Annotated in this window: 55 protein-coding genes (2 of these 55 only partly in view); 41 read left to right on the forward strand and 14 right to left on the reverse strand. The window is 63.7% G+C overall.

Annotated elements, in window-relative coordinates; genetic code table 11:
* Positions 1-848 carry the 5' portion of an HWE histidine kinase domain-containing protein gene (locus tag EJ067_RS21400; RefSeq protein ID WP_126087239.1) on the reverse strand. 676 nt of this gene lie to the left of the window's left edge, so only the first 848 of its 1524 coding nucleotides appear in the window; its start codon is at positions 846-848; its stop codon lies off the left edge, out of view.
* A 139-nt stretch (positions 849-987) separates the two neighbouring features.
* Between EJ067_RS21400 and EJ067_RS21405 the strand changes: the two genes are divergently transcribed.
* A complete protein-coding gene (locus EJ067_RS21405) occupies positions 988-1191 on the forward strand; it encodes a hypothetical protein (protein ID WP_126087240.1) in 204 nt (67 codons plus the stop codon).
* Positions 1192-1199: 8 nt separating this feature from the next.
* On the opposite strand, the gene EJ067_RS21410 is transcribed toward EJ067_RS21405, so the two are convergent.
* Positions 1200-2120, reverse strand: a complete 921-nt coding sequence (locus tag EJ067_RS21410) for a diacylglycerol kinase family protein (protein ID WP_126087241.1) — start codon at positions 2118-2120, stop codon at positions 1200-1202.
* Positions 2121-2360: 240 nt separating this feature from the next.
* On the opposite strand from EJ067_RS21410, the gene EJ067_RS21415 reads away from it, so the two are divergent.
* Positions 2361-3677 (forward strand): PRC-barrel domain-containing protein, encoded by a 1317-nt coding sequence (locus EJ067_RS21415; RefSeq protein ID WP_126087242.1) that lies wholly within the window; start codon positions 2361-2363, stop codon positions 3675-3677.
* Between the two features lie 64 nt (positions 3678-3741).
* On the opposite strand, the gene EJ067_RS21420 is transcribed toward EJ067_RS21415, so the two are convergent.
* Positions 3742-5292, reverse strand: coding sequence for an alkaline phosphatase family protein (locus tag EJ067_RS21420; protein WP_245467996.1), 1551 nt, complete (start codon positions 5290-5292; stop codon positions 3742-3744).
* Between the two features lie 229 nt (positions 5293-5521).
* Between EJ067_RS21420 and EJ067_RS21425 the strand changes: the two genes are divergently transcribed.
* From EJ067_RS21425 to EJ067_RS21450, 6 genes are all read left to right on the forward strand, one after another.
* On the forward strand, positions 5522-6454 hold the full coding sequence (locus tag EJ067_RS21425; RefSeq protein WP_126087243.1) for a VOC family protein: 933 nt from the start codon (positions 5522-5524) through the stop codon (positions 6452-6454).
* A gap of 4 nt (positions 6455-6458) precedes the next feature.
* The gene (locus EJ067_RS21430) at positions 6459-7097 is read left to right on the forward strand and encodes an alpha/beta hydrolase (RefSeq protein ID WP_126087244.1); all 639 of its coding nucleotides are present in this window, start codon (positions 6459-6461) and stop codon (positions 7095-7097) included.
* Entirely contained in the window at positions 7090-7389 is a 300-nt protein-coding gene (locus EJ067_RS21435; RefSeq protein WP_126087245.1) for a GNAT family N-acetyltransferase, read from the forward strand. Before EJ067_RS21430 ends, EJ067_RS21435 begins: the two co-directional genes overlap by 8 nt.
* Positions 7390-7651: 262 nt before the next feature.
* The gene (locus EJ067_RS21440) at positions 7652-8710 is read left to right on the forward strand and encodes a dipeptidase (RefSeq protein ID WP_126087246.1); all 1059 of its coding nucleotides are present in this window, start codon (positions 7652-7654) and stop codon (positions 8708-8710) included.
* Between the two features lie 260 nt (positions 8711-8970).
* A complete protein-coding gene (locus EJ067_RS21445; protein ID WP_126087247.1) occupies positions 8971-10281 on the forward strand; it encodes a flavin monoamine oxidase family protein in 1311 nt (436 codons plus the stop codon).
* 341 nt (positions 10282-10622) lie between these two features.
* On the forward strand, positions 10623-11033 hold the full coding sequence (locus EJ067_RS21450) for a hypothetical protein (protein ID WP_126087248.1): 411 nt from the start codon (positions 10623-10625) through the stop codon (positions 11031-11033).
* A gap of 138 nt (positions 11034-11171) precedes the next feature.
* Here the strand turns inward: EJ067_RS21450 and EJ067_RS21455 are convergent, their stop codons facing one another.
* Both EJ067_RS21455 and EJ067_RS21460 read right to left on the reverse strand, forming a co-directional pair.
* The gene (locus tag EJ067_RS21455; RefSeq protein ID WP_189510054.1) at positions 11172-13259 is read right to left on the reverse strand and encodes an ATP-binding protein; all 2088 of its coding nucleotides are present in this window, start codon (positions 13257-13259) and stop codon (positions 11172-11174) included.
* A 148-nt stretch (positions 13260-13407) separates the two neighbouring features.
* A complete protein-coding gene (locus EJ067_RS21460) occupies positions 13408-14136 on the reverse strand; it encodes a response regulator transcription factor (protein ID WP_168247407.1) in 729 nt (242 codons plus the stop codon).
* A 94-nt stretch (positions 14137-14230) separates the two neighbouring features.
* Between EJ067_RS21460 and EJ067_RS21465 the strand changes: the two genes are divergently transcribed.
* Positions 14231-14932 (forward strand): response regulator transcription factor, encoded by a 702-nt coding sequence (locus tag EJ067_RS21465; RefSeq protein WP_126087250.1) that lies wholly within the window; start codon positions 14231-14233, stop codon positions 14930-14932.
* An 84-nt stretch (positions 14933-15016) separates the two neighbouring features.
* Here EJ067_RS21465 and EJ067_RS34695 read toward each other — a convergent pair whose 3' ends face one another.
* Complete coding sequence (locus EJ067_RS34695; protein ID WP_189510056.1) at positions 15017-15181, reverse strand: hypothetical protein; 165 nt, start codon at positions 15179-15181, stop codon at positions 15017-15019.
* Between the two features lie 34 nt (positions 15182-15215).
* Positions 15216-15731 carry a hypothetical protein gene (locus EJ067_RS21470; protein WP_245467997.1) on the reverse strand — a complete coding sequence of 172 codons (516 nt, stop codon included), beginning with the start codon at positions 15729-15731 and terminating at the stop codon, positions 15216-15218.
* Between the two features lie 203 nt (positions 15732-15934).
* On the opposite strand from EJ067_RS21470, the gene EJ067_RS21475 reads away from it, so the two are divergent.
* Complete coding sequence (locus EJ067_RS21475) at positions 15935-16387, forward strand: L,D-transpeptidase (protein WP_126087251.1); 453 nt, start codon at positions 15935-15937, stop codon at positions 16385-16387.
* 124 nt (positions 16388-16511) lie between these two features.
* Here EJ067_RS21475 and EJ067_RS21480 read toward each other — a convergent pair whose 3' ends face one another.
* Both EJ067_RS21480 and EJ067_RS21485 read right to left on the reverse strand, forming a co-directional pair.
* Positions 16512-19595, reverse strand: a complete 3084-nt coding sequence (locus EJ067_RS21480) for an efflux RND transporter permease subunit (RefSeq protein ID WP_126087252.1) — start codon at positions 19593-19595, stop codon at positions 16512-16514.
* Positions 19592-20893 (reverse strand): efflux RND transporter periplasmic adaptor subunit, encoded by a 1302-nt coding sequence (locus EJ067_RS21485; RefSeq protein ID WP_245467998.1) that lies wholly within the window; start codon positions 20891-20893, stop codon positions 19592-19594. The genes EJ067_RS21480 and EJ067_RS21485 overlap by 4 nt, the downstream gene beginning before the upstream one ends.
* A gap of 148 nt (positions 20894-21041) precedes the next feature.
* Here EJ067_RS21485 and EJ067_RS21490 point away from each other — a divergent pair, with 148 nt between their 5' ends.
* Complete coding sequence (locus EJ067_RS21490) at positions 21042-21575, forward strand: TetR family transcriptional regulator (RefSeq protein WP_126087253.1); 534 nt, start codon at positions 21042-21044, stop codon at positions 21573-21575.
* A gap of 79 nt (positions 21576-21654) precedes the next feature.
* On the forward strand, positions 21655-23256 hold the full coding sequence (locus tag EJ067_RS21495; protein WP_126087254.1) for an inorganic phosphate transporter: 1602 nt from the start codon (positions 21655-21657) through the stop codon (positions 23254-23256).
* Positions 23257-23318: 62 nt separating this feature from the next.
* On the opposite strand, the gene EJ067_RS21500 is transcribed toward EJ067_RS21495, so the two are convergent.
* From EJ067_RS21500 to EJ067_RS21510, 3 genes are all read right to left on the reverse strand, one after another.
* Positions 23319-24164 carry an MFS transporter gene (locus EJ067_RS21500; RefSeq protein WP_126087255.1) on the reverse strand — a complete coding sequence of 282 codons (846 nt, stop codon included), beginning with the start codon at positions 24162-24164 and terminating at the stop codon, positions 23319-23321.
* A gap of 316 nt (positions 24165-24480) precedes the next feature.
* A complete protein-coding gene (locus EJ067_RS21505; RefSeq protein WP_126087256.1) occupies positions 24481-25641 on the reverse strand; it encodes a patatin-like phospholipase family protein in 1161 nt (386 codons plus the stop codon).
* Positions 25634-26416 carry an acetoacetate decarboxylase gene (locus EJ067_RS21510; protein ID WP_126089689.1) on the reverse strand — a complete coding sequence of 261 codons (783 nt, stop codon included), beginning with the start codon at positions 26414-26416 and terminating at the stop codon, positions 25634-25636. Before EJ067_RS21510 ends, EJ067_RS21505 begins: the two co-directional genes overlap by 8 nt.
* A 224-nt stretch (positions 26417-26640) precedes the next feature.
* Here EJ067_RS21510 and EJ067_RS21515 point away from each other — a divergent pair, with 224 nt between their 5' ends.
* The 13 genes from EJ067_RS21515 (at position 26641) to EJ067_RS21570 (ending at position 37729) form a co-directional block, all read left to right on the forward strand.
* A complete protein-coding gene (locus tag EJ067_RS21515) occupies positions 26641-27429 on the forward strand; it encodes a 3-hydroxybutyrate dehydrogenase (RefSeq protein ID WP_126087257.1) in 789 nt (262 codons plus the stop codon).
* A 173-nt stretch (positions 27430-27602) separates the two neighbouring features.
* Positions 27603-28421, forward strand: a complete 819-nt coding sequence (locus tag EJ067_RS21520; RefSeq protein WP_126087258.1) for a sulfurtransferase/chromate resistance protein — start codon at positions 27603-27605, stop codon at positions 28419-28421.
* A 47-nt stretch (positions 28422-28468) separates the two neighbouring features.
* Complete coding sequence (gene chrA, locus EJ067_RS21525; RefSeq protein ID WP_126089690.1) at positions 28469-29806, forward strand: chromate efflux transporter; 1338 nt, start codon at positions 28469-28471, stop codon at positions 29804-29806.
* Positions 29807-29908: 102 nt separating this feature from the next.
* Positions 29909-30793 carry a dihydrodipicolinate synthase family protein gene (locus tag EJ067_RS21530; RefSeq protein ID WP_126087259.1) on the forward strand — a complete coding sequence of 295 codons (885 nt, stop codon included), beginning with the start codon at positions 29909-29911 and terminating at the stop codon, positions 30791-30793.
* A 23-nt stretch (positions 30794-30816) separates the two neighbouring features.
* On the forward strand, positions 30817-31476 hold the full coding sequence (locus tag EJ067_RS21535) for a GntR family transcriptional regulator (RefSeq protein WP_126087260.1): 660 nt from the start codon (positions 30817-30819) through the stop codon (positions 31474-31476).
* A 64-nt stretch (positions 31477-31540) separates the two neighbouring features.
* Positions 31541-32878, forward strand: coding sequence for an extracellular solute-binding protein (locus EJ067_RS21540; protein ID WP_126087261.1), 1338 nt, complete (start codon positions 31541-31543; stop codon positions 32876-32878).
* Complete coding sequence (locus EJ067_RS21545) at positions 32878-33816, forward strand: sugar ABC transporter permease (RefSeq protein ID WP_126087262.1); 939 nt, start codon at positions 32878-32880, stop codon at positions 33814-33816. The genes EJ067_RS21540 and EJ067_RS21545 overlap by 1 nt, the downstream gene beginning before the upstream one ends.
* The gene (locus EJ067_RS21550; RefSeq protein WP_126087263.1) at positions 33817-34638 is read left to right on the forward strand and encodes a carbohydrate ABC transporter permease; all 822 of its coding nucleotides are present in this window, start codon (positions 33817-33819) and stop codon (positions 34636-34638) included.
* Positions 34639-34673: 35 nt separating this feature from the next.
* The gene (ugpC, locus tag EJ067_RS21555) at positions 34674-35732 is read left to right on the forward strand and encodes a sn-glycerol-3-phosphate ABC transporter ATP-binding protein UgpC (RefSeq protein WP_126087264.1); all 1059 of its coding nucleotides are present in this window, start codon (positions 34674-34676) and stop codon (positions 35730-35732) included.
* Positions 35733-35744: 12 nt separating this feature from the next.
* Positions 35745-35879: a hypothetical protein gene (locus EJ067_RS35710; protein WP_281058928.1), complete on the forward strand. Its 135-nt coding sequence runs from the start codon at positions 35745-35747 to the stop codon at positions 35877-35879.
* 68 nt (positions 35880-35947) lie between these two features.
* The gene (locus EJ067_RS21560; protein WP_126087265.1) at positions 35948-36244 is read left to right on the forward strand and encodes a hypothetical protein; all 297 of its coding nucleotides are present in this window, start codon (positions 35948-35950) and stop codon (positions 36242-36244) included.
* Positions 36245-36290: 46 nt separating this feature from the next.
* Complete coding sequence (locus EJ067_RS21565) at positions 36291-36821, forward strand: sigma-70 family RNA polymerase sigma factor (RefSeq protein WP_245467999.1); 531 nt, start codon at positions 36291-36293, stop codon at positions 36819-36821.
* The gene (locus tag EJ067_RS21570; RefSeq protein ID WP_126087266.1) at positions 36818-37729 is read left to right on the forward strand and encodes an anti-sigma factor; all 912 of its coding nucleotides are present in this window, start codon (positions 36818-36820) and stop codon (positions 37727-37729) included. Before EJ067_RS21565 ends, EJ067_RS21570 begins: the two co-directional genes overlap by 4 nt.
* 242 nt (positions 37730-37971) lie before the next feature.
* Here EJ067_RS21570 and EJ067_RS34700 read toward each other — a convergent pair whose 3' ends face one another.
* Positions 37972-38127 (reverse strand): hypothetical protein, encoded by a 156-nt coding sequence (locus EJ067_RS34700; RefSeq protein ID WP_189510058.1) that lies wholly within the window; start codon positions 38125-38127, stop codon positions 37972-37974.
* Positions 38128-38682: 555 nt separating this feature from the next.
* On the opposite strand from EJ067_RS34700, the gene EJ067_RS21575 reads away from it, so the two are divergent.
* The 12 genes from EJ067_RS21575 (at position 38683) to EJ067_RS21630 (ending at position 52541) form a co-directional block, all read left to right on the forward strand.
* Positions 38683-40035: an integrase arm-type DNA-binding domain-containing protein gene (locus EJ067_RS21575; RefSeq protein WP_126087267.1), complete on the forward strand. Its 1353-nt coding sequence runs from the start codon at positions 38683-38685 to the stop codon at positions 40033-40035.
* Positions 40036-40486: 451 nt separating this feature from the next.
* On the forward strand, positions 40487-40831 hold the full coding sequence (locus tag EJ067_RS21580; protein WP_210211668.1) for a non-heme iron oxygenase ferredoxin subunit: 345 nt from the start codon (positions 40487-40489) through the stop codon (positions 40829-40831).
* A gap of 56 nt (positions 40832-40887) precedes the next feature.
* On the forward strand, positions 40888-42186 hold the full coding sequence (locus EJ067_RS21585) for a sugar ABC transporter substrate-binding protein (RefSeq protein ID WP_189510060.1): 1299 nt from the start codon (positions 40888-40890) through the stop codon (positions 42184-42186).
* Between the two features lie 77 nt (positions 42187-42263).
* The gene (locus EJ067_RS21590; RefSeq protein WP_126087269.1) at positions 42264-43253 is read left to right on the forward strand and encodes an ABC transporter permease; all 990 of its coding nucleotides are present in this window, start codon (positions 42264-42266) and stop codon (positions 43251-43253) included.
* Positions 43250-44269 carry an ABC transporter permease gene (locus EJ067_RS21595; RefSeq protein ID WP_126087270.1) on the forward strand — a complete coding sequence of 340 codons (1020 nt, stop codon included), beginning with the start codon at positions 43250-43252 and terminating at the stop codon, positions 44267-44269. The genes EJ067_RS21590 and EJ067_RS21595 overlap by 4 nt, the downstream gene beginning before the upstream one ends.
* A gap of 21 nt (positions 44270-44290) precedes the next feature.
* The gene (locus EJ067_RS21600) at positions 44291-45841 is read left to right on the forward strand and encodes an FGGY family carbohydrate kinase (protein ID WP_126087271.1); all 1551 of its coding nucleotides are present in this window, start codon (positions 44291-44293) and stop codon (positions 45839-45841) included.
* Between the two features lie 5 nt (positions 45842-45846).
* A complete protein-coding gene (locus tag EJ067_RS21605; protein WP_126087272.1) occupies positions 45847-47331 on the forward strand; it encodes a sugar ABC transporter ATP-binding protein in 1485 nt (494 codons plus the stop codon).
* A gap of 97 nt (positions 47332-47428) precedes the next feature.
* The gene (locus EJ067_RS21610) at positions 47429-48430 is read left to right on the forward strand and encodes a fatty acid desaturase (protein ID WP_126087273.1); all 1002 of its coding nucleotides are present in this window, start codon (positions 47429-47431) and stop codon (positions 48428-48430) included.
* Between the two features lie 35 nt (positions 48431-48465).
* Complete coding sequence (locus EJ067_RS21615; RefSeq protein WP_189510061.1) at positions 48466-49683, forward strand: FAD-dependent oxidoreductase; 1218 nt, start codon at positions 48466-48468, stop codon at positions 49681-49683.
* Entirely contained in the window at positions 49683-50789 is a 1107-nt protein-coding gene (locus tag EJ067_RS21620) for a zinc-binding dehydrogenase (RefSeq protein WP_189510793.1), read from the forward strand. The genes EJ067_RS21615 and EJ067_RS21620 overlap by 1 nt, the downstream gene beginning before the upstream one ends.
* A complete protein-coding gene (locus EJ067_RS21625; protein ID WP_126087276.1) occupies positions 50786-51631 on the forward strand; it encodes an alpha/beta hydrolase in 846 nt (281 codons plus the stop codon). The genes EJ067_RS21620 and EJ067_RS21625 overlap by 4 nt, the downstream gene beginning before the upstream one ends.
* On the forward strand, positions 51618-52541 hold the full coding sequence (locus tag EJ067_RS21630; RefSeq protein WP_189510063.1) for a LysR substrate-binding domain-containing protein: 924 nt from the start codon (positions 51618-51620) through the stop codon (positions 52539-52541). Before EJ067_RS21625 ends, EJ067_RS21630 begins: the two co-directional genes overlap by 14 nt.
* A 197-nt stretch (positions 52542-52738) precedes the next feature.
* Here the strand turns inward: EJ067_RS21630 and EJ067_RS21635 are convergent, their stop codons facing one another.
* Positions 52739-53734 carry a LysR substrate-binding domain-containing protein gene (locus EJ067_RS21635; protein ID WP_245468000.1) on the reverse strand — a complete coding sequence of 332 codons (996 nt, stop codon included), beginning with the start codon at positions 53732-53734 and terminating at the stop codon, positions 52739-52741.
* 108 nt (positions 53735-53842) lie between these two features.
* On the opposite strand from EJ067_RS21635, the gene EJ067_RS21640 reads away from it, so the two are divergent.
* From EJ067_RS21640 to EJ067_RS21655, 4 genes are all read left to right on the forward strand, one after another.
* A complete protein-coding gene (locus EJ067_RS21640; protein ID WP_126087278.1) occupies positions 53843-54814 on the forward strand; it encodes an ABC transporter substrate-binding protein in 972 nt (323 codons plus the stop codon).
* 114 nt (positions 54815-54928) lie between these two features.
* A complete protein-coding gene (locus tag EJ067_RS21645) occupies positions 54929-55975 on the forward strand; it encodes an ABC transporter permease subunit (RefSeq protein WP_126087279.1) in 1047 nt (348 codons plus the stop codon).
* Positions 55976-56037: 62 nt separating this feature from the next.
* Positions 56038-57048 carry an ATP-binding cassette domain-containing protein gene (locus EJ067_RS21650; RefSeq protein WP_210211711.1) on the forward strand — a complete coding sequence of 337 codons (1011 nt, stop codon included), beginning with the start codon at positions 56038-56040 and terminating at the stop codon, positions 57046-57048.
* On the forward strand, positions 57045-57671 hold the 5' end (the start) of the coding sequence (locus EJ067_RS21655) for an aldehyde dehydrogenase family protein (protein WP_126087281.1). Its footprint extends 804 nt past the window's final position; the window shows 627 of its 1431 coding nt (coding positions 1-627); the start codon lies at positions 57045-57047; its stop codon lies beyond the right edge, outside the window. Before EJ067_RS21650 ends, EJ067_RS21655 begins: the two co-directional genes overlap by 4 nt.

The following is a 57671-nucleotide window of genomic DNA, read 5'->3' on the forward strand; positions in this document are numbered from 1 at the left end:
TCGACGACGCGTCCGCGCGTCGCGATCCAGCGGACCGGATGAAGCCCCTTGACGCGATATTCGCCAAAATAGTCGTCGCTGCCGCTCAGCGCGTCGCGGAAGCGTGTCTCGGTCTGATAGACGTCGCGGGGATCGATGGCGCGCAGGATGTCCTTTGCCTTGAGCCGGTTGGACGGCGGCAGGTTGAAAAGCTCCGCCAAAAGCGCGCCGCAGTCGATCATGTCGGTGCGGATGTCCCAGGCCCAGCTCGCCAGCGAGGCGGCGTCGAGCGCGATCGCGCGGCGCTTCTCCTCGCGTGCCAGCTCCGCCTGTGCGATGGCGCCGTTGCGCGTGGCGTCCTTGAGCACGAAGAGGCTGGCGGCAAGCTCGGCCAGCGTCTTCAACTGCGCGATCTTCTCGTCGGCCGGAAACGCCCTCGGCTTCCGGTCGAGCACGCAAAGCGTGCCGACCCTGACGCCGGCAACGATCACCGGCGCGCCGGCGTAGAAACGGATATGCTCTCTGCCGGTGACCAGCGGATTGCCGGCAAAGCGCGGATCGAGCGTGGCGTCGGTGACCACCATGGGATCGTCGCCGGCGGCAATGGCATGGGCGCAGAACGAGATGGCGGTCGGCGCCTGCCTCTCGTCGAAGCCCAGCCGCGACTTGAACCACTGGCGATCAGTGTCGACCAGCGTCACCAGCGCGACCGGCGTTTCGAGTATCGCGGCGGCGAGACCGCCGATGCGGTCAAAGTCGGGATCGCCGGCCGTGTCCACGGCCCTGAGGCCGCGGAGCACGGCAAGCCGGCCCGCATCCTCGACGAAGCGGCTGACATCGGCCGGCAAGCTGGCTGCCTTGCTACCCACCAATCCCCCATGCGCCACGCCCCGCTACAAGCGGCGGCCCGATCGCTGCCGAACCTCGCCCGCGGTTTCGGAACCTTCGCTGAAAGGACCCGTTACCCGACCATGCCGCGCCCGCCGCCACGCAACATGGAGGCCAATAATGACCAAGATCGTTCCTGAAGACAAAGCCCGCCAGGGGCACTGGGGCTGGCATGCGCTGAGAATCCTCGTCGCCGGGCTTTTGCTGGCCTTTATCGCCTGGGCGGCCGTCGAGATCTATGGCGAGGTGATCAAGAGCCCGACGAGCGACCAGAGCGTGCCTGAGGCGCCGGCTGCCGGGCAGAAATCCCCGCAAGGCGGCTGATCGCATCATCATGCCGCCTTGGCCTGCGTATTGCTTGCCGGAACCAGCACGTTCAGGGCGCGGGGATGAATTTCGATCACCGTCTCGCGTTCCAGCCTGACCAGCTCTCCATCCATGACCGCGCTGAATTTCCTCGTCGGTGAATGGATCCTGAGAACGGCCTTGTCGGCCTGATGGATCTCGACATGCTCGCTGTCGCGCCATCGGCCGCGCAGCATGTCGAGGAGCAGCTTCGCCAGGTGGTGACGTCTACGCGCGACGCTGACATAGATGCCCAGCACGCCACCCGCCGGATTGTCCGCGTAAGGCAGATGGCCTTCGCCGAACAGATTGTTGCTGATGCCGATGCCGGTCGTGCGGGTGACGATCTCGGCGTTGCCGATGCTCAAGGTGACCTTGAGGGTACGCGGGTTCTTGATCGTTGCCCATGCCGCGCGAACGGAAGCCCGCATCTTTCCCAGCCGCGAACCGAAATCCATATTCGCCCGAAGCTGCACCATCCTGGCATGCATGCCGATCGAAAACTGATGCACGAATGGCTGGCCGTTGGCGCTTGCCATGTCGACGGCCATCACCTCGCCCCCGGCGAAGGATTTCAGCGCCGCATCCAGCGTCTGCGGGATGCCGAGCCCGCGCGCAAAGAGATTCATCGTGCCCGCCGGCAATATGGCCAGGGCCTTTTTCTTGTTCATGAGAAGGGACGCCGCCGTCGAAATCGTGCCGTCACCGCCTCCAGCGATCACGACGTCGATGTTCCGCTTCGCTATGGCCGTTTCCAATGCCGTGGCGACTTCGCGGCCGGCAACGATGTCGACCTCAACCGAATGGCCTGCCGCTTCCAGCGTCTGGCGCAGACGATCGGCAAAGGCTGAGATGTCGATCGTGCGCAGCGTGCCGCCGTCCTGGTTCAGCACCGCCGCAAAACGCATGCCCCGCTCCGTTCCTTGCAATCCCTTGGCTGAATGACCCCTCAGCCGCAGGCTGAAACGAAAACCGCCGACGAAAGGTTCCTTGCCGGCCAGGAAACCCGGCAGGCCAGTGCCAGCCGCTGTTTTGGAACAAGCCTCCGCTCACGACGTTGTGAAATCGTGGAACAGTGCCGCATCGGGCCGGCGTAGCCAAAGGCCCGCAGTGCGGCGTGCACCAACCAGGCACGAGGAGGAACTATCATGATCCGCACCCTTTTTGCGACGACCGCGCTTGCAACGCTGGTTGCAACCGGGGCCTTCGCCCAGACGGCAACGCCGGCACAGCCGCCTGCCGCCGAAAACCCCGCGCCAGTGATCCGCGCGGATGGCGCCCTGATGACCAACATCATCGGCGAATCCGTCTATAACGGCACCGGCAAAGACGCCCAGGATATCGGCAAGGTCGACGATGTCGTCTTCGACGCAAGCGGCAAGGCCAAGTCCGCAATCATCGGCGTCGGCGGTTTTCTTGGCGTCGGCACGAAGGACGTTGCCTTTGACTATAGCAAGCTCGAGTGGGCCGAGAAGAACGGTGACCGTTGGCTGGTGGCCAAGACGACTAAGGACGAGCTGAATGCCCAGCCTGCGTTCGACCGCAAGCCATACGATCCGGCCCCGGCGCAATCGGCAGATGCTACCCAGCCTGCAACCACTGGAACGGCGCAGGCGCCCGCCCAGCCGGCTGAACCGGTGAAGAAGGCGGACGGCAATCTCGCCACCAACATCATGGGCGAGTCTGTCTACAATGGCACCGCCGATGACGCCCAAAAGATCGGCGATGTGAACGACATCGTGCTTGCCAAGGATGGCAAGGCCGAGTCGCTCGTCATCGGCGTCGGCGGCTTTCTAGGCATCGGTGAAAAGAGCGTCACCTATGACTTCGCCAAGGCAAAATGGGCGGAAAAGAACGGCGACCGCTGGCTGGTGGCCGAGACCACCAAGGAGCAGCTGCAGGCGCAACCGGACTTCAACCGCAAGGCTTACGATCCGGCGCCGGCCTCGACAAGCACTGCTGCGTCGAACGAGACGCCACCTACCACAACGCCCGCTGTGGCGTCGTCCGACACCACGGCCGGCAAGGAGGCTAAGCCAGCCCAAACTGCGCAGGCGACCACCGAGACCAAGCCTGCGGATTCCGGCACGTCAGCCACCGACACGACGCAGACAGCTTCGATCGACAAATCGACGCTGACCGAAATGCCGATGGACAATATCCGGGGCGACGATCTGAAGGGCGCCACCGTCTATGGCGCCAACGACGCCAAGATCGGCACAATCGGCGATGTCGTGCTGAAGGACAACAAGCCGGACGCCGTGATCGTCGACGTTGGCGGCTTCCTCGGCATCGGCGCCAAGGAAGTGGCGGTCGGCATGGATAAGCTCAAATTCATGACCGACAAGGACGGCAAGAAATATCTCTACACCAACTTCACCAAGGAAGAGCTGCAGGCGCAGGCGGCCTATGACAAAGGCACCTATGCCGAGAAGCGCGACCAGCAGCGGATGATTCTGAAGTAAGGGAGTAGGGCAGTAGGGCAGTAGGGCAGTAGGAGACACCGTCTCGACATACTGCCCTATTGCCTTACTGCCCTACTGCCTTGGCCAGGTGGCCGACCACCCCATTCTCCGTCAGCTCCGCCAGCGCCAGTGACTGGTCGAGATGCCTGGCGCGCCAGGCGAGCAGCTTTTCGGCAAATTCCAGACGAACAGGCAGATAAGCGGGGTCATGCGCGACGTTTCTCAGTTCGCCGGGATCCTTCGTGAGATCGAACAGCAGTGGCGGCAGGGCGCCGCCGAAATGGACATATTTGAAGTCGTCGGTGCGCAGGACAGCTAGGTTGCAGTCGCGCGAGCCGACGACGAAATGACGCTCGGCTTCGCCGTCGGCGATCGAGCGGAAATCGAATTCCCAATGCGCGGCCTCGCGCCAGTCGGTCGGCTGCTTGCCGTCGAGCCACGGCGCCAGCGATCTGCCGTCGAGATGTGGCTGCGGTGCGGCGCCGATCAGGTCGAGCAAAGTCGGAAAGATGTCGACGGCTTCGGTGAAGCGGTCAACCGATGCGCCGGCAGTTGTTCCGCGGCCGGGATCGCGGATGATCAGCGGAATGTGGTAGCTGGCGTCGAAGAAGCCGCCTTTGCCGAGCATGAAATGGTCGCCCATCATCTCGGCGTGGTCGGAGGTGAGCACGATCACAGTGTCGTCCCAGCTGCCGGCCGCCTTCAGCGCTTCCCAGATGCGGCCGAGCTGCGCGTCGAGCTCGGAGATCATACCGTAATAGATCGCGCGGATGCGGCGGAAGTTTTCCTCGCTCCAGTCCGGCACCTTGCCCTCGATGCCGGGGACGAACTTGGTCCGCTTCTGCAGGCCCAGATCGTAGGCGAGATAGGGATGGCTTTCGGCCTCGGCCTGCCAGGTCGCCGCGCGCCGGAAAGCGGGACCGTCGGCCGGATCGTACATGGCGTTGTAGGGCTCGGGCACGATGAACGGCGGGTGCGGGCTGATGAAGGAGATGTGCGCGAACCAGGGCGTACCCTGCTCGCCAAGCCAGCGAATGAATTCGCCGGCCAGGAAGGCGGTCGGCGTCTGGTCCTTCGAGTAGACGGGCGGCGCGTTGCTCACATCGCCTCCGGTCTTGCCTCGCTCGCCCGCCGGACGATGGATGCCGGGGCTGCCGGCGCTGGCGTCGATGCCCTGCATTCTCAGCCAGGACAGCCATTGCTTCTGATGCTCGGGCAAGGACTGCCGGACGCTGAAGCCGGGCAGCACGCCTTCATAGCTCCTCAGGCGCGGATCGCCGGCTGCGAGCCGGCGAGGGTCAGGCGCCACATCGGTGTAGCCGAACAGCGTCGGGTCATAACCCGCCGCGCGCGCCGAAAGCGCGATATTGCCGTGGCGGGCATCGAGCGGCGAGCCGTTGCGGCACACGCGGTTGTTCATCTGGTAGAGGCCGGTATAGAGGCAGGCGCGGGCCGGCGAGCAGGGCGCCGCTCCGCCATAGTGGCGCCGGAAGAGCACGCCTTCGGCGGCAAGCGCGTCGGTGTTTGGCGTCCTGACCACCGGATGGCCGGCGGCCGAAAGGCAATCGCCGCGCCACTGATCGCAAGTGATGAGAAGAACGTTCGGGCGGCTCACTCGGTTGTCCAAGGTCTTCTCCTCAAAACGGCGCGCCGCTCATGGAGCCGAAATTCCCGTTCATTGCAAGGAAGGCATCTTCCTCAATTTATGAACATGAACCATAGGTCCGTTCACTTTTATGAGACAGTCCATTCTGTGTTTGCCTGCTTTGCCGACGGCGGGGCTATCCTCATATTGGCGTGGACAGCGGCGAGGGCCGCAGCAACGACAAGGAAGGAGCAGCATCATGCTCAACCAGATCAAGGGCCTGCATCACGTCACCTCGATGGCGAGCGATGCGCGCCGCAACAATGAATTCTTCACCAAGAAGCTCGGCCTGCGCCGGGTCAAGAAAACCGTCAATTTCGACGCGCCGGACGTCTATCACCTCTATTATGCCGACGAATTCGGCACCCCGGGCTCGGTGATGACCTATTTTCCGTTCCCGGATATCGGCAAGGGTCGGCACGGGGTCGGCGAGGTCGGCACCACGGTCTTCTCGGTGCCGGAAGGCACGCTCGGCTATTGGGAAAAGCGCTTCGCCGACGACGGCGTGGGCAATGTTGCCCGTACGGAAAGCTTCGGCGAGAAGCGTCTTACCTTCACCGGTCCCGACGGCGACAGCTTTGCACTCGTCGAGGACAAGGCCGACAGCAGAGCGCCCTGGGTGAAGGGCGGAGTTCCGGCCGACGAAGCGATCCGCGGCTTCCACTCGGTTGCGCTGAGGCTGAAGGACGGCGGCGCCACCGAGGAGCTCTTGAAGTTCATGGGCTATGAGGAAGTCGACAAGTCCGGCAACATCCGCCGGCTGGCGATCAAGAACGGCAACGGCGCCGACGTCGTCGACATCGAATCGCTGCCCGGCGCGGGCTTCGCCAATCTCGGCGCCGGCTCGGTGCATCACGTCGCCTTCGCGGTCGAGGATCGCGCCAGGCAGCTCGAGGTGCGCAAGGCGCTGATCGACACAGGTTACGGCGTCACGCCGGTGATCGATCGCGACTATTTCTGGGCAATCTATTTCCGTACGCCGGGCGGCGTGCTGTTCGAGGTCGCTACCAACGAGCCGGGCTTCGACCGCGACGAGGACACCGCGCATCTCGGCGAGGCGCTGAAGCTGCCGATGCAGCATCAGCATCTGAGGCCCTATCTCGAAGAGCATCTGCAGAAGCTGGAAGACTGAGGCCATGAGCAAGGACGCTTACATCCACAAAATGCTGCCCGGTTCGCCGGGCAGCCCGCTGCTTTTCGTCTTCCACGGAACCGGTGCGGATGAGAACCAGCTTCTGTCCTTCGGTCGCGAGTTGCTGCCATCGGCGACCATCGTGTCGCCGCGCGGCGATGTCTCGGAACATGGCGCCGCCCGCTTCTTCCGCCGCACCGGCGAAGGCGTCTACGACATGGACGACCTTGCACGCGCGACGGGCAAGATGGCGGGCTTCGTCAAGGCGCATGTCGAGGCGGCAAAGCCTTCGGCGGTGTTCGGGCTCGGCTATTCCAACGGCGCCAACATCCTGGCCTCGCTGGTGTTCGCGGAGCCGACCTTGTTCGATGCCACGGCGCTCATGCATCCGCTGATCCCGTTCGAGCCGGACGTGCAGGGCAGCCTTGGCGGCCGCCGCATCCTGATCACGGCCGGCAGGCGCGATCCGATCTGCCCGCCGAACCTGACCACGCGGCTGGAAGCCCATTTGCGGGCCGACGGCGCGGATGTCACAGTGGAATGGCACGACGGCGGGCACGAGGTGCGGCCGAATGAAATCGAAGCGGCGCGGCGGCTCTTCGCTCTCGTGTCCGCTGCCGAAGGAGACAGGAACAATGGCTGACCAACTGCCCGAGATCGAACTGGAAGACCGCGGTTCGAAGGGGCGCTACGTGCTGCGCGGTTCCGGCGGCGCCGAGGCCGAGATGACCTTCACCAAGGTCGGCGAGCACCAGCTCATCATCGATCACACCGAGGTGCCGGATGTGTTCCGCGGCCAGGGCGCCGGGCTTCGCCTCGTCACCCGCGCGGTCGAGGACGCGCGCGCCGCCGGCAAGAAGATCATCCCGCTCTGCCCCTTCGCCAACGCCCAGTTCCGCCGCCATCCGGAATGGGCCGATGTGCTGAAGCGGTAGCAAGTTCCCCCTTCTCCCCTTGTGGGAGAAGGTGGATCGGGGCGCAGCGCCGAGACGGTTGAGGGGTGATCCAGCGGAGTGAGACGTCGCATTCCCTGGAACACCCCTCATCCGTCGCCTGCGGCGACACCTTCTCCCACAAGGGGAGAAGGGAAAGAGCCAGTCCTTGGCATTTGCGCGGCCCGGCCATCTTGCCTAAGTTGACAGTTCGCTCGGACGAAACCTGTCGTCCCGCCTGTCACTGATTTGAATGGCTTCCCCGATGACCGATACCGACCTGATCCCCGTTTTCGACGGACATAACGACACGCTGCTGAGGCTCTACCAGTCGAAGGAAGCGGATGTCGAAAAGCTGTTCATCGAGGGCACGCCGGGCGGGCATATCGACCTGCCGCGCGCGAGAAAAGGCGGCTTTGCCGGCGGCATGTTCGCGATCTTCCCGCCGCCCATCGAAAAGACCAAGCGCAGCGCCGTGCCGCCGGCGCCGAGCGACAACGAACCCCTGCCGCCGGAACTGCCGCGCGCCGAAGCGGTAACGTCGACCATCGGCATGGCCTCGATCCTGTTCAGGCTGGAGCGTGCCGGCGCGCTCACCATCTGCCGCAGCGCCGGCGAAGTGCGCGAGGCGATGGCGAAGGGCTCGGTCGCGGCGGTGTTCCATATCGAAGGCGTCGAGGCGATCGATCCCGAGCTTGCCATGCTCGATGTGCTGCACGCCGCCGGCCTGCGTTCGCTGGGCATCGTCTGGAGCCGGCCGAACGCCTTCGGCAACGGCGTGCCGTTCCGCTTTCCGTCCTCGCCGGACACCGGGCCCGGCCTCACCGACGCCGGCAAGGCGCTGGTCAAGGCGTGCAACCAGCTCAGGATCATGATCGACCTGTCGCATCTCAACGAGAAGGGTTTTCGCGACGTGGCGGAGTTGAGCGACGCGCCGCTGGTCGCGACGCATTCCAATGTGCATGCGATCTGCGGCCACTCGCGCAACCTGACCGACTGGCAGCTCGGCGCGATCCGCGAAACGGGCGGCATGGTGGGCCTGAACTTCGCCACCGGCTTCCTGCGCGAGGACGGCAAGATGAATGCCGACACCGGCCTCGACATCATGGTGCGCCACATCGACTCGCTCTTGCAGGCGCTGGGCGAGGACGGCGTCGGTCTGGGTTCGGACTTCGACGGCGCCATGATCCCGGCCGTCATCGGCGACGTCGCCGGCCTGCCGAAACTCATCGATGCGCTGGCCGCGCGTGGGTTTGGCCGCGCGCTGATCGAGAAGATCGCCTATCGCAACTGGCTGAATGTGCTGGAAAGAACCATAGGGTGAGCCACACTTACGGGCCTAAAGCGCGTCGCGCTGAAACGGATTCAGCCGGGCCGCTTTAGGTCTTTGTCTTTATGCATATCGTTCCGCTGATACCGCTGCACATTTCGCAGCGACATGCATTAGCCGATACGCTTCAGCCATCCTTTGGTCGGTACGGCCCATGTCGACATAACGTTCGAAGATGCTTGACGGGGTGAACGCCGCACCCTCATCTGCGCGGTTGGGAGCCGGTCGAACTGCCGGCAGATCAGGGCCGGCAATTGAGCAGCAAGATCGAAAGCACCGACGTTGCGATCATTGGAGCGGGGTTCACCGGCCTCTGCGCCGCGCTCGAACTCAAGCGCGCCGGGACCGATTTCCTGCTGTTCGAGGCGCGTGATCGCGTCGGCGGTCGCGTGGAGGCCATGCGAAACGGGCTGGGCGAACGGATCGACAGCGGCGGCCAGTTCCTGTGCCAGGACATGCCGGAGCTGATGGCGTTGGCGCAAGCGCGTGGCAAGACATTGGTCGCGACCCATTTCGATGGCAACTTCATCACGCATCCGCCAATGTCGGTCGATCAGGCGGGGCGGACCTACCATGCCGCGATGGCGATCCGCGAGCGGATGAACTGTATCGAGCCTGAGGATCCGGCGATCGCCGGTCTGACCGTCGCCGACTGGCTGGGCCGCCAGAAGGACGCGGCCGATGCCAAGTCCGCCTTCCGTTCGATGATCGAGGGGTTGTGGTGCCTGGCGATCGACAAGGTGCCGCTCTGGCACCTGATCGATAACGACCGTCGCATCACCAACGAGGCGCCGGAGCTACAGTATTCCCTGCACGAGACCATGCAGTCGCTCGCCGACGATCTGGCCGGCGATATCTTTGACCGGGTGCGGCTAAGCGAGCCGGTCACGCGCATAGAGCAGGGCCGCGAAGGCATCGGCGTCAGCACGGCGAGCGGTGTCATCGAAGCGCGCCAAGTCCTTGTCGCCCTGCCACCGGCGACGGCCGCGAAGCTCGAGTTCGCGCCCGCCTTGCCGGCCGCGCTGACCAGGGCGCTGGGCGCCTGGGAAAGCGGCGCGGTTATCAAGATCGTGGCGCGCTATGCCAGGCCCTTCTGGCGGGAGCGAGGATTGAGCGGCATGGTGATGTGGCGCGACCTGCCAGGCTTGTTTGCCTGTGACGCCAGCAGGGATGAGGAGCACGCCGCGCTCACCGTCTTCATCGGCGGGCCGCTGGCGTTGCGCTGGCGCAAGTTGGGCGAGATGGCCCTGCGTGCGGAAGTGGGGGCAAGACTTGCCGATGCGCTCGGTCCGAAGGCGGTCGACATGCTCGATTTCAACCAGCGCGATTGGACACATGACCGCTGGAGCGGTGGCGCCTATGGCGACCTCATCGTCGATGTGACGGCAATGGATGCGGAAAGTACCATCCTTGCCGGCGCGCCACCTGTCCATTTCGCTGCTTCGGAACTGTCGCCATCCTTTCCCGGCTATGTCGAAGGCGCGATCGTGGCGGGGCGTATCGCCGCCCGGAAGATCTCGGCCGCGACTCAATCGGTCAGGGCGACGAGCGCCTCGAGATCGTAAGCGGGGCGGACCGGCGCGCCGATCGGAATGTCTGCCGCGCCGACGTCGTCGGCCCCGGCCACTGAAATCGGTTTCCCCGGCTCAGCATCTCAAAGATCAGTGTCTGCGACGCCGATTCAGCGCGCAGTGTGAGTTCGCTTACAGTTCGCGAAATCCGGCTGTGCATGAGTTCACCAAACCGGAAGCGGCGCGCGCCGGGCGGTTGGCAGGGACGGGTGTCGCGGCGAAGGTCGCTGTTTCAATCCTGTTACACGGGTAATCGCGCCCTACCATTCGCTCGTTACGCAGCGCGCGTACGTTCGTTTCATAAGGAAAAGAAAAGATAACGAAGGGAACAGCCGATGTTTACGAAAGTCCGGATCGCCGACACCAGCCGCCGTGCCCATGGCCCCGAGCGCAATGACCGCCGGCCGAAGCTGGCGTTGCGCCAGCGCGCCAGCGACCATCCGATGGCGATGTTCATGCTGTTGGGCGCCACGGCCTTTACCAGCATGGTGCTCGCGCCTGCCGCCGGTCCCGCTTTCGCTTCGATCAATCCCCCGGCCAATGTCGTGGAAGGCGCGCCGACCACGCTCAAGACCGCGCGCCTGCCGCAGCCGCAGGTCGACTTCGTCTGCAAAGGCCAGAACTGGGGCGCCGAAAGCTCAGAGTGCCTGCGCGCAATCGCCGAGCAGTCCGGTCAGCACAGGACCCGCGCGGTGCGCATGATCGCCAACGCCGCGCCGCTCACCAACACCCCGAACGTTTTTTGAGGCTCCCCTGAGCGCACCCTCCGCGCTCCAGTCAGGCTCCCGCCGCAAAGTCGGTCGGGAGCCTCTTTTTTGGACCTGTCGATATTCGGGTGAGGTCGGCCTGACTGGAATCTCAACAGACCCTGGGGGTGCCGAATTTCAGCCTTCCACGGCCGCCTGATCGGCAATGGCGGAAAGGACGCCGCGAACGTCGAGCGTCGAGAAAGGCTTCTCCAGGATCTGCGGCCGCTGCTGCGGCGGCAGCGCGTCGATCTCCGCCTTGGCGCCGATAAGGTCGCCGGTGACCAGCACGAAACGCTGCGCCAGCTCCGGCTGTTCAGCAAGCAGCTCGCGATAGATCGATATGCCGCTGGTGCCCGGCATGCGCAGATCGGAAAAGACGATGTGCGGCGGTATCTGGCCGCTCAGCACCTCGCCGGCGGACGTCCAGCTCGGCACGATACGTGACTTGACCCCCATCAGCTCCAGTATATCCGAGAGCGAAGCGGCGACGTCGGGCTCGTCGTCGATGATCAGCGCGTGGCGCAGCCCGCTCGATCGGACCGGACTTTCGCCTGCCCTTGCCGCATCGCCGGCAATGGCCGGCAACTGGACGACGAAGCGCGCACCATGCGGGTCAACCTCTTCGAACCAGATGTTGCCGTTGTGGCGCTCGACGATCGATTTCGAGATCGACAGGCCGATGCCGGTGCCGACGCCGACCGGCTTGGTGGTGAAGTAGGATTCGAAGATGCGTGAGCGGATCGCCTGGGGAATGCCGGGTCCGTTGTCTTCGACGGAGAACCCGGGATTGCCGCGCTCGCTGCGAAAGGTCCGCACCTTGATGCGCCGTTCGCCGGTGATGCCAGCCAGCGCATGCTGGCTGTTGATGAGGAAGTTGGCCGCGACCTGCGTGACATGGTCGGCGTCCGCCATGGCGAGCAGCGGGCCGTTGGCGAAGTCGGTGTCGATGATGATGCCGGTGGAGCGCGCGCCGTAGGCGGTCACCTCGAGCGCCGAGCGCATCACCTGGTTGAGGTCGGTTTCGGCCTGCTCGGTCGGATGCAGACGCACCATCGAGAGGAAGCTCTTGACGATGCGCCCGCAGCGTTCGGCGGCCGCGCGCACCTTTTCGGCCCGCACCTTGGTCTGCGGGTCGGTCGCGAATTCATGCAGCAGGGTCGATTGCGCGACCACCACCGCCAGCGGGTTGTTGAGCTCATGCGAGACGCCGGCGAGCAGCGAGCCCATCGCCGCCATCTTTTCGTTCTGGTGCAGCTTCTCGCGCTGGCGGTTGATCTCTTCCTCGGCGTGCAGCTTCTCGCGCAGGTCGCGGATCGAGCCGAAGATCAGGCGGCGGTCGGCGACACGCATCTCGGTCGCCGTCAGTTCGATCGGAAAGACCTCGCCGGCGGCATTCTGGGTGACGGTCTCCATCCGCTGGCCGACCATCGGCGCGCCACGGCCCGACATGTATTCGGCCCCCGAGGCATAGCCCTTGCGGTAGTAGATCGGCACGATGGTGTCGAGCAGGTCCTTGCCGAGGATGTTGCTGCGCGGGAACCCGAACATCTTCTCGGCCGCGGGATTGAATTCGATGATCGAGCCCGCCTCGTCGATGACGATGATGGCGTCGAGCGAAGCCTGCAGCATGGTGCGGCGGATGACTTCGCTGGCATGCGCCTCGGAAGGGGAGTGTTCGATGGCGTCGCCGATGGCTAAAGCGATGATGTGGAGCGTCGCTTCTTCCTCGTCCGTCCATTCGCGCTCGGCCACGCAGTCGTTGACGGCCAGCGTGCCCCAGAGATGGCCGTGGGCGAAGACCGAGACCGACAGGAAGGACTTGATGTTCTGCTTCTCGAAATCCGTCCGCAGAAAACCGTCGAGGTTGCGCGTGTGGCCGGCAAAGACCTTGCCCTGGCGCTCGTCTTCCTGCAGCCGTTCCAGCAGCGGATCCGAGTTGATGATCGATTGCACGATCACGGTGGGCGATGCCAGCTCACCGCCGAACTCCGGGTCGATCCAGTAGGCCGAAACGGACTGGGCAAAGCCCTGGCCCGGCAGTTCGCGCAAACGGAAGAGAATGCCGCGCTGGCAGTCCATCGAGCGGCACAGCGTTTCTAGTATGCCCTCCATCTCGCGCTGCCAGTCGCCGGCCTCGCGAAGCCGGCGCACGACATGGACAGCCGCCATCGCGGCGCCCTGGCGGGAGCCGTGCATGTCCATCCGTGCGGCCTCAGCTGTCATCGTCGAACGTCATCCCCGGGGGCATATCGGTAAACCATGAAATCCAGCACACAAGCTCCGAAAATCGATCGCGGCTTTCGGGAGCCATGCGCTGGATCGGCATGCTACAGCGTCCGTCGCGTATCCGGAAGGATGCGCGGCGCCGGAGTCAGTTGCCGTCGCCGGTCGGCAGCGAGAAGATATAGCCTTCGCCGCGCACCGTACGCAGGAATTTCGGATTAGCGGGGTCCGCCTCGATCTTTTTCCTCAGGCGCATGATGCGGATGTCGACCGCGCGCGAAGACTCAGGGTCCTCGACAAAGCCGATCGCCTCCGAGATCGCGGCCCGCGTCAAAAGCCGGTTGGCGCGGGTGAGGAAGACTTCCAGCACGTCGAACTCGCTCTTGGCCATCTCGATGACCGCGCCATTGGCGCCGGTCACCAGCCTGCCGTCGAAATCGGCCTGGAAGCCGCCGAAATTCATGAAGCGGCGCGTGCCGGCCTCGGCCTTCGCGGCCTGCGGAGCGACCGGCTGCGGCACGCGGCGCAACACGCTGCGGACCCTCGCCAGCACTTCGCGCAACTCGTAGGGCTTGACGATGTAGTCGTCGGCGCCGAGCTCCAGGCCGACGATGCGGTCGAGCGCGGTGCCGGCGGCGGTGGCATAGATGATGCCGATCTGCGTCCTGGAGCGCAGCCAGCGGCCGAGCGACAGGCCGTCCTCGCCGGGCATGGCGATGTCGAGGATGGCGAGGTGGAAGGGCTGCGCCTCGAGCAGGCTGCGCGCCGCCGCGGCATTCTCGGCCGTGGCGACGTCATAGCCGCTGGCGCCGAGATACTCGGCAACCGCTTCCCTCAGGTCCGGCTCGTCCTCGACGACGATAACGCGCGCCTTCACAATGGTCTCGCTCCCGCTTTCAGCGGAAAGTAGATTGGGTATAAACATGATGTCCAGCGCTCATCTCGAGTTGTCTGTGGCGGGGTGGAGAAAAATGGCAGCACGATCCGTCGTCGCGCTTGTGTCCGTAGCCGAAGTGGTGGCCGGCGACCTGGCCGACCATCTCGAGCGGCGCGGGCACGACGTGCGCCAGGCGCGCCAGCCCTGGGAGGCCGAGTCGCTGCTTTCGGCAGGGGGCATCGACGTCGTGGTCGTCGGTGACGACGTGACCCAGGCGGAGGGGCGCGAACTGCTCAAGCGCTATAGTAGCCAAGGTGGGGGCGGCGAGGGTGGCTCCGACTTCATCCTGATCTGCCGGCCCGCCGATCTCGTCGACAAGGTGCTGGCGCTGGAGCTCGGCGCCGCCGACGTGATCGAAAGCCCGCTCAACGTGCGCGAGCTGGCGGCGCGTATCGGCGGCCTGCTGACGCGGCGGGGCCGCAACACCCAGGAACTGATTGTGCTGGAGAACGCCACCGTCGACTTGAGGTCGGCTATGGTCATGCATCGCTCCGGCGCCGAGGATCAGCTCTCGCCGGGGCAGGTGGCGCTGCTCAGGCTGTTTCTGGCGAGCCCGCGAAAGGTGCTGACGCGCGACGACATCATTGCCGCCGCGCCCGCCGAGAATGCCGATGCCTTCGACCGCTCGATCGATTCGCGCATCGTGAGGCTGCGCCGCAAGCTCGATACGGAGACCATCACCACCATTAGGGGCGCCGGCTACCGCTTCGATCCGCCGACGTCGCGCACCGACTGAACCGAGGGTGGCCAGGGTTCTTCCTTGATCCTGCATCGGATTGCCCCAAAACCGCTTCGCACTTTTTGGGTCCGATGCTCGCGCCTATCGCACCACCAGCACCGAGGGACCCGAGGGCAGCTCCGCGCTGGCGGTGATTTCGACATGGGCGCGCTCCTTGAGCAGCACCGTTGCGAGCGCGGCAAAGCCGAGCAGCCCTTGCGCGTAGAGCAGTGCCGAAAGCACGGAAGCTGCAAATCTGGTGTTCATGTCATTACCCCCTAAATCGATATGTATTGGTGCTTCAGGAAACTCCCGAAGCGCCCGCGCCGCTGACGGAGCCCCCCGCTGCGGCGCGGGCCTTCGGTCCTCTCGGCAGCAAGTAGCCGGAGGGGCCGCGAGTCCTCATCAACCGAAGGCCGACCCGCCAGAGGGCCTTCAGCCGGTGGACGCGCAGGCTGGAAACAATCCAGACCGTGGCGATGAACAGTGCAGCGTGCAGCGTCGAAACCTCGCCGGAATTCATGGCGCCAAAATTCAGGGCGCCAAAATTCAGGGTGCCAAAATTCAGGGTGCCAAGCGTCGTCACCGGGTTGCCGGCGACGGTGCCGGCGGCGCCACCGAGGATGATCGCCGCGACGCCGATCCTGAGAAGCCAGGTGCGTGGTTTCGATTTCCTGCCCATTTTCGTTTGCTGATGTCTGTTCCCGTTGCGTCGACATTGCCGCCGGCCTGTATCCGCATCATGCCGCGCGAGCCGCGCTTTGTTGCAACTCGGTTTCGAGATCGGCGAAACGACTTTCGTATCAAGGCCATACACGCTTTCGTTTGCCAGCTTCCCCCAATTTTTCGTTAATCATACCCGGACCCGCGAGCCGATTTCGTCAGCGGCGCCGTTAACCTCGAGAAACAGATTCGAAACAGAAGCGAGCATCAAGCGAAATAGCCTTGAAACAGGCGCCCACGATAAGACGGCCCATCGAAATTGAAGCCGGCCGGACCGGCATAAAGAGAGGGATCGTCATGCACACTGCCATTTCCGCCAAGCTCATCAACGTCTCGGCCGCCGCGCTCACCGGCGCGGCACTGCTCTTCGGCAGCAATGCCGCTCACGCCAACCAGATCGTCGCCCGGGTTTCGCTGTCGCAGCAGATCATGGAAGTCACGGTCGACGGCCGGCCGACGTTCACCTGGAAAGTGTCGACGGGCGACAGGGGGCACATCACGCCGACGGGGTCGTTCAAGCCGACCCGCCTGCATGAGATGTGGTATTCGAAGAAGTACGACAACGCGCCGATGCCGCATTCGGTGTTCTTCAGCGGCGGCTACGCGGTGCACGCAACCTACGCCATCAAGCGGCTCGGTAGTCCGGCCTCGCATGGCTGCGTGCGGCTGCATCCCGATGCCGCGGCCGATTTCTACCAGCTCGTCGAGGCTTTCGGCCCGGCCAATACCAGCATCGTGATCGTCAAGTAGCGGGCTGGGTCAAGTAGCAGGCTGGTTGCCGCCTTCAGCGGACACGTCGAAGCAGTGGGGCGACCGCCAAAAAAAGAGGCCGGAAATATTCCGGCCTCTTTTGTTTTTCGAACTCGTCTTGTCGTCAGGTCGGCAGCGCCGGCATCAGCTTCGGATCCGGCTTCTCGGCGAGATGCGGAAGATCCTTGCTGGCGATGAAGGTGTAGAACATGGGCACGACGAACAGGGTGAACATCGTGCCGACGAGGATACCGGTGAAGATCACCAGACCCATCGAGTAGCGGGCCGCGGCGCCGGCGCCGCTGGAGATGATCAGCGGCACGACGCCGAGCGCCATCGCCGCCGTCGTCATCAGGATCGGCCGCAGGCGCACCTTGGCCGAGGCGATGATGGCGTCACGGCGCCGCATGCCATGGACCTCGCGCTGCTGATTGGCGAACTCAACAAGCAGGATGCCGTGCTTGGTGATGAGGCCGATCAGCGTGATCAGTCCGACCTGCGTGTAGATGTTGAGCGTGCCGAGCCCGATGTTGAGCGGCACGATGGCGCCGAAGATCGAGAGCGGCACCGCCATCATGATGATCAGCGGGTCGCGGAAGCTCTCGAACTGCGCGGCCAGCACGAGGTAGATGACGATCACGGCGGCAATGAAGGCGATCAGGATGGTGTTGCCCTGCTCCTTTTCCTGCCGCGATTGGCCGGAATAGTCGATGAAGAAGGTGTCGGGCAGCGTCTCCCTGGCGAGATCCTCCAGCACCTTCAACCCGTCGCCGGTGGTGACGCCCGGGAGCGGCAGGGCCGAGATGGTCGAGGAATTCAGCTGGTTGAACTGCTCGATCGCTGCCGGAGAGGCGTTGGTCGAAATCTTCACCACCGCCGACAGCGGCACCATCTTGCCGTCCACGCTGCGCACGAAATATTCGCCGAGCTTCTCGGGGTTGTCGCGGAACTCCTGCGGCACCTGCGGGATGATGTCATAGCTGTTGGAGTCGCGGTCGAACTGCGCCACCTCCGCGCCGCCGACCAGAAGCGTCAACGTGTTGCCAATATCGGCGATCGGCAGGTTCAACGCCGCCGCGCGCTCGCGGTCGATGGTGACGGTTACCTGCGGCGCGTCATAAGCCATCGAGTTCTGCACGACGATGAAGCGGCCGGAAGCCTGCGCCTTGTTCTTGATCTTCTCAGCCTGGTCGAAGACCTCGGAGGGGTCGCCGGTCGAACGCACCACCATGGAGATGGGCAGCCCGCCGCCGGACCCGGGCAGCGTGGGCGGCGCGAAGACGAACGCCTCGACGCCCGCGACCTTGGCCAGGCGGCCGGTGATGTCGGCCTGGATTTCCTTCGAGCTGCGCTGGCGTTCGGCCCAGTCCTTGAAGGCGAAGCCGACAAAGGCGCTGTTGGTCGTGCCGCCGAAGGCGACTGCCGAGAATTGCGCCCGCGTTTCGGGGATGTCCCTGACAAGACCGAGGATCTGGTTGACGTAGGCCTCGGTATAGTCCGACGTCGCATAGCGCGGCGCGGTCACGATCGAGAGCAGGAAGCCCTGGTCTTCTTCCGGCGCTAGCTCGCTGGAGGTCTTGGTGAACATGAAGCCGGTAAGCGAGACCAGCGCGACGACGATGATCAGCGTCACCGGCCGGTTCCTGAGCGAGGCGGTGACCGCGCGCTCGTAGACGCGCTCGACGCGGCCGAAGGTGCCGTCGACGACGCGCTGGAAGCGGCCGTGCGCGCCTGCCTTGAGCAGGCGCGCCGACATCATCGGCGTGATGGTGACGGCGATCAGGCCGGACAGCACCACGGAGCCGGCCAAGGTCACCGCGAATTCGCGGAACAGCGCGCCGGTCAGGCCGCCGGTGAAGGCGAGCGGCGCGAACACGGCGGCCAGCGTGATGGTCATGGCGACGATGGCCGAGAAGATCTCGCGCATGCCGTTGAAGGCCGCCTGCATCGGCGACATGTGGTCTTCCTCCATGTGGCGGTGGATGTTTTCCACCACCACGATGGCGTCGTCGACGACGAGGCCGATGGCCAGCACCATGGCGAGCAGCGACAGGAGGTTGATCGAGTAGCCGACCGAAAACAGGATGAAGCAGACGCCGATCAGCGACAGCGGAATGGTCACGATCGGCATCATCACCGAGCGGAACGAACCGAGGAACAGAAGGATGACCACGATGACGATGGCAACCGCCTCGCCGATAGTCTTGAACACCTCCTCGATCGAGGCGCTGATCTGCTCGGTGGAATCGTAGACGACCTCGATCGTCATGCCCTTCGGCAGCGTCTCCTGAATCACCGGCACGAGCTTGGTGACTGCCGCCGCCGTCGTCAGCGGGTTGGCCGCCGGCGTCGGGAAGATGGCGAGGAAGGTGCCGGGCTTGCCGTTGAAGCTCACCCTGGTGTCGGTGCTTGCGGCGCCGAGCTCGACGCGCGCCACGTCGCGCAGGCGCACCACCTGCCCATCCGTCGAGCGGATCGGCAGTTGGGAGAAGGCCTCCGGCGTCTGCAGGGTTGAGTGAACCGTGATCGACGAGACCACATACTCGTTCTGGGTGTTGCCGGGCGCGGACAGGAAGTTGGAGTTGTTGATCGCGGTCAGCACGTCGGCGGCGGTAGCGCCGCGGGCGGCAAGCCTGACCGGATCGATCCAGACGCGCATGGAATATTCCTCGGCGCCGAAGATCTGAACGTCGGCTACACCTTCCACCGTCGAAATGCGGGGCCGAACGACGCGCTCGATATACTCGGTGAGCTGCTCCTTGGTCATGTTCGGATTCTGCATCGAGATGTACATCATCGCGAACTGCTGGCCGGTGCCCTTGATGATCACCGGGTCCTTGGAGGCATCCGGCAATGTGCCGCGCACGCCCTGAACCTTGGACAGCACCTCGGTCAGCGCGACGTCGGGATTGGAGCCGAGCTTCATCTGCACGGTCACGGTGCTCGAAGACGGGCGGCTCGACGAGGTCACGTAGTCGATGTTCTCGGTCGAGGCGACGGCGCGCGCGATCGGCGCGGAGATGAAACCCTGGATCAGGTCGGCGCTGGCGCCGGGATAGGCCGTGGTAATGGTGATCGCCGTCTCGTCAACCTTCGGATACTGGCGGATCGACAGGTTGAAGATGGCCTGGAAGCCCAGGAGCAGAATCATGCAGGCCAGCACCGTCGAGAGGACGGGCCGGCGAATGAAGATATCGGAAAAGCTCATTGCTGAACCTGCTTGTTCGCCGATTTGCTGGGATCGATCGTGTTGTCGACGGCTACCGACATGCCGTTGAAGAGCCTGTTCTGGCCGGCTGTGACGACCTGGTCGCCGGCCTTCAGGCCCTCGGCGATCTCGACCATGCCGTTGTTGCGGCGGCCCAGCTTGACGAACACCTGCGACAGCACGAGCGCCGGCTGCTGCCCGGCCTCGGCCGGCTTCTGGGCGTTGTCAGCAGGTTTCGCAGCGTTGTCGGCAGGCTTTGCCGCCTCGGAGGCCGGCTTCGAGGCGTCGGCCTGCGACTTGGCGGCATCGCCGGCCGGCTTCTCCGCGCCGGCCTTCTGGTCTTCCGGTTTCGCTGGCTGGCCAGCGCCGGCGTCAGCAGGCTTTGCCGGCACGACGACGAAAACATAGTCGCCGTAGAGGCTTGAGGTCACCGCCGTCTGCGGTACGGAGATGACATTGTTTTCTTCCGGCAGCTCGACGCGGATCTGCACGAACTGGCCGGGGGTGAGCTTGTTCTCCGGATTAGCGACCTCGCCGCGGATAGAAACCAGCCGGCTTGCCGGGTCGATCTTTGGATCGATGCCGCGAATGGAGCCGGCAAAGGGCATGTCGGCACCGTTGCTGCCGATCCGCACCGCCTGGCCGATCTTCAGCAGCGGCAGCTGCTGCTCGGGCACCGTGAAGTCGACCCGCATCGTGTCCAGGTCCTGGATCGTGACAACCGAGTTGCCGGGCGCCAGATACTGGCCGATGTCGATCTTCGGAATACCGACCGTGCCGGTGAAAGGGGCCGAGAGCTGCTTCTGGTCGAGCACGGCCTGCAGCTTGTTGACCTGCGCGGCCGAAGCGGTCGCCGCCGCGCGCGCCGCATCGAGCGTCGCGTCGGTGCCGACGCCGCGCCGCTGCAATTCCAGCGCGCGCGTGAGCGCCGCCTGGTCGGACGCGGCCTGCGCCTTCTGCGCCACCAGGTCGGCCTTCTCGACGGCATCGTCGAGCTGCAGGAGCACGGCGTCGGCCGCGACCTTCTGGTTGGCGTGGAAGAGGATGTCCTTGACGATGCCGGCCGTCTCGACGGTCAGGTCGACGCCGCGCACGGCGTTTACGGTGCCGATCGCCTCGACGCCGGGCGTCCAGTTCGCGGGCTTCGCGACAACGGTCGACACTGTCGCGGCCGGCGGCTTCATGGTGGCGAAAAACTGCTTGATCGCACTGTCGCGAAACAGGTTGAAGCCGACGATGCCGACGCAGACCACAGCGAGCAGCAGCAGAAATCCGGTAATGATGGCGAAGCGCTTCACGGACAGACCCCTCGAGCCGGCAACCGGTAAAACAATCGATGCCGGGACACATACCGGCGATGGGTCCCGATTTCAAATTTCGGGCGCTTTACTGTACCGTCTGGACGGTCTTGTCAATTCCGCATAGGCTAATGTAGGTGGAGGGGTGATGAAGGCTCGCAGGGCGAATTCGCGCGACAGGATATTGGCCGCCGCCGCCGACGTGGCGCGCGAGGCGGGTCCGGGAAGCCTGTCGCTCGACGCGGTTGCCAGCCGCGCCGGCGTCTCCAAGGGCGGCCTGCTTTACAACTTCCCGACCAAGGCCAAGCTGATGCAGGGGCTGGTCGAGAACTACCTCAATGCTTTTGAAAAGGCACTCGAGGAACGCACGGCCGAGGCCGGCGACGGAAGCGCGCTCGCGGCCTACATTCGGCTCTCGGCCGACGATTGCGAGAAGCCGAAACCTTCGGCCACCTGGATATTCTCCGCGATTGCCGAGGATCCGGAATTCCTGACGCCGATAAATGCCTTCAAGCGGCAGCTGTTCGAACGGCTGAAGGGGGAGACGGACGACCTCGGCTCGCTGCTGGTCTGCTTCCTCGCCATCGAAGGCCTGCGCAGCATGAACCTTTTCGATTCCGACGTGCTTTCGGAGGACGAGCGCAAGCTGCTGGTGGCCTCGCTCCTCAGGATAGCCGGATAGGTTGCAGGCGTCACACCAGCTTCATCCTGGGGACATAGCGTTCTTCCGGTTCTTTGCTGCAATGCAAAAGGAGTGGGACATGGTGGACGTTGTTTCCAGTGAGGCGGGGATTCCGAGACCGGATCACCCATTAGAGCAATCGAGCGGCGCCAAATGGTTCCTGCCGGCCTTCGGCGTGCTGGTTCTGGCCGGCCTGATCTATGTCGGCTATGCGCTGAGCCAGGATCTGGCGATCGCCAAGACGGTGCCCTGGATCCTGCTCGGCATCGCCCTGCTGATCGCGCTCGGCTTCGAGTTCGTCAATGGCTTCCACGACACCGCCAATGCGGTCGCCACCGTCATCTACACCCGTTCCCTGCCGGCGGAATTCGCCGTCATGTGGTCCGGCGTCTTCAACTTCCTCGGCGTGCTCACCTCCAGCGGCGCGGTGGCGTTCGGCATCCTGTCGCTGCTGCCGGTCGAGCTCATCCTGCAGGTCGGCTCCTCGTCAGGCTTCGCCATGGTGTTCGCGCTCTTGGTGGCGGCGATCCTGTGGAACCTGGGCACCTGGTTCCTCGGTCTGCCGGCGTCCAGCTCGCACACGATGGTCGGCTCGATCATCGGCGTCGGTCTCGCCAACCAGTTCATGGCGCCGGCCGGAAGCGCCACCAGCGGCGTCGAGTGGGGGCAGGCGAGCAATGTCGGCCTGTCGCTGCTTGTCTCGCCGCTTGTCGGCTTTTTCGCCGCCGCCATCCTGCTCTATGCGATGAAGCTTCTGGTGCGCAATCCGGCGCTCTACGAGGCCCCGAAGGGCAACACGCCGCCGCCGTGGTGGATCCGCGCCCTGCTGATCTTCACCTGCACTGGCGTTAGCTTCGCGCACGGCTCGAACGACGGCCAGAAGGGCATGGGCTTGATCATGCTGATCCTGATCGGCGTGGTGCCGACCGCCTATGCCCTCAACCGCACGCCGGACATCAACTATCTGGAAGCCTACAAGTCGGCTTCCGTCGCCGTCGAGCAGGCGCTGGGCAAGTACGCCAAGCCGGGCGTCACCGTCGCCGACGCCAAGGCCGCGGTTCAGGAGGCTGTGCGCAGCAAGACCTGGAACGATCAGACGACCGTGGCGCTGCAGACCTACATCCACAACACGACCGCCGGACTGCAGCCCTATGCCAGCATCGACAAGGTGCCGACCGACCTGGTCAGCAACGCCCGCAACGACATCTACCTGATCGGCGAAGCGCTGAAGCTGATCGACAAGAAGAAGCTGCTGCCGATGCAGGACGCGGACCTGAAGGCGGTGACCGACTATCACAAGGCAGTCGACAACGCGACGAAGTTCATCCCGCTGTGGGTGAAGATCGCCGTGGCACTGGCGCTCGGCCTGGGCACCATGGTCGGCTGGAAGCGCATCGTCGTCACCGTCGGCGAGAAGATCGGCAAGAGCCACCTGACCTATGGCCAGGGCGCCGCCGCCGAGCTGGTCGCGATGATCACGATCGGCGCTGCCGACCGTCTCGGCCTGCCGGTGTCGACCACCCACGTCCTGTCGTCCGGCGTTGCCGGCACGATGGCGGCGAACGGCTCCGGCCTGCAGTGGGCGACCGTGCGCAACCTTTTGCTCGCCTGGGTGCTCACGCTGCCCTGCTCGATCGCGCTGTCCTTCGTCCTCTTCGTGGTGTTCCGCCAGGTGTTCTAGCATTCGAAGCGGAAAACCAGAGGCGGCGCCGTTCGCGGCGCCGTTTCTTTTTGGCGGCCGGCCTATCGCCGCGAGACATCCGCCCTGCTTCGGCGGCGCAATTGGCGCAGAGACAACACATGTAGCAGGATTGAGCTTGGCACCACGAAAGCAGGGGTCAGTACACCCGGGTAATCGCCAGCACCGATGCTCTGCACATGCGGAACGATCAGCTGCCAGGGTCCGGGCGAGGTAATCATTCCCATGGTGATCGCGACTGCGAAGTCGGCCAGTCCGATGAAATTCCAGAAAGTTGCCGCCCTTCGGCCCCCGGCTGTGCCGGTCGCCACGGCGATCGCCACCGGCAACGCGAGCAGTCCGGTCAGCATGTCGCCGATGCCTGCCGGCGCTGCGAAGACGCCGGGCAGCCCACCATGCAGCCAGGCCGCGATCGCCCAACTGCCGAATATGCGGTAGAGCTGAAGCGTGACGAGCCAGTTCGCTGGTATCGCATCGAGCACCTGCCCAATCCGTTTTGAGAACAGCAGCAGGGGCGCGCCGATCACCACCGGCAAGAAGATCGCCGATGGCAACACCGGAAAAGACGCGGCGTCCGGGTGGAAGACGCCGTTGATAGCGGCGCTCCAGGCGACGGCGAGCCACAGGGTGTCCGGGATCATGATTGCCAGCCAGGTCGCGCGGCGTTGACCCAGCGTCAAGCTCGTGTGTTCGAGGCCGAGCCACAATCCCAGTGCGACGAGCCCGTGGGCGGCGAGTTGGTGAGCCGTGGTCGGAATGCCGCTGTCCGGTATCGCCGGCCAACTGTAGATCAGCAGTAGCCATAGCGCCGTGAGCGGCGCAAACCAGAGCAGGCTGCGCCAGGGATCATGCGACGGAACGATAGCAGAGGGAACAGCTTCGGCGGTCATCGGCGGCACTCCATCGAGCCTGGCGCATTTGCTTTCGCCCGGATGTACGCCAGCTTTCCGCAAGCGCCTATTCGCGGTAATGTTGATGGGCTATCAAGCAGAACTTCACAGTTCGAAGGCGTTACCAGGCGTTGCCCTGCACCGCGGTTTTCGCCGAGGCGCCGCAGAACTCAGGGTGTCTCTTGTCGGATAAGTCGGCGGTGCGCCTTTATGAGGCGCGTCGGGCCAACGCGCGATGCACACCCGACGCCCAGCGTCGGGCTCACCGAAGCCGGGGAAGGGTTCCTTCCGCGCGCAAAACCTGCCTTCGACAATATCAGGTCGGATCTTCCCGATGCAGGTCGTGGATGGCGACGCCTTCGACATTGGTCGGCAGCATCAGCCACTGCTTGTGGCGCAGCGTGCGCTCGGTGTCCTCGAGGCCCATCTCCCAGTGCTCGCGCATCGAGGTGCCCGAGAACTCATAGTCCTTGGCGTGGCCCTCATAGCCTTTGTGCTGGTAGATCAGGTGGACGATGTTGACCACGCCGGCGTCGGAATAGTCGGCGATCAGCTCCCTCTCGCCCTCCTTCAGCAGTTCCGGTGGAACGCGCTTGAGGGCATCGAGCAGCTTCATCTTCAGCGCATGGATGCGCTGGAAATTGTCGGTGTTCTGGCGCGTGCGGCTCGAGTACATGATATCCTTGTGGCGCGACAGCACCTCGGCCATGCCGCGCGGCAGCGCGCCGCGGGCGCTGAAAAGATCGACCTGGAACACCAGCGAGGAACGGTCCTCTTCCTGGTCGAGCAAGTACTGCAGCGGTGTGTTGGAGACGATGCCGCCGTCCCAGTAATACTCGCCCTCGATGCGGATCGACGGGAAGGCCGGCGGCAGCGCGCCGCTCGCCATGATGTGCTCCGGCCCGATGCGCACCTTGTCGGTGTCGAAATAGACGAAGTTGCCGGTCCTGACATTGACCGCGCCGACGCTCAGCCTTTTCCTGCCGTCGTTCAGCACATCGAAATCGATCAGGCTCTCCAGCGTCTCCTTCAGCTCGGCGGTGTCGTAGAAGCTGGTCGCGCCATCCGCGCCCGGCGGCTGGAACCATGGGTTGGGACTGCGCGGCTTGAAGAAGCCGGGCTGACCCATGGTCATCGTCATCCATGACGAGGTGCGGTTGCGGATGTCGCGGTAGACGTCGCCTTCGGGCGTGTAGGTCCAGATCTTGCGACCGGAGACCGTCTGCCAGAACTGCTCGAGACGCTGCAGCCGCCGGCTCGGCTCGTTGCCGGCGATGATTGAGGCGTTGATCGCGCCGATCGAAACGCCGGACAGCCAGGTCGGCTCGCAGCCGGCGTCGGAAAGCGCCTGGTAGACGCCGGCCTGATAGGCGCCCAGCGCGCCGCCGCCCTGGAAGACCAGAGCGACGCGGTCATATTGCTGCGAGATTTCCTGGATGGTGGCGGCGATAGCCTTGTTTCGGGTGCGTTCAAGCACGAGCCTTCTCCGGCTGGATTGCACTGGCGGCCGACTGTTCAGCGAGATAGTCGTGGACGACTTCGCCGAGCCCAAGCGTCAGGTCGGCGGTGAAGTGGACGGCCGACACCACCTCGAGCACCGGCAGCTTCGCCACATCGGCTATGACATGCGGCCGAAGGTCGAGCGCGGCTGGCGCCGTCCAGGCTTCCTTCAGCGTCACGTCGGTCAGGTAGTAGCGTACCAGCTCGCAGATGCGCGGGCTGCGGTCGACATGCGGGATGATCTTGATGAGGAAGTTGGGCGCGGCGAGCGAGGCGAGCACGGAATCATGGTCGGCTTCGCGGTGCTTGTAGCCCATGGTGCCGGTGGCGCACAGAACGCTGCCATAGTGCAGCGTGCCCACCACCACCTCGCCCTCATGCACGATCTTGGGGCTGGCGAGCTTCTTCGGGAAACCCCAGAGCTCGCGGCCGCCGGCGATCGGTGCGTCGTCGTCGAGATACATGGAATGGACGTAGCCGCCATGCTGGCCACCGAAGCGCACGGGGATCACCTGGCCGGTCTCGGTGTAGTCGCCGAAACCGGTCGAATCCGGCATGCGGATGAACTCATACTTGACCAGCGGCTCGTCGATCTCGAGCGGCTTCGGCACCACCGCTTCCAGCGCCTCGCGTGTCGTGCGGTAGGTGATGATGATGTATTCGCGGTCGAAGAAGCGGTACGGGCCGGGCGGGAAGGATGGGTTGGTGAGCGGCATGGCATAGGCGCGCTTCACGACATCGGCGATTTCCAAGCTATTCACCCATCGGCTCAGGAATGACACACGCGAGACGCGCAGGAGGATTATGTTGCACGGCACCATGACAGTGCCATGTCACCCTCTCGCCCGCCAGCTTCTCGGCTCCCGGAGTGCATCACAACATTGTAATCGCAACGACATATGGTCATGACATTGTTATGTTGCGGCGCACAAACTATGTGCCTTCGCAGTTCCACTCACCTGTCGCGAGATTTCCCATGGGCTCCCTGTCTTCGAAGAATGCGCTCGTCACCGGCTCGACCAGCGGCATCGGGCTGGCAATCGCCCGCGCCTTTGCCGCCGAGGGCGCCAACGTCACCATCAACGGCCTGGGCGATGCCGCGGCGATCGAAAAGGAACGTGCCGGCATCGAGAACGACTTCGGCGTCAAATGCCGCTACTCGGACGCCAACATGATGGACGGCGCGGCGGTGACCGCCATGATCCGCGAGGCCGAAGAGGCGTTCGGCAGCCTCGACATCCTGGTCAACAATGCCGGCATCCAGCATGTCGCGCCGATCGACGAGTTTCCCGACGACAAGTGGGAGGCGATCATCCGCATCAACCTGCTTGCCGCCTTCTATGCCATCAAGGCCGTGCTGCCCGGCATGAAGAGCCGCAAATGGGGCCGCATCATCAACACGGCGTCGGCGCACGCGCTGGTCGCCTCGCCGTTCAAGTCGGCTTATGTCTCGGCCAAGCACGGCATTGCCGGCCTGACCAAGACAGTGGCGCTGGAAGTGGCGCAGGATGGCATCACCGTCAACGCCATCGCGCCCGGCTATGTCTGGACGCCGCTCGTGGAGAAGCAGATCCCCGACACGATGAAGGCGCGCGGCATGACCGAGGAGCAGGTCAAGCACGACGTGCTGTTGGCCGCGCAGCCGACCAAGGAGTTCGTCAGCGTCGAGGAACTCGCGGCGCTGACGCTCTTCCTCTGCTCGGACGCCGCCAAGCAGATGACCGGCACGACCCTGCCGATGGATGGCGGCTGGACGGCGCAGTAGCCGAAACAGCGCTCGCGGAAAGGAAGGCGGGCGGGAACGCCTTCCCGGCAATTGGATTCTTGACAATCGCAGGCGAGCGTTCCAGCATTCCCGCAAGGGGTTCCCCGCGACGACCCCGTGAGGCGTCAGCCCAACGATCGCGTCCAGACTCTCTTTGTTCAGGAGGTGGACGCATGCCGTCAACAACCGCAATCACCGTTCCGCAGCTCGCCCGCCTCGTCGGCCTGCCGGACGCGCCGGTTCTCATCGATGTACGCATTGACGACGACTACCAAGCCGATCCGCGCCTGCTGCCGGCTTCTTACCGGCGCGATTTCAGAACCGTCTCGACCTGGGCGGCCGCGTTCTCCGGATCGAAAATCGCCGTCATCTGCCAGAAAGGGCAGAAGCTTTCGCAAGGCGTGGCGGCATGGCTGCGCCACGAAGGCATTGCGGCGGAGTCGCTCGAAGGCGGCTTCGAGGCGTGGGCCGAGGCCAAGGCGCCACTGGTCAGAGCCAGCGCCATCCCGGCCCGCGACGAGAAAGGCCGCACGGTCTGGGTCACCCGTTCCCGGCCGAAGGTCGACCGCATCGCCTGCCCCTGGTTGATCCGCCGCTTCGTCGATCCCGAGGCGGTGTTCCTGTTCGTCGACCCGGCCGAGGTGCCTCTGGTGGCCGACCGCTTCACCGCGGTCCCCTTCGACATCGAAGGCGTGTTCTGGAGCCATCGCGGCGACCGCTGCACCTTCGACACGATGATCGAGGAATTCGGCCTAAGCACCGAGGCGCTCGATCGACTGGCGCTGATCGTGCGCGGGGCGGACACGGCGCGCCTCGACCTCGTTCCGCAGGCGGCCGGGTTCCTCGCCGCCTCGCTCGGCCTGTCGCGCATGTTCCGCGACGACCTCGAGCAGCTCGAAGCCGGCATGCTCCTTTATGACGCCTTCTTCCGCTGGTGCCGCGACGCCACGGACGAGACGCACAACTGGCCGGCAGGGGGAAAGGCGCCGTGACCGTGCTTGCCAAGGACGGCGCCGCGCCGCCGGCCGAGGGCCCGGCCATGCCGACCTTTCGCGAGGCGACGCGGCTCTGGGCGAAGATCGGCCTGCTCTCCTTCGGCGGGCCGGCCGGGCAGATCGCCCTGATGCACAAGGAGCTGGTCGAGGAGCGCCGCTGGATCGGCGAGGAGCGCTTCCTGCATGCGCTCAACTACTGCATGTTGTTGCCGGGACCCGAGGCGCAGCAGCTTGCCGTCTATATCGGCTGGCTGCTGCACCGGACGGCCGGCGGCCTCGTCGCCGGAACATTGTTCGTGCTGCCCGGTGCGCTGGTCATGCTCGGCTTGAGCAGTTTCTACATGCTCTACAATGACGCGCCGGTCATCGAGGCGTTGTTCTTCGGCATCAAGGCAGCGGTGCTCGCCGTCGTCGTCGAAGCGGTGATCCGCATCGGCAAGCGGGCGCTGAAGAACCGGGTCATGGTGGCGATCGCTGTGGCGGCCTTCCTGGCCATCTATGTCGCCAGGCTGCCGTTCCCACTGATCGTGCTCGCGGCAGGCCTGATCGGCTGGATCGGCAGCCGCTTCACGCCGAGCCTGTTTTCGGGCGCGGCGCACGGCAAGGGCAGCGCCGCTGCCGACAGTCGCGGCGTGGTCGATCTAATGTTCGAGCGCGGCGAGCTCGGCCACACCGTGCCTGCCAGGTGGCATGCGGCCCGCACCATCGCGATATGGCTGCCGCTGTGGCTAGGGCCGGTGGCGCTGATCGCCGCGCTGGCAGGGCCGGGAAGCGTGTGGGCGCAGATCGGCGGCTTCTTCAGCCTGATGGCCGTCGTCACCTTCGGCGGCGCCTATGCGGTTCTGGCCTATGTCGCGCAAGCGGCGGTTACCTCGTTCGGCTGGCTTTCACCCGGCCAGATGGTCGACGGGCTGGGGCTCGCCGAAACGACGCCCGGGCCGCTGATCCTGGTACTGCAATTCGTCGGCTTCGCCGCCGCCTATCGCCATGCGGGGGCGGTCAGCCCATTGCTTGCGGGATCGCTGGGGGCGGCGCTGACGCTCTGGGCCACCTTCGTGCCCTGCTTCTTCTGGATATTCCTGGGCGCGCCCTACATCGAGCAGTTGCGGCAGAACAAGGCGCTGTCGGCGGCGCTCGGCGCGATCACGGCTGCCGTCGTCGGCGTCATCATGAACCTGGCGCTGTGGTTCGCGCTGCATGTCGTCTTCGGCAAGGTCGTGAGCGTCGGCTGGGGCGTCGAGGTTCCTGTTTTTTCCTCGCTCGACTGGCGGGCCGCGCTGCTGTCGGCGGCGGCGATGATCGCTATGCTCAGGCTGAAGGTCGGGATGCTGCCGACGCTGGCGGCATCGGCATTGGCGGGATTGGCTCTACAGGCATTGTGAATTTATTTCCGGCCGCCGCCGGCGTGATCAACGGACTGGTTTACAGCTAACATGTTAGTGTGGTAATGCTGCCTGCAGATTGATGAATTGGAGACTTTGCAGGTGGCTTCGCGCTTTGGTCTGTCGGTTGCGCTCACAACTCCCTTTGATGCCGCCGGGCGGATTGCCGTCCCGCTCATGACAGCCCATGCCAAGGCTTGTCTCGAAGCAGGTTGCAGCAGCGTGACGCTGTTCGGCACCACTGGTGAAGGTGCTTCGGTCGGCACGGCGGAGCGGCAGGCGGTCATCAATGCCATGCTTGCTGCAGGCATTCAGGCCGATCAGCTCGTTGCCGGCGTGCTGGTCGATGCGGCGGAAGACGCTGCGGCGCAGTGCCGCCAGGCCTTGCAGCGCGGCGCACGCAACATCCTGCTGGCGCCGCCGAGCTACTTCAAGAATGTCGGCGACGACGGGCTGTTCGGCTGGTTTGCCGCCGTATTCACGGCGCTCGGTCCGCTCGCCCGCGGCATGCTGCTCTACAACATCCCCTCGGTCACGACAGTGCAGCTGTCGCTCGACCTGATCGGCCGCCTGCGCAAGGCGTATCCGGACGTCATCGCCGGGGTCAAGGATTCCGGCGGCGATTGGGCCTACAGCGAAGCGCTGCTCAAGGCGCATGGCGACCTGATCATCCTGATCGGCGACGAACGGCATCTGGCGCCCGCGGTGCGGATCGGCGGTCAAGGCGCGATTTCCGGCATGGCCAATTTCGCCGGTCGCGAGCTTCGCGCCATTGTGGAGAGCGGGCGCGACGATCCCCGTGTGGAGGGCTTCGTCCTCGAGCTGCTCAGGCGTCCGGTCATTCCGGCGGTGAAGGCCATGGTGGCGCGACAGACCGGCGACGAGCGCTGGCTGACGGTTCGGCCGCCGCTCGAGCCGATGGCATTGCAGGAGCGGCAGCAGCTTGGCGCCGCTTACGACCGGCTGTTCGCGACGCAAGCGGCCTGAACGGCAAAGGACGCGGGATCGGCATGGACGATACGAGCGAACCGGCAACTCTGAGGGAAAAGGCCTATGCCAGCTTCACGCGGCATCTTTTGGCCCGCGACCTGAGACCCGGCCAGTTCGTGTCCCAGCGCGAGCTGGTCGCCTTCACCGGCCTGCCGCTCGGCGCCATCCGCGAGATCGTGCCGCGGCTCGAGGCCGAGGGGCTGCTGACCACCATACCGCAGCGTGGCATGCAGATCGCGCATATCGACATCAGCCTGATCCGCGAGGCTTTCCAGTTCCGCCTGTTCATGGAGCGTGAGGCAGTTGCGCTCTTTGCCGTCAACGCTTCCGACGCCGAGATTGCGCAGCTCAAGCGCGAGCACGAGGACATGCTCGCCCAGGCGCTGGCGCAAACCCCGACGCCGGAAATGGAAGCCCAGGCGCAGAGCATCGACTGGGCCATGCATGACACGTTCATCAGCGCGCTGGGCAACGAGATCATCGCCAAGGCCTATCTGGTGAATTCGGTGAAGATCCGGCTGATCCACCAGGAGCGGTTCCGTATCGACGGTCGCGTCGTGCCGGTCATGCGCGAGCATCTGGCGGTGATCGATGCGCTGGAGAAACGCGATCCGCAGAAGGCGGTCGAGGCGATCAGCCAGCACATCGACAATGCGCGCCGGCTGGCGCTGCAGATTTGAGGAAGCAGGACCGCGTCGCAATCGTCGCGGCGCAATCGACAACGACAACAACCGGGAGGAAGAGATGTCGTCCAATCCGTTCAATCCAACCAGGAGGCAGTTGCTCCGGGGAACCGCTGCACTGGCCGCCGCAGGTTTCGCCGGTCTTCGTCCGAGTTTCGCCGCGGGCGTCGACTGGAAGCGCTTTTCCGGCACGACGCTCGACGTCAATCTGGTCAAGAGCCCGCGCAGCGAGAACATTCTGAAGAACCTCGCCGAGTTCGAGGAACTGACCGGCATCAAGGTCAATGCGGAGGCGACACCCGAACAGCAGCAGCGCCAGAAGACGGTGATCGAGCTCAGCTCCGGCAAGCCGAGCTTCGACGTGGTGCATCTCAGCTACCACGTGCAGAAGCGACAGTTCGAGAAGGGCGGCTGGCTGGCCGACATTTCCGGGTATCTTGCCGATCCGGGCCTCACCGATCCGGGGCTGGTCGAAAGCGACTTCGCCGAGGCCGGCATTCAGTTCGCCAAGGACAGCCAGGGCGTGCTGCGCTCACTGCCGTTCTCCGTCGACTACTGGATCCTCTACTGGAACAAGGAGCTGTTCGACGCCAAGGGGCTGAAATATCCCGAAACCTTCGAGCAGCTGGTGGCTGCCGCCGAAGCGCTGACGGATCCGTCCAGCAACACCTTCGGCTTCGTCGCACGCGGTCTCAAGAACGCCAACACGCCGGTCTGGACGTCGCTGATGCTCGGCTACGACATGACGCCGCTCGGCAGCGACGGCAAGCTGCGCACCACTTCGCCGGAAGCAATCGAAGCCGCCAGCCTCTATCAGCGGCTGATGACCAAGGCTGCGCCTCCGGGCGTCGCCGGCTTTAACTGGGCCGAGGCGCAGTCCGCCTTCCTGCAGGGCAAGATCGGCATGTGGTTCGACGGCGTGGGCTTCGCGCCGCCCATGGAAAATCCGGAGAAGTCGCGGGTGGTCGGCAAGGTCGGCTACGGCGTTGTGCCCAAGGGTCCCAAGGCGCATGCCGCGGGCACTTTCGGCGACGGCATCGGCGTGGTTTCCGCCAGCACGAAGAAGGAAGCGGCCTATCTGTTCTGCCAGTGGGCGGTATCGCCTGCCATGGGCGCGCGGCTGCTGCAGGCCGGCGCCGGCGTGCCGTTCCGCAAGTCCGTGCTGGAAGACCCCAAGGTGCGCGAGGGCGTCACCATGCCGCCGAGCTGGCTGGATGCCGTGGTCGGCTCCGGCAACATCAGCCGGCTGGCGCTGCCGGTCATCATCCCGGTCACCGAGTTCCGCGACATTTATGGCGTTGCGCTGACCAACATGATTGCCGGTGCCGACCCGGCGGACGAGCTGAAGAAGGCCACGGAGCAATTCCAGCCGGTTCTCGACAGGAGCGAGCAAGGCTGATGTCCGCCATCGCCCCAGAACGCACGGGGGTGACGACGCAAGCCATCGAAGAGAGCCAGCCGCTTCGGCTGGCTCCCAACTACTGGCCTTTCGTCGTCCCGGCGCTCGTCGTCGTCGGCGCCGTGATTGTCTTTCCCTGGGCCTTCACGCTGTGGATGAGCGTCAACAGCTGGACGCTCGGCCAGTCGCGAAGCTTTGCCGGCATGGAAAACTATCTGCGCCTGGCGACCGATCCGCGCTTCTGGGAATCGCTCTGGCATACCTTGATCTACACCTTCCTGTCGGTCGTCGCGCCAATGTTCCTGGGCACCGTCGCCGCCTTGATCTTCGACGCGAAATTTCCGTTGCGCGGTCTGCTGCGCGGACTTTTCGTGATGCCGATGATGGCCACACCGGTTGCAGTGGCGCTGGTCTGGACGATGATGTTCCACCCGCAGCTCGGCGTGCTGAATTACCTTTTGTCGCTGGTCGGCATTCCGGCGCAGGAGTGGATCTTCAACCCCAACACGGTCATTCCTTCGCTGGTCGCGGTCGAGACCTGGCAGTGGACGCCGCTGGTGATGCTGATCGTGCTTGGCGGGCTGGCATCCGTGCCGCGCGAGCCGTTCGAGAGCGCCGAGATCGACGGCGCCAACGCCTGGCAGCAGTTCCGCTATCTCACCTTACCGATGATCGCGCCGTTCCTGATGATCGCGGTGATCATCCGCACGATCGATGCGTTGAAGAGCTTCGACATCATCTACGCGATGACCCAGGGCGGGCCGGGCACCGCCTCAGAGACGATCAACATCTACCTCTACAACACCGCCTTCTCCTACTACGACATGGGATACGGCTCGGCCATGGCCGTGGTCTTCTTCATCGTCATCGTGGCGCTGTCCTTCATCCTGTTGATGCTGCGCCAGCGCTCGCAATGGATCGACGCGGAGGGCAAATAGATGGGCTCGCGGCTGCTCAACAAGATAGGCCTGTTCTTCGCGGCGCTGGTGCTGGTCTCGCCGGCGATCCTGTTCTTCCTCTGGATGGTGTCGCTTTCGCTGAAGTTCGAGATCGACAACGGCGCCTACCCGCCGATCCTGATCCCTGAGCGCTTCGCCTGGTCGAACTATGCGAAGGTGTTCGAGGAGAACAATTTCCTGCTCTATATGTGGAATTCGGTTCTGGTGACCGGCACGGCAACCCTGCTCGCTCTCTTGATCGGCGTGCCGGCTGGCTACGGCATCGCCCGGCTCAAGGCGGAGCGCTCGGCGATCGTCATCATGATCGCGCGCATGACGCCGGGGCTCTCCTATCTCATCCCGCTGTTCCTGTTGTTCCAGTGGTTGGGGATCCTCGGCACGCTCTGGCCGCAGATCATCATCCATCTGGTTGTGACGGTGCCGATCGTGGTCTGGGTGATGATCGGCTATTTCGAGACGACGCCGATGGAACTGGAAGAGGCGGCCAATATCGACGGCGCCTCGTCCTGGCAGGTGTTCCGGCTGGTGGCGCTGCCGATCGCCAAGCCTGGCATCGTCGTGGCCTTCATCCTGTCGATCATCTTCTCGTGGAACAACTTCGTCTTCGGCGTTGTGCTCGCCAGCCGCGAGACGCGGACCTTGCCGGTCGCCGTCTACAACATGCTGTCCTACGAGCAGGTGAGCTGGGGGCCGCTCGCCGCGGCGGCGCTGGTGGTGACGCTGCCGGTGCTGGTGCTGACCATGTTCGCGCAACGGCAGATCGTCGCCGGGCTGACCGCCGGCGCGGTCAAGGGCGGCTGAGCGCCTGATCCGCCGCCACTTTTTGGAGACACGCAATGGCATCGGTAACCATCAACAACGTGCAGAAGGCCTTCGGCAACGCCAAGATCATCCACGACGTCAGCGTCGATATCGCCGATGGCGAGTTCGTCATCCTTGTCGGACCTTCGGGCTGCGGGAAGTCGACCCTGCTGCGCATGATCGCGGGGCTGGAAACGATCTCGGCCGGCAAGATCGCGATCGGCGAGCGAACCGTGAACAATCTCAGGGCGCGCGACCGCAATATCGCCATGGTGTTCCAGAACTACGCGCTCTACCCGCATATGACGGTGGCCGACAATATGGGCTTCGCGCTGATGATCAAGAAAGCCGATCCGGCCGACACGGCGAGCCGGGTCAAGCGGGCGGCGAGCATCCTCGGCCTCGAAAAGCTGCTCGACCGCTATCCGCGTCAGCTCTCCGGCGGTCAGCGCCAGCGCGTCGCCATGGGCCGCGCCATCGTGCGCGATCCGCAGGTCTTCCTGTTCGACGAGCCGCTCTCCAATCTCGACGCCAAACTGCGCGTCCAGATGCGCGGCGAGATCAAGGCGCTGCATCAGCGGCTCGGCACCACCACCATCTATGTCACGCACGACCAGATCGAGGCCATGACCATGGCCGACAAGATCGTCGTGCTGCATGACGGGCTTGTCGAGCAGATCGGCGCGCCGCTCGATCTCTATGACCGCCCGGCCAATCTGTTCGTCGCCGGCTTCATCGGCTCGCCCGCCATGAACTTCATCCGCGGCCGTATCGAGGAAGGGATCTTCCGCAGCGCCGGCGGGCTGACGCTGCCGCTGCCGGAAGGCATCCAGCCAACCGAGGCCGCGGGAAGGGAACTCGTCTACGGCATTCGTCCCGAACACATCCGGGCGTCCGGCCAGGGTCTTTCCGGCACCGTCACGCTGATGGAGGCGACCGGTTCGGAGATCTTCGCCACGGTCGACTGCGGCGGGGAGGTGATCTCCTGCCTTTTCCGCGAGCGGCTTGCGTTGAAGCAAGGCGAGGCCGTGCGGATCGAGGTCGACCGCGCCTCGGCGCATCTGTTCGACGCCAAGACCGGCCAGCGCATCTGATCGCGGCTGTCCGTGCTGACCGCCCGGAACGACCGCGCCCTGCCGTTCGAACCGTTCGGCAAGGCCGGGGTTGCCGGATCTCCGGGTAGCCTTGGCGACATCGATCACGTCAGCGTGATCGAAAAAAAGCCGGCCATCCGGGAATAAACCATCGGAAATGCCGGTCTTTCGGGCATGCGCCGTTCACCGCGTGCTGGAGACCGAGATGACCTACGATGCCGTTGAGAACGCCGAGAGGCAGCCCGCGGGCGCCCGCCTTTGGCGCACATGGGCTGGAGCAGGGCGCTCCAGCCATCGTCGTTCCTCCGCCGGCCGCGACCGTGCGAGCCGCAACAAAAGTGATCCACGACAATGACGGCGGCATTCTCTTCGCGGTCAGCGATGCGACGTTCCGCTCTGAGGCGCTTGACTCCGGTGACACCTATGCCTTCACCTCCCCCGAAGCAGGCGCCTTCGCCTGCAATCGCGATCTTCACCCGCAGGAGCAGGGACGGATCGCTGCCGCCCGCTGAAGGTGGCCGCAAAGCCCAGGCGGAGGCGCCTGACGGTGGGACTGTGTTGAGCGAAAGAATGCTGGCCGCGCGTTTTGCCGAAGTGGTGCTGCCGCATCTCGGCGACGCGCTGTCGCTCGCCCGCTGGCTGACCGGCAACGCCGCCGACGCCGAGGATGTCGTGCAGGAGGCCTGTCTCAAGGCGCATGCCGGTATTGCCGGTTTTGCCGGCGGCAATCCGCGCGCCTGGCTGCTCACCATCGTGCGCAACGCCTCCTACACCTGGCTGGCGCGCAACCGTCCGCGCAGCGTGGTCGCCGTTGGCGACCTCGCCGATCTCGATGACGTGTCGCCGCCACCTGACAAGGACGCGGACAGCCCGGAGGCGGCGCTGATCGCCAAGGCCAACTCGGCGGCGGTGGAAGCAGCGATCGCGAGGCTGCCGGACGCGTTTCGCGAAACGCTGGTGCTGCGCGACATGAACGGCCTCAGCTATCGCGAGATCGCGGCGATGCTCGGCGTGCCGCAAGGCACGGTGATGTCGCGGCTGGCGCGGGCCCGCAGCCTGCTGATGACGGAACTTGGAGGTCGCCCATGAGCCCGCGTGAGAATGGCCCGCGTGAGGACGGATTGCCGGAAGACCCGCAGGATATGAAGCTGATGATCCATGCACTTGTCGATGGCGAGCTCGATGCAGCGGCGGCGCTTGCCGTCGAGCGCCGCATCGCCGCCGATCCGGAGCTTGCCGCCGAACATGCGCGCCTCCTCGCGCTGCGCACGGCTGTCGCCGGCGTGCCGCGGCCGGCGGTCAGCGACGACTTCCTGGCGCGCATCGCGGCCATCGCCGAGGCGAAAGGTTCCGACGAAGCCGAGGCAGCGCAGGCCGGCGCCGTGACGGCGCAGCCGCAACAGCAGGACAAGGTCATCGAGATGCGGCCGCGCGCTTCGGCACGCTGGTTCAACGCTTTCGACTGGCGCCAGATGGCGGCTTCGATCGTGCTGACGGCGTTTCTCGCCAGCGGCGCGACGCAGTGGCTGATGGTGGAGAATACGCCGGACAGTTTCGCGGTCGCCGTCGCCAACGGCCATCGCCGCAGCCTGCTCGCGGCGAGCCCGGTCGACATCGTCTCGTCCGACCGGCACACGGTGAAGCCGTGGCTCGACGGCCGGATCGGCGTGTCGCCGCCGGCGCCAGACATGGCCAAGGACGGCTACGCGCTGCTAGGCGGCCGCGTCGAGGTCATCGGCGACAGGCCGGTGCCGGCGCTGGTTTACCGCCACCACGAGCATCTCATCACGCTGGTGGCGGCGCCGCGGCAGAACGAGGCCAAATCGGTGCCGGTGGCGGACGATCTCTCGGCGGGCGGGTTCCTGCTGGTCCACTGGACCGACGGCGCCTTCTCCTACTGGGCGATCTCGGACGCCGAACGGCAGGCACTCGACGATTTCGTCGCCCGCTTCCGGGCGGCCGCCATCGCCAATCCGGCGGCGGGCAGCCCGGGTTAATACCTTGCCGGCAAGCTAGAGCGTTTCAGCGATTCATAGAATCGCCGAACCGCCCTAAGTATTTGTTTTTACGCAATTCCCGACGGAAAACCGTTACACACTTTTCCTGGAATTGCTCTAGGCATCGACGATATAAAATTGGTGAGCCCGACTGGGAATCGGACCGGTGACCGCCATCGCACCAGCGTCTGGATCCTCGGCGGGCTTGGGTGGCCAGAACGACGCGACTGATGATGGTGCGTTTACGCGCTCGTCCCCCGGTTCGCCTCGGCCAACTCGCCGAGCGCCCGCTCGATCCTGGCGATAGATTCATCAATCCGGCCGAGGAGAACCAATGCCTGATAGGTCAAGGCGACCTTGGCCTGTGGGTGCAGATCGCTGGCCTTCGCGGCCGCCATGTCAAATCTTGGATTCGGGATCATTGGACAGCCTTAGTGCGCGGCGGGGTGAACTTCGGGCACCAGGAACAATTGGCGGGCGTTTTTGGTTCCGACACAGTTCGAGACAGGCTGTCACACAGCGTCAAACAACAGGCCTTTGCGGCAGTGGCAGCTTGAGGCTAGTGCTGCACGAAGGCGGAACTGCCCGGCTGGCCGCAACAGACATTGCGGTGATCACAGACGAGGGCTTGTCGTGGACATGCTGGCAACGCGACAGCCGCGGAGCAAAGGTGGCGATGGTGTGTGTAGGGGACGTGGCGGTGGGCGTCGGGCTGGACTCTAGTCTCAAAACGCTAGCATGGTGATCCCGACAGGAATCGAACCTGTGACCTACAGATTAGGAATTTGTCCGATGGCCTATCCTGTTGTTTCTCGATGCACGTCATTGTGCGATCGAACTCCCCATAATGCATTCAACTTGTTGCATTTTTCGTGCTTCGTGGCTATCGTAGCGTAGACATACCAACAGATCGAATTCAGCGCAATCGCCGTACTAATGCCGTACTAGCTGCCATGACTGACCTTCGAATCTCCCTCAACGACCGCACAGTCGCGAGCCTCGAGTTGGCGACGTCAGGCCAATATTTTGCCCGGGACACCGATCTGCCGGGCTTCATGGTGCTTGTGGGCAAACGGCGAAAGACATTCGTTGTCCAAGGTGAGCGGAGGAAGGCTGGGCAGCGGCTGTCCGTCCGCATGAAGGTTGCCGAAGTCGGAGACCTTACGACACGCAAAGCGCGGGCGAAGGCCAGGGACATTCTGGGAAAGATCGCCAGCGGGGTTGATCCTCGCCCATCGAGGCAAGAGCCGGAGGCCGATGCGGCCACCTTGGATCTGCCATCGATCGGTGCCCCCACGCTGCGCATTGCCTGGGAACGCTATCGTGACGGGCACATGAAGAAGAAGGGCAGGAGCGATGGGACGATCAACAACTATCGCGACCACGTCGAGCGGCTGCTGGTCGACTGGCTCGATGAGCCGCTTGCCAAACTGGGCAACGATCCTTCCTTGGTGACGGCACGGCATGAAAAGCTGACCAAGGAAAACGGCGCCTACATCGCCAATGGCTGCATGCGAACATTGCGCGCCGTCTACAATCATGCTCGCAAGGCCGCTCGCACACTGCCCGCGGACAACCCAGTCTCAGCAATAGACTGGAATGCCGAACACCGCCGCAACTCCGCGCTTGGACTGTCAGACTTGGAAGGATGGTTCACCCAACTCGCGGCATTGAAGAACCCCATCCGGCGGGAGTTCCATCTGTTCATGCTTCTCTCAGGCCATCGCCCTGAAGCGATCAGGAAGGCACGGGTCGAGCATGTCGATTTTCGCGCGCGTGTCCTGCACATACCCAGGCCGAAGGGTGGTGAGGTCAAGGCTTTTGACATACCGCTCTCGAACGCCATGATCCGCTGTCTGGTTCGCGTGATACGCATTGGCCGAGCCCTCTATGAAGAGCAATCGCGCGACTGGCTCTTCCCGGCCGACAGCGGAAGCGGTCACATGGCCGAGCACAAGGAGAAACGCGACGACCTGTCGAAATGGGGCAATGACCTGCGGCAGACTTTCCGCACAGTCGCCCAAGCCACCGGCATTGCGGAACTGGACGTTCACCTTTTGATGAACCACTCGATCCCGGGCGTTAATGCAGGATACATCACACGCAACAAGCTGCTGAGTGATCACCTGCGTCATCAGCAGGAGGCCATTTCACGTCGGATACTCGAAGCGGGGCGTTCGCGAGAGAACGAACCGGAGCCCCGCACTTCTGCCTGGCCCGCGCTCCCGGCCAGACGCATCCTTGATGAACTGATAGCGGCAAGGATTAGCACAGTGCCACATTCCACCGGACGTAGCGCGAGTTGATGGCAGCTTTGCGCCGATCTCGGTCGTGGAGATCGACTTCGCAAGTTCCTGAAAGCAGACCTTGGCGGCGAAAACGCTGCGTGTCGCGGCTGCGCTAAAATAGCCGAACTCCCGGCGCAGTGGTCAGGTTTCGGCCCCAACGCGCCGCTCGCCTCTGTTAACGGGGATCGATTTCGCAGCTCGGCTGCGACTGTGCCGCAAGCGCCGACTCGCCTCACGCGATGATGACAGGCCCCTTCGGCGCCTGGCTCGCGCCGCCTCCGTGTGCCGCGACCCGCTGAAACTGCAATCCAGTCGCCGATGATCTACGGGCTCCCCGCCGTCGCTGTGGCGAGCGGTCCGCTCGGTACCCCTTATCGGAGTCATCAATACCGACATTCTTACAATGAATTGGCCGCGTATGGAAAGACAACGAAAATAAACGAAACAGAATGACGACTGCGAGGAATGAATGGCGGCGGGAACGACAACAACGGACATGCAATGGATACAGGCGATCCGCGTTGACAGCCTGCCCGTCGGCGACGCCACGCGCGTAGAGCACGCCGGGGCGTGCATCGCAATCTTCAATCTCGGCGGCAGATTTTACGCGACGGCCGGCGTCTGCACCCATGCACACGCATTTCTTTCCGAGGGCTACATCGATGGCCAGACGATTGAATGCCCGCTGCATCAGGGACTGTTCCATATCCCGACCGGCATGCCGCTTTCGCCGCCGGTCACCGAGCGGCTGAAGACTTACGAAACCAAGGTGGCGGACGGCTACGTCCACATCCTGGTGGGAGGAGGAGACTAGCACTGACTTCTTCGGGACATATCCCGGGCTGAAACCAAAATATGGGAGGAAACCTAATGCTGAAACTATCACGCCGTCATCTCTTGAAGACGGCTGCGACACTGACCGTGCTTGCTGCCGCCCCGCTGGCAATCGCTCCAGCAGCCGCTGAGGAGTCGGTCCATTCCGTCATCAACGCGCTCATCAAGAAGTATTCCGACGAAGCGAAGGCTGGAATGTCGAATGGGGACGTGAGCGCGCTGTTCGAGAAAGACGGCTTTCGTGACTACCTTGACGTCTACCCCGTGGGCGAACTCGCCGGCGGGTTCGTATGGAAGCCGGGCATGGGTGCGAGTTTCGCCGGCCCCTACAGCAAGCTTCAGATCAAGTCGCCTTTCACCGACTACCTGCCGCTGGCGGAAGGTCCGGTGCTGGATCACAACAAGAATTACCGCATAGGGCTGGTCTTTCATGGCTTCAACCACCCTTGGCTGATCAGCCTCGCGGACACCGCCGCCTGGGAGGCCAAACGCCATCCCAACATCGAGCTCGAGGTGATCGACGCCGAGTTCGACGACAACAAGATGGGCCAGGTCATCGATACCTGGATCGCCAAGCAGTATGACGGCATCGTGCTTTGGCCTAACCGCGAAGCGCCGATGGGGCCACCGGTCGATCGCGCCATCGCGGCCGGCATCCCGGTGGTGAGCCTCGATCGCCGCACTTCATCCGAGCAGATCAGCTCGGAGGTGCTTGGCAACTTCTATGCCAACGGTCTGCAGCAAGGCCTCTATCTCAAGCATGCCGCGCCCGAGGGCAACATCATCTTCAATCGCAAAGATCTCGGCAGCACGGCAGACTCGATCCGCACCGGCGCCTTCCTGGAGGCGATCGGCAATACACCTGGCTACAAGGTGCTGGCCAACTATCACACCAACAGCCAGCGCACGCTGGCCTTCAAGTCGACGGCGGATGCGCTGCAAGCCTTCCAGGACATCTCGGTGTCGTTCAACACCGGCGGAGAGGAAGCCATGGGTGCACTCGACGCGATCCGCGAGGCAAACCGGCTGAACAGCGCTCCGGGCGGGAAGAAGATCATGATCCTCGCCAATGACGATGCCCGCGAGGTGCTGAAGGAAATCAAGACCGGCAACATCGAGATGGTGTCGCCCTACACGCCGCTGATCGGCGACATCGGCATCCGCGCCGTTGTCATGCATATCGGCGCCAAGGCAGGCCTCAACGAAGCGCCGCCGAAGCTCATCATGACGCCCAACCTGCCGATGATCACCAAGGAGAAGATGAACATCGAGGGCATCGAGACGCTGACGCCGGACGAGTGGCCCTACGCCTACGGTCCGGAAGTCGCGGGCTGATCGCCAGCTCCCATGCGCCTGCCGGATTCTCTGGTGAGGACCGGCAGGCGCTGACCGAACAGGCAGGCGAGCACATCATGACCATGAGTACTCTTGAAACCAAGGTCGCCTCACAGGCGCGGCCTTCCGACGCCTTGCGGCACCTCGGCGTCGGCGACATGAGCCGCGTCGCGGTGTTGATCGCGCTGCTTATTGCGGGGCAGGCGATCACACCGTCCTTTCTGTCCCTCGCCAACATCCATGTCATACTTCTCGCCGTGGCTGCGATTGGCATCATGGCCTACGGAATGACACTGGTGGTGATCACCGGTGAGATCGACTTGTCGATCGCCGGGGTCGCGATCCTATCCTGCATAGCCGGCGGGCTGTTGATCCCGACAGGCTCCGCGGCGCTCGTCATCGGCGCCACCTTGCTCACGGGCCTTGCCATCGGCCTGATCAACGGCATTCTCGTCGCCGCGCTGGGTATTCCCTCGCTGATAACCACGCTCGGCATGCTCGGCATAAGCCGCGCGCTAGCCAACATCTTCTCGGGTGGCCAGGCGCTTTATCCCGAACCGATCGCCGCCTACCTCTGGCTCGGCCGCGGCGACCTCGCAGGCATCCCGCTGCCGGTCGTGCTGCTCGTCGTGCTGGGCGCAGCCGCGATCGCGCTCACCAAATACTCGATCTTCGGGCGTGCACTCTACGCGACCGGCGGCAACGTCAAGGCGGCCGCATTGTCCGGCATCAATGTCGTCGGCGTCCGCGCCGCTGTGTTCGCGATTTCCGGCGCCTGCGCGGCGCTTGCCGGCATGCTTGAAAGCGCCAGGCTGTCCTACATCAATCCAGCGGGCTTCGAAGGCATGGAGCTTTCTGTTCTGGCGGTCACCGTGCTGGGAGGCGCAGCGCTTTCCGGGGGCTCGGGCTCGATCATCGGTACGGTTGTGGCTGCCCTGATCATCGGCATCGTCAACAACCTTCTCAATCAGCTCGGTGTCAGCATCTATCTGCAGCAGGTCGTGACCGCGGCAGTCATCCTTGCCGTCGTGATGCCCGGCATGTGGCAGCGGGGGATTGCCAAATGAGCGTCCTGGAGCTCTCCACCCCGCGCGTCGCGCCTTTCCTGCAGGGGCTGCTGCGTGATCCCATCATCTGGCTGATCCTGCTGATCTTCGCGGTCGGTGCGCTGACGTCGGAGTATTACCTCACGGCGCTCAACATCGAGAACCTCATGCGCAGCATCGCCGTCATCGGCCTGTTGTCGCTCGGCATGACGGTGGTGCTGCTTACCGGCCGCATCGATCTGTCGGTCGCGGCGCTGATGATCTTCTCGGTCATTGTCGGCGTGGTCGTCATGGCCGAGATCGGCCCAATGCTGGGAAGCCGTTGGCTGGTGCGCGGCAACACCTATGCCGGTCCGATCGTCCCGGTCATTCTGATCGCGCTGGCGACCGGTATCGCGGTCGGCGCGCTCAACGGCATCGGCGTGGCGTATTTGAAGGTCGCGTCCTTCATCATGACTCTGGTGTCGCTGACGGCCTTGCGCGGCTTCAATTATATGCTCACCAATGGCCACCCCTATTATCTCAAGGCGCCGTTCTACAGCTGGACCGGCGATGGCAAGATAGTCGGCATCCCGGTCAGTTTCGTGGTCTTCGTTTTCGTCCTTCTTGCTCTCATTGGCTTCGTAAATGGCAGCATGCGAGGGGGCCGCTTCTACGCCATAGGCGGCAACGAAAAAGCTGCGCTCTATGCCGGCATCAAGACGCAGCGCTACGTGGTGCTGGCCTATGCCATCAGCGGATTGTGCGCCGCTCTTGCCGGCATCATCTTCACCGCGCGGCTGAAGTCGGTCGATGCGCCGCTCGCTGCCGGTTATGAATTGACCGCCATTGCCATTGCTGTCATCGGCGGCACGGCGCTGGCTGGAGGCATCGGATCGCCGTGGCGTACGCTGCTGGGCAGCATTGCGTTTGCCGCCGGCCTCAACCTGCTCGCCATCTGGGGCGTCGGGACCTGGTATCAGAACCTCGCCATCGGCGTTGTTCTCATCATATCGGTCGGCTTGTCGAAGATGAGCCGCAAGAAAACACAAGCGTAGGCACTCTGGGAGGAGCGATTTATGAGCGGACATCTTACGCTCGGCATCGATATCGGCACGACCAATGTGAAGGCGGCGATCCTCGACACCAACACCGGCAAGGTGATGGCGTCCGGCTCGCAGGAGCATCCGCTGTTTCACCCGTTTCCCGGCTGGGCCGAACAGGATGCGTCGAACTACTGGAGCGCAGTGGTCTCGTCCGTGAGGCAATGCCTGGAACAGGGCCGCTTCGCCGACGACATCGCGGCTGTGGCGCTTTCGGGCCTTGTCGGCGTAACGCTGCCCGTCAACGATCAGGGTAAGCCGTTGCGGCAGGCCATGATCTGGATGGACTCCCGCTCCGAGGAAGAGTGCGAAGACATCCGCCGCAGCGTCGGCGAGGCGACCATCAACAAAAACAACGGCAACCGTGTAGCGCCCTGGTTCATCGACCCTAAGGCGCTGTGGATCAAGAAGCACGAGCCGCACGTCTTCAACGCCACGCACAAGTTCCTGTCGCCTTCGGGCTATTGCACCTACCGGATGTGCGGCAACTTCACGATGAACACCGGCGATGCCGGGCTCGCTTACGCCTACGAATATCGCGAGGAGCGCTGGAACGAGTCTGTCGCCAAGGCGATCGGCATTCCGATGGAGAAGCTCCCGCGGCTCTACCAATCCCATGAAGTGGTGGGCGAGGTGACCAGGCAGGCGGCCGAGGAGACGGGGCTACGTCCCGGCACCATAGTCGCCGCTGGCGGCACAGACATCAGTTCGGCAGCGCTTGGCGTCGGCGTCACCAAAGCCGGCGAGGCCTACTACTCCATGGGCACCGGTTCCAACCTCGGCATCATGATCCCGACCGAGCAAAGCGTCGAGGAATACCGCATCCTGAAATGGCCGCATGTGCTGCCCGGCCTGACGATGTTCGATGGCCCGATGGCTTTCACCGGTGCGTCGCTGAAATGGTTCCGCGACCAGTTCGGCGATGCCGAATTCCGCCTGGCCGAGCGCATGGGTCACAATGTCTTCGATCTGTTCACCGAGCAGGCGAAGCGCGTGCCGGCATGTTCCGACGGTCTGCTTTACTTGCCGTATCTCGGCAACACGCTGTCGCCCAACTGGAACAGCAATGCGTGCGGCAACTTCTTCGGCGTGCGCCCAACGACGACACGGGCGCATTTCATCCGCGCGCTGATCGAGGGCGTCGCCTTCGACCTTTACTCCAACGTCCGCATTGCCAATGCGGCCGGCGTCAAAGTCGACGGTTTGATCCTGAACGGCGGCCCGACGAAGAGCCGGTTCTGGAACCAGATCACCGCCAGCGTGGTGAACCTGCCGTTGAAGACGCCCGACATCGGCGAGGCTGCCCCGATCGGCGACGCCATTCTCGCGGGCGTCGCCGCCGGGATCTACAAATCGCCGACCGAGCCTCTTGCGAGCATCGTTCGCATCAAGGAGACGGTCGATCCCGATCCGAAACTGCACGAGCGTTACCGGGATTTCTTCGAAGTCTGGTCGTCGGTCTATCAGAACCTGCGCGGCGACATGGATCGCCACCGTGCGCTCCTCAACAAATACCATTCGGCGTGATCGCCATGAGCGCCCCGCTGCTCGAGGTCGAAGCGATCCGCAAGACATATCCTGGTGTCATTGCACTCTCGGACGTGACCTTCGATCTGAAGGCCGGCGAAGTGCATGCTTTGGTCGGCGAGAACGGTGCCGGCAAGTCGACGCTGCTGTCGGTCATGAATGGCCTCGTCGCGCCCGACAGCGGCGAGATCAGGATCGACGGCCAGCCGGTGGTCCTCAACGATCCCACGGTGGCGCTCGCCAACCGGCTGGCACTGGTCCACCAGGAACTGGTGCTATGTCCGAACCTCAGCGTCGCCGAGAATATCTTTCTCGGCCGCGAACCGGCCGGCCGGCTTGGCAAGACGCGCGCTACGCTCAACCGCATGGCGAAGGAGCTGCTCGATGAGATTCATGTCAGCCTTGATCCCTCGCGGGCGGTCCGCGAACTCAGCCTCAACGAGCAGCAGGTCGTCGAGATATGCCGCGCCTTGGCGAGCCGTCCGCGTGTCCTCGTCTTCGACGAGCCGACAGCGTCGCTGAACGACGACCAGGTCGTGCATCTCATCGCCATCATCCGCAAGCTGAAGGCGAACGGTCTCGGCATCGTCTACGTCTCGCACCGGTTGAGCGAGGTAATGCAGATTTCGGATCGCGTTACCGTGCTGCGCGACGGCCATGTCGTCGCCACCAGGGACATCGCCGGCTTGAACGAGGCTGCTCTTGTCGCGTTGATGGTCGGGCGTGAACACAAGCTGGGCCAGTCCGCCTACAAGGAGAGGCGCTGTGGCGACATCGCGCTCGAGGCGAAGGGGCTCGGCAAGGCCGAGGTCTTCGACGATATTTCCCTGCAGGTGCGGGCGGGCGAGATCGTCGGCATCGCCGGATTGCTTGGCTGCCAGCGTGAGGCAGTCGTGCGCGCGATCTTCGGCGACCAGTCTATCGATCGCGGCGAGATCCGCGTTCAGGGACGCGAGGTGCGGCTGCGTTCTCCGCGGGACGCCATTGCCTTCGGCATCGGCTTCATGCCTGCCGATCGCAAACGTGAGGGCCTCGTCCTGCCGATGAGTGTCGGCGACAATATCGGCATGACGATCCTGCGCCGCTTCGGTCGCCTCGGCTTCATGAAGCGCCGGCAAAGAAACGCGACGGCCAACGGCCTGGTGCGCACATTGGCAATCAAGACCAACGGCCTGTCGCAGCTGGCGTCACAACTGTCCGGCGGGAACCAGCAGAAGATCGTCATCGGCAAATGGATCGCACGCGGCGGCGACATCGTGATCGCCGAGGACCCGACCCGCGGCGTCGATGTGGGCGCCAAGTTCGAGATATGGCGCGCCATCCAGGACCTGGCGGAACAGGGCAAGGCAATCCTGCTGCTGACCACGGAACTGCAGGAGATGATGGATGCCTGCGACCGCATCCTCGTCATGAGCCGCGGTCGGGTGACCGGACATTTTCACCGCAAGGACTTCTCCGCGGAAGCAATCGCGCATTGCTTCGTGGCCTGACGTCGAAGCGATAACGCCATGGGAACAATGAATTTTTCTTCGATATGGCGACCCGTTAGACCTGTCGCGACAATGCGCAATCTGAAGGAGGATCGGCATGCAAGGCGATAATTCCGCGAGCTATGCTGGGATCGGTGGCATCGGCAGCAAGATATGGCCGCTGACGGGACCGGAGATGATTTCACGCGACAAGCTGAAGACGCTTCGCACGCGGTCCAACGGACCGGGGCTGATCAGATTGGCGGTCCATCTTACGGCCCTGGTTCTCGGCGTGCTTGCCGTCTACCTCTCCGGTGGAACGCCTTGGCTGCTGATACCTTCGATGCTCGCTTACGGCATCGTCATCGTGCTGCTGTTCGCGCCCTTGCATGAATGCTCGCACGGCACCGCTTTCCATTCGCGATGGATCAACCACGCCGTCGGTTTTGCGGCCGCTGCCTTTACCTTCCGCCCGTTTTTCTACTTCAAATACCGGCACGCCGCGCACCATACGTTCACGCAACACGAGGACCATGATCCGGATATCGTGCCGTTCCCGACGTCGCTTCGCGACTATTTCGGGCAGATAATCGGCCTTTCCTTCTGGCCGAAGCTGGTCGGCACGCTGTGGCGCGGCACGACTGGGCGCTTCACCGAGGAAGAGCGTGAGTTCCTGCCGGAATCGGTCTGGAAACAGGTGATGCTAGAAATCCGGCTGCTCGTCCTCTTCTATGTCGCCGTCGCCGCCGTCTCGATCTATTTCGGCAGCACGATCGCGCTGGTCTATTGGCTGCTGCCCCGGGTGATGGGCGAGCCGGTGCTGCGCGCCATCCGCATGGCCGAGCACACCGGCGCCGAGGAAAGTCCGAACCTGCTCGCCAACACCCGGACCACGCTCGCGAACCCGTTGCTCAGGATGCTCTACTGGAACATGCCGTACCATGCGGAGCACCACCTCGCTTCCTCGGTGCCGTTTCATGCGCTGGGCCGGCTTCACGACGAGGTCTCGCCGCATCTTCAATGCGTCAGCAAGAGTTACTTCCATGTGCATCGCGAGATCATTCGCGAGGTGCTGCGCAATGGCCGCGCCGGCGCCACGCCTGCCGGGCAGGGGGCTTGAACGGCGTGGCGGGTCCAGGGAGGACGGCCGGGGTTGTGATCGTCGGCGGAGGACACGCCGGCGGCCGCGTCGCGGAAAGGTTGCGGCACGGCGGCTTTGTCGGGCCGATCGACGTGGCCGGAATCGAAACGGAGGTGCCTTACGAGCGGCCGCCTTTGTCCAAGGGTGTGCTGACATCGGCGGGCGTGCCGGCAAATGCCTATCTGCTATCACCGGCACGGTGGAACGAGATCGGCGTGCGGTTCCATCTGGGTGTCGAGGCGGTCGGCATAGACCGGCGAGAGAAGATCGTGGCTCTCTCTAACGGCGCCAGCCTCTCCTACCGGAAGCTGGTTTTGGCGACGGGATTGTCGCCCCGCCGGATCCGATCACTTGAGCCCTTCGCGGCACACACCTTCTATCTTCGCTCGTTCTCGGATGCGCTCGCGCTGCGCGAGCGCGTCGTGGCTGGCGCGCGGTTGGTGCTTGTCGGAGCGGGGCTGATCGGCCTGGAGGTCGCTGCAAGCGCGGTCAAGCTCGGTGCGGCGGTGACGGTTCTGGAAGCCGCCGAGCGGCCGTTGAGCCGACTGCTTCCGCCTTATCTTTCACAATGGCTCGCCGATCTCCATGAACGGGCAGGCGTACGCATTCTCTGTGGTCGCCAAGTCGTTTCCTCCGAGACGCTGGATGCCGCTGGACGCCTCCATCTCGATGACGGGTCGCTGCTGGAGGCCGACCTTGTTCTGGTCGGCATCGGCGGGACGCCGAACGACCGGATCGCCGGCGAAGCCGGCCTGCATATCGACAACGGCATCGTCGTCAATGAGTTCGGGAAGACCAGCGATCCCGATATCTTCGCCGCCGGCGATGTCGCGGCGCATGAGAATCGCGTCTTCGGCCAGCGCTGGCGGTTGGAGTCGTGGAAGAATGCGGAAGACCAGGCGGCCGTCGTTGCGTCCTATCTGTGCGGCAATCCATCCCCTTACAGCGAAGTGCCCTGGTTCTGGACGGATCAATATGACCTCAATGTTCAAGTGGCGGGGATGCCGGGTGCAGGAGAGCCGGCATTTGAGCGCGGCAAGCCAGGCGAGCGCGCCTATCTGGCGTATTTCACGACTGGTGGCCGGCTGATTGGTGCAATCGGCGTCGGCTGCGGCCGCGACATCCGCATCGCGCGCGAGATGATCAAGGCAGGCGCAAGGCCGGACGGCGCCGAACTCGTTCGTAGGGGCTTCACGCGCTTCGGCGATGAACTCGGCAGGCAGGCGTCATGATCCGTTCACGCGCCGCGATCTGCTTCGAAGCTCACAAGCCGCTCGCGATAGAAGAAGTACAGGTCGCGCCGCCCGGTCATGGTGAAGCGCTCGTCGAGATCGTCGCGTCCGGCCTTTGCCACACGGATCTCACCGCGCTCGACGGCGTCAACGCGACCAGCGTCTATCCTCTCATTCCCGGGCATGAGGGCGCAGGGCGAGTGGTCGAGGTGGGCGAGGGAGTCTACGACCTCCAACCGGGCGATCATGTCATTCCGCTCTATGGTCCCGAATGCCGGCATTGCCGCATGTGCAGGAGCGGGCGGACCAATCTTTGCTGGACCATCAAGCCGACACGCGACCAGGGCGTCATGCCGGATGGGACTTCGCGCTTCTCGATCGGATCGCAGCCGGTGCACCATTTCATGGGCACCTCGACGCTTTCCCGCTATACGGTCGTCCCTGAAATTGCGCTGGCGAAGATCCGCAAGGATGCGCCGCTGGACAAGGTCTGCCTGTTCGGCTGCGGTGTCACGACTGGCGTCGGCGCGGCGCTGGCCGAGATCCGGGAGGGTGACGCCGTTGCCGTCTTCGGGCTCGGCGGTATTGGCATCAATGTTGTGCAGGGAGCGCGGCTTGCCGGCGCCGCAACCATCATCGGCATCGATCTGACCGACAGCAAATCCGAACTCGCCCGCTCCTATGGCATGACCGCTTTTGTCGACGCGTCGCGCGAGGGCGGCAAGGTCGTCCAGGCGGTTCGCGATCTTACCGATGGCGGCGTCGACGTCGCCTTCGAATGTACCGGCATCGTGCCGGTCATGCGGCAGGCCTTCGACTGCTGCCAGCCGGCCTGGGGCACCGCCGTATTGCTCGGCGTCGAGCCGCCAGGCGCCGAAATGGGATTCCCACCGGTAGGCGTCCGCTACGGCCGCACGATCCGCGGCAGCTATTTCGGCGGCGTCAAAGGACGCGGCGGGTTGGGCAGGCTGATCGACTATTACATGGACGGCAGGCTCGATCTTGACCGTCAAATCACACACAGCCTGGCGCTCAGTGAGGTCAATCGCGGCTTCGACCTGATGCGAGCGGGAGAGTCGGTGCGCAGTGTCGTTCTCTTCGAATGAATGGCGCGAATTCCAGCAAGGAATACGGCTACGTCTTCCGTGACCGTCATCCGGAAAGAGCGGACGTCTATAGACGTTTCGATGAGGCGAGCGCCGCTGCCCGCAGTTCACTGACATGCCGACGCAACGTTGCCTACGGCGCGCATCCGCGTGAAGTGTTCGACTTGTTTGCGGCCGGCGCGGGTGCGCCGCTGGTGCTTTTCGTACACGGCGGCTACTGGCAGAGCCTCGACAAGGACCGTTACTCCTTCGTCGCTTCGTCGCTCGTTGGCCGCGGCTTCTCCGTGGCGCTGCCAAACTATCCGCTGGCGCCGGAGACGCGCATCGAAGCAATCGTTGCACGCATCGGGACCTGCGTGCCGGCGATTTTGCGAACCCTTGCAGCGCCTCCGGCTTTCTGGATCGCGAGCGGCCATTCCGCCGGCGGTCATCTTGCTGCCACACTCGCGATGAGAAGCCTGACGGCAGGCGCGCCGCTGGCGGGCTGCGTTCCGATCAGCGGCATCTTCGATGTCGAGCCGCTGGCAGAGACGTCACTCAACGCGGCGCTTGGGCTCGATCGCGAGCGGGCCGCAAGGATCAGCCCGATCCGCTGGCCAGTGCCGCGCTGTCGGCTCGCGGCCATCGTCGGCACAGACGAGAGCCAAGAGTTCCTCGAGCAGTCCAGGGGGTTCTCTACATACTGGAGCGGCTCGGGCCAGCACGCCGAACTGGTTCCGATGCACGGAAAAAACCACTATACGATATTGTGCGATCTGTTGGAGGAACGCTCGGAAATTGCTGGAGAAATCATGCGGTTGGCTGACGCCTTTCGCAGGGAGACAGGCCGTGGGCGGGATTAACAAGCTTCATTTCGTCAATTTCAGCCAGCTGCGTTCCTTTTACGCGGTGGGTCGCGAGCTTAGCTTCACAAAGGCGGCCGATCTGCTCTGCATCGGCCAGCCGACCGTGACCACCCAGGTCAAAGCGCTTGAAGAGACTTATGATGTTCAGCTCTTCTTGCGATCGCCGCGGGGCTTGAAACTGACGGACGCGGGAGAAGCGCTTCTGACCGTGGCGCGCCAGATCTTCTCGCTGGAGGAGCAGGCGGTCGGCATATTGCGCGCCGAGGGCAATCAGATTTCGGGCAAGCTGCGCGTCGGCACGGTGGGTCCGTTCTTCGTCATGGAACTTCTCTCCGCGTTTCATGCTCAATATCCCCTGGTGCAGGTCTCGCTCGAAAGCGGCAATTCCGACGTCGTCTACAACAAGCTCATGAACTACGAGGTGGATGTCGCCATCCTCGGCCGGAACTACGACGACCCGCGTCTCGATCTCATTCAACTCGGCCGCCATGAGGTCATCATCTTCGTCCACCGCAATCATCCGTGGGCGGGCCGGCAGCAAATCGATCTCGAGGAGCTCGACGGACAGCGGATGATTTTTCGCGAACCGGGTTCGATGACTCGTCGGGCGCTGGAGGAGATGCTGGAACTGCATCGGGTCCGACCGAACGTGGTCATGGAGATCCCGCGCGATGGTGTCCGCGAAGCGGTCGCGGCGGGCTTGGGTGCCGGCATTGTGTCAAAGACCGAGTTCCAGCTCGACGACCGGCTGACGCCCTTGTCGATCGCAGACCACAAGCCGTTCACCGAGTCTTTCGCAACGTGCCTGAAGGCACGTCAAGAACTTCGTCCAATCGGGGCCTTCATGAAACTTGTGACGGAAGTTTCAAATCTAAAGTTCAACCAAATGGCTGCCGCCGTCCTCTGAAAGGAATGAACCTCAATCAGAGGCACTAGGCTGGAGGGCCCAAGTCTGCCCGCCAGACGAAGCGGAAGGGCATCGCGGCGACCGGCGGCCGAGCGCGACGTCTTGCGACACGCCGTCCACATTGATTGTCGTTTCTAGAACTGCCGATACAAATTCCAGCGATGCAGTCTGCGACGGGCACTTACGCTCACTCCAATTCAATCGTCCTCTTCAATGCCTGGCCTCTTCGCAGGGAAGGAACCTTTGATCCAATCCGCGAAGGCCTGGGCGGCAGCGGACGGGATCGATAGCCGGGGAAGTAAGAGGTGGAAGGCATGGCGGACGATGGGCCTGGCGTTGACGGGTTGAATGAGCGTCCCGTTCGAGAGGAATCTCTGAACCAGCGGCGGGCCGATCAAGGCAAACCCCTGACCTTCAAGCGCGGCCTGAACCAGGTTCGTATAGGAATTGACGGTTATTCCGGCCTTCGCTCTTGCCAGATCGAGTCCGTGAACACGCAGCCAGGTCGACCACCTGGTATGTTCGTCATATGGACCTTCCAGGTGAATGAGCGGATAGGTCAGGAGTTCGGACGGTTCGAGCAGCGTGCCCGCGGGCAGAAATGTATTCGCGCAGGTAGGACTTATCTCTTGCCGAACAAGGAATGTCGTCTCGGCATCATCAAACGGCGGGGAACCGTATCGGATCGCGAGGTCCATATTATCCTCGAACTGCAAGTTGCTGTCGGAGACGATAAACCTCAGTTCGATGTCGGGGTGGATCGCCCTGAACTCGCCGAGTCTCGGTGACAGCCAATAGGTCATGAAACCCGGCGTGGCGCCAACATTGACGACGTTGGTGTCGGAGCGCCGGCTGATTTCGAGCGTCGCGCGAAGCGCTCGTTCAAGGGCCTCGGAGATGGCGCGGTGATACCTCTCTCCTGTCCGTGTCAACCGAACCGAGCGTTGCAGCCGTTCGAACAGCGGCACACCGAGAAATCGCTCCAGGGCATGAATCTGCTGGCTGACCGCGACACGCGAAACGTTCAGCTCCGACGCCGCTTTGGTAAAGCTAAGCTGACGTCCGGCAGCCTCGAAGGTGATAAGAAGATTGGGCGGCGGCAGCTTGTGGCGAAGTTTTTGCATAAAGCTCAGCTTACCCATTGCGTAGGAATTAAGCAACTTGCCAACCGGCTGCCGGGCCGTAATCTGCATCCTGCTTAACAAGCCGAAAAAACACCTGATCGCGCGCCGCGGGGACGCAGCAGCAATCAAGCGCGCCGCCGCGATTGATCAGGCATAACTTCGCCAAAGGGGAATGACATGAAATCTCTTATTGCAGCAGTCGGCATGATCGGCGCGAGCTTTCTGGCAGGCGCATCGCCCGCCAGCGCCGCGTGCGGCACGGTGACGATCACAGAAATGAACTGGGCCTCGGCCGCCGTGGTCACCGCCGTTTCGAGCTTCCTGATGGAGCAGGGCTACGGCTGCACGGTTAAGAAGGTGCCGACCTCGACGGTCCCGGCGCTCACTTCGCTTGCCGAAACAGGACAGCCCGACATTCTGACCGAAGTCTGGCCAGGCGTCGCGGATATCTATTACAAGCTCGAGAAGGAGGGCAAGATCGTCAAGGTCGGCGACGTTCTCTCCGACGGTGGCGTCGATGCGTGGCTGATTCCAGATTATCTCGCCGAAGCCCATCCCGAACTGAAGACGCTCGACGGCATCCTGGCCAACCCAAAGCTCGTAGGCGGCAAGTTCAACAATTGCCCAGTCGGCTGGGGCTGCCGCACCTCGAATGACAACCTGATCAAGGCCTTCGAAATCGAGAAACACGGGATCGAGGTTTTCAACCATGGTTCCGGCGAGACGCTGGCGGCCTCGATAGCGGCGGCCTATACGGCGAAGGAGCCATGGTTTGGCTACTACTGGGCGCCCACGGGGGTTCTCGGAAAGTACAAGATGGTGGAGGTCGACATGGGGCCGGTCGACAAGGACAAGGCAAAGTGCAACGCCACGGCCAATTGCCCGACCCCAGGCAAGACCGGTTGGCCGAAGGCCACGGTTTTGACCACGATGTCGAAGCCTTTCTACGACAAGAACCCAGAACTGGTCGCGCTCATGAGCAAGGTGAGCTTCACCAACCAGATCATGAACGAGCTTCTTGCCTGGCAGGAGGACAAGAAAGCAACCGCCGACGAGACGGCCGTGTATTTTCTGACGAAATACAAGGATGTCTGGCCGAACTGGCTGTCCGATGACGCCAAGGCGAAGGTCACCGCCATCGTGAAGTAACGCCTATGGGTTCGCGGACCGACACCGTCCGCGAACCCATTGCCGTTGTTGTGGATCCTGGCTTTCGAGATGGCGTTGCTTTGCGCCGATCCGATGCCGGACTGAAGGCGCCCCATGGCTTATTACGACGGACTATTCGATCAGCTCGGACTTCGCGGGTGGTGCGATGCCTCGGACTCCACGGGTCCGATGAGCATGGCCGAATTGCTCAAGAAGAGCAAAGAAGCCGCGGAAGGGCAGGCCCCAGAGAGCGTTCCGTTCCCATCGCTCGACGCGCTGCATGATGCCTGTCGCGCCGTGCCGCGCACCAGGGACTTCACTGCCGGCATCGAGAACAGCTTCCTCCACGTGCGGGTGGCGTTGAAGACGGTGCTCGATCCGCTGACGCAGCCGCTGTCATGGCTTCTGGATTTCTCGCTCAGGGTGGTTGAGGTCATCCCGTGGTGGGCGCTGGTGATCGCGCTTCTGCTGTTGGTTTATTTCGTGTCTCGGTCCTGGTCCATCCTGGTCCTGGTCGCAGCAACTTTGTTGCTCTTTGGCTTCATCGACCATCTTCATTACGCGCTGCAGACGATGGCAATCGTCTTCACCTGCACGTTCATCTGCATCCTGATTGGCATACCGATCGGCATACTCATGGCGAAGAGCAACCGGTTCGAGAGGCTTTCGCTGCCTGTCCTCGACATGCTGCAGACGCTTCCGTCCTTCGTTTACCTCATTCCTTTGATCTTCCTCTTCTCGGTCACCGAGTCGAAGCTCTACGGGATCGCGATCATCCTTTATGCCGTCGTTCCGGTGATCCGGCTCACGAACCTCGGCATCCGTATGGTCGACGGCAATGTCGGCGAAGCCGCGGATGCGTTTGGCATGGACCGCTGGCAGAAACTGGCGAAGGTGGAGATGCCGCTGGCGCTTCCCAGCATAATGGCGGGCGTCAACCAGACAATCATGATGGCGCTTTCGATGGTCGTCATCGCATCTCTGGTGTCGGCTCCGGGGCTCGGCGTCCTCGTGCTGCGCGGCATCAACAACCTCGAGCTCGGCGTCGGACTGGTCGCGGGCCTCGGCATCGTGCTCCTGGCCATCAATTTCGACAGGGTGAGCAAGGCCTCGATGGCGCGGGTCAACGGAACGCTCCAGCCACGCGGAGAAAGCCGTTGACCGAGCAACCGAAGATTTCCATCCGGAACCTGTACAAGATCTTTGGCCCCGACCCGCGATCCATGGTGCCCAAAATCCAGGGCGGCATGAGCAAGGCCGAGCTGCTGGGCAAGCACAACCATGTCATCGGGCTCCAGGACATTAACGTCGACATGCGCAGCGGTGACATCACCGTGATCATGGGCCTTTCGGGTTCGGGAAAGTCGACGTTGATCCGCCATCTGAACGGCCTCATCAGGCCCACAGCCGGCGAAATCCTCCTCGACGGCGTCAATGTGGCGGGCCTCGCCGGTGCGGCGCTCCGGGAGCTGCGCCGGTTTCGGATGTCGATGGTGTTCCAGAGCTTCGCCCTGATGCCGCATATGCGCGTTCTGCAGAACGTCGAGATGGCGCAACGGGTCAGAGGCGACAGCGAAGCGGATGCTTGTAACAACGCGATCAGATGGCTGGAGCGGCTCGGCCTCAAGGGGTTCGAGAACCACTATCCGCACCAGCTCTCCGGCGGCATGCAGCAGCGCGTCGGCATCGCGAGAGCGCTGGCCTCCAATTCCGATGTCATGCTGATGGACGAGGCGTTTTCGGCGCTTGATCCGCTGATGCGGACGGACATGCAGAGCCTTCTGCTCGAACTTCAGGAGGAGCTTTCCAAGACGATCGTCTTCATCACCCACGACCTGGATGAAGCGCTCAGGATCGCGGATCACCTGGTAATCCTGAAAGATGGCGTGGTCGTCCAGCAAGGCGAGCCGCAGAGCATCATCCTCAATCCGGCCGACGCTTACATCGAGAAATTCGTGAACGACATAAATCGCGCTCGCGTGCTCCGCGCCGAGTCCGTCATGGTGCCGGGTATCATCGTCGAATCCGGCACGTCGGGGCAGGTCGATGTGGACGATAATCTCGAAACGGTGATGGCGCGTTCGCAGGGCGATCTCACACGCACCTTCGTGGTCGTCAGGGGCGGCATTCCGGCCGGGTTGATAAAAATGCAGGACGTCTTCACGGCACTCGTCCCTCGGCATGCCGTGCCGCCGGCGGCCGCGGGGGCTATCAAAGAGGCACGCACATCTTGAAATATCTCGACCACTTCTACATCGACGGCCGCTTCGTTCCGGCGAGAGACAGACCACAGAGGGTCGTCATCAACCCGGCGACCGAAGAACCGGCCGGAAGTATCGCGATGGGCACCGCGCAGGACGTGGACGTGGCGGTTGCGGCTGCCCGGAAAGCCTTCGGCACTTATGGTTGTTCGACGCGCGAGGAGCGCCTGGAGATGCTTCGGCGCGTGCTTGCGCAGTTCGATGAGCGAGCGGAGGAGTTTGCGCGACTGACGACGCTCGAGATGGGCGCGCCGATCACATTTGCGCGGCAGGCCCAGATCGCCGGATCGAGGGCGCACATCGCCGACACCATTCGCATTCTCCAATACTATGAATTCGAGCGGCTGGCCGGCCGGACGATGTTGGCGTTTGAACCGGTCGGCGTCTGCGCCCTCATCACGCCGTGGAACTTCCCGGTGCTCCAGATCGTCACGAAAGTCATGCCGGCGCTGGCGAGCGGGTGCACGGTCGTGCTGAAGCCCAGCGAATACGCACCGATCAGCCCCATGCTGTTCGCCGAAGTGCTCCACGATGCCGGCGTTCCGCCCGGCGTCTTCAATCTGATCAACGGTGATGGGGCAACGGTCGGAGAAGCG

Source organism: Mesorhizobium sp. M1D.F.Ca.ET.043.01.1.1, assembly GCF_003952385.1.
In the GTDB taxonomy this organism is placed as follows: domain Bacteria; phylum Pseudomonadota; class Alphaproteobacteria; order Rhizobiales; family Rhizobiaceae; genus Mesorhizobium.

Coding starts and splice junctions, on each gene's coding strand:
- EJ067_RS21405 (WP_126087240.1), top strand. CDS start 988: ATGACCAAGATCGTTCCTGAAGACAAAGCCCGCCAGGGGCACTGGGGC.
- EJ067_RS21410 (WP_126087241.1), bottom strand. CDS start 2,120: ATGCGTTTTGCGGCGGTGCTGAACCAGGACGGCGGCACGCTGCGCACG.
- EJ067_RS21415 (WP_126087242.1), top strand. CDS start 2,361: ATGATCCGCACCCTTTTTGCGACGACCGCGCTTGCAACGCTGGTTGCA.
- EJ067_RS21425 (WP_126087243.1), top strand. CDS start 5,522: ATGCTCAACCAGATCAAGGGCCTGCATCACGTCACCTCGATGGCGAGC.
- EJ067_RS21430 (WP_126087244.1), top strand. CDS start 6,459: ATGAGCAAGGACGCTTACATCCACAAAATGCTGCCCGGTTCGCCGGGC.
- EJ067_RS21435 (WP_126087245.1), top strand. CDS start 7,090: ATGGCTGACCAACTGCCCGAGATCGAACTGGAAGACCGCGGTTCGAAG.
- EJ067_RS21440 (WP_126087246.1), top strand. CDS start 7,652: ATGACCGATACCGACCTGATCCCCGTTTTCGACGGACATAACGACACG.
- EJ067_RS21450 (WP_126087248.1), top strand. CDS start 10,623: ATGTTTACGAAAGTCCGGATCGCCGACACCAGCCGCCGTGCCCATGGC.
- EJ067_RS21455 (WP_189510054.1), bottom strand. CDS start 13,259: ATGACAGCTGAGGCCGCACGGATGGACATGCACGGCTCCCGCCAGGGC.
- EJ067_RS21465 (WP_126087250.1), top strand. CDS start 14,231: ATGGCAGCACGATCCGTCGTCGCGCTTGTGTCCGTAGCCGAAGTGGTG.
- EJ067_RS34695 (WP_189510056.1), bottom strand. CDS start 15,181: ATGAACACCAGATTTGCAGCTTCCGTGCTTTCGGCACTGCTCTACGCG.
- EJ067_RS21475 (WP_126087251.1), top strand. CDS start 15,935: ATGCACACTGCCATTTCCGCCAAGCTCATCAACGTCTCGGCCGCCGCG.
- EJ067_RS21480 (WP_126087252.1), bottom strand. CDS start 19,595: ATGAGCTTTTCCGATATCTTCATTCGCCGGCCCGTCCTCTCGACGGTG.
- EJ067_RS21490 (WP_126087253.1), top strand. CDS start 21,042: ATGAAGGCTCGCAGGGCGAATTCGCGCGACAGGATATTGGCCGCCGCC.
- EJ067_RS21495 (WP_126087254.1), top strand. CDS start 21,655: ATGGTGGACGTTGTTTCCAGTGAGGCGGGGATTCCGAGACCGGATCAC.
- EJ067_RS21500 (WP_126087255.1), bottom strand. CDS start 24,164: ATGACCGCCGAAGCTGTTCCCTCTGCTATCGTTCCGTCGCATGATCCC.
- EJ067_RS21515 (WP_126087257.1), top strand. CDS start 26,641: ATGGGCTCCCTGTCTTCGAAGAATGCGCTCGTCACCGGCTCGACCAGC.
- EJ067_RS21520 (WP_126087258.1), top strand. CDS start 27,603: ATGCCGTCAACAACCGCAATCACCGTTCCGCAGCTCGCCCGCCTCGTC.
- chrA (WP_126089690.1), top strand. CDS start 28,469: ATGCCGACCTTTCGCGAGGCGACGCGGCTCTGGGCGAAGATCGGCCTG.
- EJ067_RS21535 (WP_126087260.1), top strand. CDS start 30,817: ATGGACGATACGAGCGAACCGGCAACTCTGAGGGAAAAGGCCTATGCC.
- EJ067_RS21540 (WP_126087261.1), top strand. CDS start 31,541: ATGTCGTCCAATCCGTTCAATCCAACCAGGAGGCAGTTGCTCCGGGGA.
- EJ067_RS21545 (WP_126087262.1), top strand. CDS start 32,878: ATGTCCGCCATCGCCCCAGAACGCACGGGGGTGACGACGCAAGCCATC.
- EJ067_RS21550 (WP_126087263.1), top strand. CDS start 33,817: ATGGGCTCGCGGCTGCTCAACAAGATAGGCCTGTTCTTCGCGGCGCTG.
- ugpC (WP_126087264.1), top strand. CDS start 34,674: ATGGCATCGGTAACCATCAACAACGTGCAGAAGGCCTTCGGCAACGCC.
- EJ067_RS21560 (WP_126087265.1), top strand. CDS start 35,948: ATGCCGTTGAGAACGCCGAGAGGCAGCCCGCGGGCGCCCGCCTTTGGC.
- EJ067_RS21570 (WP_126087266.1), top strand. CDS start 36,818: ATGAGCCCGCGTGAGAATGGCCCGCGTGAGGACGGATTGCCGGAAGAC.
- EJ067_RS34700 (WP_189510058.1), bottom strand. CDS start 38,127: ATGGCGGCCGCGAAGGCCAGCGATCTGCACCCACAGGCCAAGGTCGCC.
- EJ067_RS21575 (WP_126087267.1), top strand. CDS start 38,683: ATGACTGACCTTCGAATCTCCCTCAACGACCGCACAGTCGCGAGCCTC.
- EJ067_RS21580 (WP_210211668.1), top strand. CDS start 40,487: ATGGCGGCGGGAACGACAACAACGGACATGCAATGGATACAGGCGATC.
- EJ067_RS21585 (WP_189510060.1), top strand. CDS start 40,888: ATGCTGAAACTATCACGCCGTCATCTCTTGAAGACGGCTGCGACACTG.
- EJ067_RS21590 (WP_126087269.1), top strand. CDS start 42,264: ATGACCATGAGTACTCTTGAAACCAAGGTCGCCTCACAGGCGCGGCCT.
- EJ067_RS21595 (WP_126087270.1), top strand. CDS start 43,250: ATGAGCGTCCTGGAGCTCTCCACCCCGCGCGTCGCGCCTTTCCTGCAG.
- EJ067_RS21600 (WP_126087271.1), top strand. CDS start 44,291: ATGAGCGGACATCTTACGCTCGGCATCGATATCGGCACGACCAATGTG.
- EJ067_RS21605 (WP_126087272.1), top strand. CDS start 45,847: ATGAGCGCCCCGCTGCTCGAGGTCGAAGCGATCCGCAAGACATATCCT.
- EJ067_RS21610 (WP_126087273.1), top strand. CDS start 47,429: ATGCAAGGCGATAATTCCGCGAGCTATGCTGGGATCGGTGGCATCGGC.
- EJ067_RS21625 (WP_126087276.1), top strand. CDS start 50,786: ATGAATGGCGCGAATTCCAGCAAGGAATACGGCTACGTCTTCCGTGAC.
- EJ067_RS21635 (WP_245468000.1), bottom strand. CDS start 53,734: ATGCAGATTACGGCCCGGCAGCCGGTTGGCAAGTTGCTTAATTCCTAC.
- EJ067_RS21640 (WP_126087278.1), top strand. CDS start 53,843: ATGAAATCTCTTATTGCAGCAGTCGGCATGATCGGCGCGAGCTTTCTG.
- EJ067_RS21645 (WP_126087279.1), top strand. CDS start 54,929: ATGGCTTATTACGACGGACTATTCGATCAGCTCGGACTTCGCGGGTGG.
- EJ067_RS21650 (WP_210211711.1), top strand. CDS start 56,038: ATGGTGCCCAAAATCCAGGGCGGCATGAGCAAGGCCGAGCTGCTGGGC.